This window comes from Microbacterium daqui (assembly GCF_050408675.1).
GTDB lineage: Bacteria > Actinomycetota > Actinomycetes > Actinomycetales > Microbacteriaceae > Microbacterium.
Genome location: NZ_JBNTKF010000003.1, coordinates 115344 through 171708 on the forward strand (window position 1 = coordinate 115344; position 56365 = coordinate 171708).

General features: G+C 64.8%; 57 protein-coding genes (2 of these 57 only partly in view). 35 read left to right on the top strand and 22 right to left on the bottom strand.

Annotated features, from left to right (window positions below; genetic code table 11):
* The 3 genes from ACQUSY_RS03050 to ACQUSY_RS03060 form a co-directional block, all read right to left on the bottom strand.
* Window positions 1-727 carry the 5' portion of a hydroxymethylglutaryl-CoA lyase gene (locus ACQUSY_RS03050; RefSeq protein WP_428903039.1) on the bottom strand. Its footprint begins 236 nt before the window's first position, so the window shows 727 of its 963 coding nt (coding positions 1-727); its start codon is at window positions 725-727; its stop codon lies beyond the left edge, outside the window.
* Window positions 724-1992 (bottom strand): hydroxymethylglutaryl-CoA reductase, degradative, encoded by a 1269-nt coding sequence (locus ACQUSY_RS03055; RefSeq protein WP_428903040.1) that lies wholly within the window; start codon window positions 1990-1992, stop codon window positions 724-726. The genes ACQUSY_RS03050 and ACQUSY_RS03055 overlap by 4 nt, the downstream gene beginning before the upstream one ends.
* Window positions 1993-2093: 101 nt before the next feature.
* A complete protein-coding gene (locus ACQUSY_RS03060; protein ID WP_428903041.1) occupies window positions 2094-3920 on the bottom strand; it encodes a helix-turn-helix domain-containing protein in 1827 nt (608 codons plus the stop codon).
* A 73-nt stretch (window positions 3921-3993) separates the two neighbouring features.
* Between ACQUSY_RS03060 and ACQUSY_RS03065 the strand changes: the two genes are divergently transcribed.
* From ACQUSY_RS03065 to ACQUSY_RS03100, 8 genes are all read left to right on the top strand, one after another.
* On the top strand, window positions 3994-5223 hold the full coding sequence (locus ACQUSY_RS03065) for an MFS transporter (RefSeq protein WP_428903042.1): 1230 nt from the start codon (window positions 3994-3996) through the stop codon (window positions 5221-5223).
* 152 nt (window positions 5224-5375) lie between these two features.
* Window positions 5376-5750 carry a GntR family transcriptional regulator gene (locus ACQUSY_RS03070; RefSeq protein WP_428903043.1) on the top strand — a complete coding sequence of 125 codons (375 nt, stop codon included), beginning with the start codon at window positions 5376-5378 and terminating at the stop codon, window positions 5748-5750.
* Window positions 5750-6643 (top strand): ABC transporter ATP-binding protein, encoded by an 894-nt coding sequence (locus ACQUSY_RS03075; protein WP_428903044.1) that lies wholly within the window; start codon window positions 5750-5752, stop codon window positions 6641-6643. Before ACQUSY_RS03070 ends, ACQUSY_RS03075 begins: the two co-directional genes overlap by 1 nt.
* Window positions 6640-7326 (top strand): hypothetical protein, encoded by a 687-nt coding sequence (locus ACQUSY_RS03080; protein ID WP_428903045.1) that lies wholly within the window; start codon window positions 6640-6642, stop codon window positions 7324-7326. Before ACQUSY_RS03075 ends, ACQUSY_RS03080 begins: the two co-directional genes overlap by 4 nt.
* Window positions 7327-7454: 128 nt before the next feature.
* The gene (locus ACQUSY_RS03085) at window positions 7455-8708 is read left to right on the top strand and encodes a sensor histidine kinase (protein WP_428903046.1); all 1254 of its coding nucleotides are present in this window, start codon (window positions 7455-7457) and stop codon (window positions 8706-8708) included.
* Entirely contained in the window at window positions 8705-9376 is a 672-nt protein-coding gene (locus ACQUSY_RS03090) for a response regulator (RefSeq protein ID WP_428903047.1), read from the top strand. The genes ACQUSY_RS03085 and ACQUSY_RS03090 overlap by 4 nt, the downstream gene beginning before the upstream one ends.
* 79 nt (window positions 9377-9455) lie before the next feature.
* Window positions 9456-10754 (top strand): acyltransferase family protein, encoded by a 1299-nt coding sequence (locus tag ACQUSY_RS03095; RefSeq protein ID WP_428903048.1) that lies wholly within the window; start codon window positions 9456-9458, stop codon window positions 10752-10754.
* A gap of 100 nt (window positions 10755-10854) precedes the next feature.
* Window positions 10855-11739, top strand: a complete 885-nt coding sequence (locus ACQUSY_RS03100) for a metallophosphoesterase family protein (RefSeq protein ID WP_428903049.1) — start codon at window positions 10855-10857, stop codon at window positions 11737-11739.
* Between the two features lie 60 nt (window positions 11740-11799).
* On the opposite strand, the gene ACQUSY_RS03105 is transcribed toward ACQUSY_RS03100, so the two are convergent.
* Window positions 11800-12621 carry a GntR family transcriptional regulator gene (locus ACQUSY_RS03105; protein ID WP_428903050.1) on the bottom strand — a complete coding sequence of 274 codons (822 nt, stop codon included), beginning with the start codon at window positions 12619-12621 and terminating at the stop codon, window positions 11800-11802.
* Window positions 12622-12722: 101 nt separating this feature from the next.
* Here ACQUSY_RS03105 and ACQUSY_RS03110 point away from each other — a divergent pair, with 101 nt between their 5' ends.
* The 6 genes from ACQUSY_RS03110 to ACQUSY_RS03135 are packed head-to-tail and all read left to right on the top strand — an operon-like array spanning window position 12723 to window position 18420.
* Window positions 12723-14243: an ABC transporter substrate-binding protein gene (locus tag ACQUSY_RS03110; protein WP_428903051.1), complete on the top strand. Its 1521-nt coding sequence runs from the start codon at window positions 12723-12725 to the stop codon at window positions 14241-14243.
* Window positions 14243-15247: an ABC transporter permease gene (locus ACQUSY_RS03115; RefSeq protein ID WP_428903110.1), complete on the top strand. Its 1005-nt coding sequence runs from the start codon at window positions 14243-14245 to the stop codon at window positions 15245-15247. The genes ACQUSY_RS03110 and ACQUSY_RS03115 overlap by 1 nt, the downstream gene beginning before the upstream one ends.
* Window positions 15244-16116, top strand: coding sequence for an ABC transporter permease (locus ACQUSY_RS03120; protein WP_428903052.1), 873 nt, complete (start codon window positions 15244-15246; stop codon window positions 16114-16116). Before ACQUSY_RS03115 ends, ACQUSY_RS03120 begins: the two co-directional genes overlap by 4 nt.
* Window positions 16113-16919: an ATP-binding cassette domain-containing protein gene (locus tag ACQUSY_RS03125; protein WP_428903053.1), complete on the top strand. Its 807-nt coding sequence runs from the start codon at window positions 16113-16115 to the stop codon at window positions 16917-16919. The genes ACQUSY_RS03120 and ACQUSY_RS03125 overlap by 4 nt, the downstream gene beginning before the upstream one ends.
* Window positions 16916-17695 (top strand): ABC transporter ATP-binding protein, encoded by a 780-nt coding sequence (locus ACQUSY_RS03130; protein WP_428903054.1) that lies wholly within the window; start codon window positions 16916-16918, stop codon window positions 17693-17695. Before ACQUSY_RS03125 ends, ACQUSY_RS03130 begins: the two co-directional genes overlap by 4 nt.
* Window positions 17696-17697: 2 nt before the next feature.
* Window positions 17698-18420: a tyrosine-protein phosphatase gene (locus tag ACQUSY_RS03135; RefSeq protein WP_428903055.1), complete on the top strand. Its 723-nt coding sequence runs from the start codon at window positions 17698-17700 to the stop codon at window positions 18418-18420.
* A gap of 66 nt (window positions 18421-18486) precedes the next feature.
* Here ACQUSY_RS03135 and ACQUSY_RS03140 read toward each other — a convergent pair whose 3' ends face one another.
* Window positions 18487-18786, bottom strand: a complete 300-nt coding sequence (locus tag ACQUSY_RS03140; protein WP_428903056.1) for a chorismate mutase — start codon at window positions 18784-18786, stop codon at window positions 18487-18489.
* A gap of 68 nt (window positions 18787-18854) precedes the next feature.
* Here ACQUSY_RS03140 and ACQUSY_RS03145 point away from each other — a divergent pair, with 68 nt between their 5' ends.
* Window positions 18855-19157, top strand: coding sequence for a hypothetical protein (locus tag ACQUSY_RS03145; RefSeq protein ID WP_428903057.1), 303 nt, complete (start codon window positions 18855-18857; stop codon window positions 19155-19157).
* Between the two features lie 95 nt (window positions 19158-19252).
* On the opposite strand, the gene ACQUSY_RS03150 is transcribed toward ACQUSY_RS03145, so the two are convergent.
* Window positions 19253-20437, bottom strand: coding sequence for a lactonase family protein (locus ACQUSY_RS03150; RefSeq protein ID WP_428903058.1), 1185 nt, complete (start codon window positions 20435-20437; stop codon window positions 19253-19255).
* The gene (locus tag ACQUSY_RS03155; RefSeq protein WP_428903059.1) at window positions 20437-21723 is read right to left on the bottom strand and encodes an adenylosuccinate synthase; all 1287 of its coding nucleotides are present in this window, start codon (window positions 21721-21723) and stop codon (window positions 20437-20439) included. The genes ACQUSY_RS03150 and ACQUSY_RS03155 overlap by 1 nt, the downstream gene beginning before the upstream one ends.
* A 124-nt stretch (window positions 21724-21847) precedes the next feature.
* Between ACQUSY_RS03155 and ACQUSY_RS03160 the strand changes: the two genes are divergently transcribed.
* From ACQUSY_RS03160 to ACQUSY_RS03210, 11 genes are all read left to right on the top strand, one after another.
* The gene (locus tag ACQUSY_RS03160; protein WP_428903060.1) at window positions 21848-22537 is read left to right on the top strand and encodes a peptidylprolyl isomerase; all 690 of its coding nucleotides are present in this window, start codon (window positions 21848-21850) and stop codon (window positions 22535-22537) included.
* 93 nt (window positions 22538-22630) lie between these two features.
* The gene (locus ACQUSY_RS03165; RefSeq protein ID WP_428903061.1) at window positions 22631-23869 is read left to right on the top strand and encodes an HNH endonuclease signature motif containing protein; all 1239 of its coding nucleotides are present in this window, start codon (window positions 22631-22633) and stop codon (window positions 23867-23869) included.
* 89 nt (window positions 23870-23958) lie between these two features.
* Entirely contained in the window at window positions 23959-25884 is a 1926-nt protein-coding gene (locus ACQUSY_RS03170; RefSeq protein ID WP_428903062.1) for a M3 family metallopeptidase, read from the top strand.
* A 65-nt stretch (window positions 25885-25949) separates the two neighbouring features.
* Entirely contained in the window at window positions 25950-26771 is an 822-nt protein-coding gene (locus ACQUSY_RS03175; RefSeq protein WP_428903063.1) for a Pr6Pr family membrane protein, read from the top strand.
* 88 nt (window positions 26772-26859) lie between these two features.
* Entirely contained in the window at window positions 26860-27675 is an 816-nt protein-coding gene (locus ACQUSY_RS03180) for a MurR/RpiR family transcriptional regulator (RefSeq protein ID WP_428903064.1), read from the top strand.
* A gap of 175 nt (window positions 27676-27850) precedes the next feature.
* Complete coding sequence (locus tag ACQUSY_RS03185) at window positions 27851-28510, top strand: tyrosine-protein phosphatase (RefSeq protein ID WP_428903065.1); 660 nt, start codon at window positions 27851-27853, stop codon at window positions 28508-28510.
* The gene (locus ACQUSY_RS03190; RefSeq protein WP_428903066.1) at window positions 28507-29304 is read left to right on the top strand and encodes a metallophosphoesterase family protein; all 798 of its coding nucleotides are present in this window, start codon (window positions 28507-28509) and stop codon (window positions 29302-29304) included. The genes ACQUSY_RS03185 and ACQUSY_RS03190 overlap by 4 nt, the downstream gene beginning before the upstream one ends.
* A 14-nt stretch (window positions 29305-29318) precedes the next feature.
* Window positions 29319-30374 carry an ABC transporter substrate-binding protein gene (locus ACQUSY_RS03195; RefSeq protein WP_489685719.1) on the top strand — a complete coding sequence of 352 codons (1056 nt, stop codon included), beginning with the start codon at window positions 29319-29321 and terminating at the stop codon, window positions 30372-30374.
* On the top strand, window positions 30371-32047 hold the full coding sequence (locus ACQUSY_RS03200; RefSeq protein WP_428903068.1) for an ABC transporter permease: 1677 nt from the start codon (window positions 30371-30373) through the stop codon (window positions 32045-32047). Before ACQUSY_RS03195 ends, ACQUSY_RS03200 begins: the two co-directional genes overlap by 4 nt.
* A 16-nt stretch (window positions 32048-32063) precedes the next feature.
* Window positions 32064-33137, top strand: a complete 1074-nt coding sequence (locus ACQUSY_RS03205; protein WP_428903069.1) for an ABC transporter ATP-binding protein — start codon at window positions 32064-32066, stop codon at window positions 33135-33137.
* A complete protein-coding gene (locus ACQUSY_RS03210) occupies window positions 33137-33733 on the top strand; it encodes a histidine phosphatase family protein (RefSeq protein WP_428903070.1) in 597 nt (198 codons plus the stop codon). The genes ACQUSY_RS03205 and ACQUSY_RS03210 overlap by 1 nt, the downstream gene beginning before the upstream one ends.
* A gap of 46 nt (window positions 33734-33779) precedes the next feature.
* Here the strand turns inward: ACQUSY_RS03210 and ACQUSY_RS03215 are convergent, their stop codons facing one another.
* The gene (locus ACQUSY_RS03215; RefSeq protein ID WP_428903071.1) at window positions 33780-34052 is read right to left on the bottom strand and encodes a GlsB/YeaQ/YmgE family stress response membrane protein; all 273 of its coding nucleotides are present in this window, start codon (window positions 34050-34052) and stop codon (window positions 33780-33782) included.
* Between the two features lie 186 nt (window positions 34053-34238).
* Between ACQUSY_RS03215 and argG the strand changes: the two genes are divergently transcribed.
* From argG to ACQUSY_RS03235, 4 genes are all read left to right on the top strand, one after another.
* Window positions 34239-35669 (top strand): argininosuccinate synthase, encoded by a 1431-nt coding sequence (gene argG, locus ACQUSY_RS03220; protein WP_428903072.1) that lies wholly within the window; start codon window positions 34239-34241, stop codon window positions 35667-35669.
* Window positions 35670-35782: 113 nt separating this feature from the next.
* Window positions 35783-36667 (top strand): ABC transporter ATP-binding protein, encoded by an 885-nt coding sequence (locus ACQUSY_RS03225; protein WP_428903073.1) that lies wholly within the window; start codon window positions 35783-35785, stop codon window positions 36665-36667.
* Window position 36668: 1 nt separating this feature from the next.
* Entirely contained in the window at window positions 36669-37466 is a 798-nt protein-coding gene (locus ACQUSY_RS03230; RefSeq protein ID WP_428903074.1) for an ABC transporter permease, read from the top strand.
* A 92-nt stretch (window positions 37467-37558) separates the two neighbouring features.
* A complete protein-coding gene (locus tag ACQUSY_RS03235) occupies window positions 37559-40186 on the top strand; it encodes a penicillin acylase family protein (protein ID WP_428903075.1) in 2628 nt (875 codons plus the stop codon).
* A 51-nt stretch (window positions 40187-40237) separates the two neighbouring features.
* Here ACQUSY_RS03235 and ACQUSY_RS03240 read toward each other — a convergent pair whose 3' ends face one another.
* From ACQUSY_RS03240 to ACQUSY_RS03285, 10 genes are all read right to left on the bottom strand, one after another.
* Window positions 40238-40366 (bottom strand): hypothetical protein, encoded by a 129-nt coding sequence (locus tag ACQUSY_RS03240; RefSeq protein WP_428903076.1) that lies wholly within the window; start codon window positions 40364-40366, stop codon window positions 40238-40240.
* Window positions 40363-40569, bottom strand: coding sequence for a DUF2510 domain-containing protein (locus tag ACQUSY_RS03245; protein WP_428903077.1), 207 nt, complete (start codon window positions 40567-40569; stop codon window positions 40363-40365). Before ACQUSY_RS03245 ends, ACQUSY_RS03240 begins: the two co-directional genes overlap by 4 nt.
* Entirely contained in the window at window positions 40566-41279 is a 714-nt protein-coding gene (locus ACQUSY_RS03250) for a hypothetical protein (protein WP_428903078.1), read from the bottom strand. Before ACQUSY_RS03250 ends, ACQUSY_RS03245 begins: the two co-directional genes overlap by 4 nt.
* Before the next feature lie 216 nt (window positions 41280-41495).
* Window positions 41496-41849, bottom strand: coding sequence for a monovalent cation/H(+) antiporter subunit G (mnhG, locus tag ACQUSY_RS03255; protein ID WP_428903079.1), 354 nt, complete (start codon window positions 41847-41849; stop codon window positions 41496-41498).
* Window positions 41846-42115, bottom strand: coding sequence for an MrpF/PhaF family protein (locus ACQUSY_RS03260; RefSeq protein WP_428903080.1), 270 nt, complete (start codon window positions 42113-42115; stop codon window positions 41846-41848). The genes mnhG and ACQUSY_RS03260 overlap by 4 nt, the downstream gene beginning before the upstream one ends.
* Window positions 42112-42711, bottom strand: a complete 600-nt coding sequence (locus tag ACQUSY_RS03265; protein ID WP_428903081.1) for a Na+/H+ antiporter subunit E — start codon at window positions 42709-42711, stop codon at window positions 42112-42114. Before ACQUSY_RS03265 ends, ACQUSY_RS03260 begins: the two co-directional genes overlap by 4 nt.
* Complete coding sequence (locus ACQUSY_RS03270) at window positions 42704-44254, bottom strand: Na+/H+ antiporter subunit D (RefSeq protein ID WP_428903111.1); 1551 nt, start codon at window positions 44252-44254, stop codon at window positions 42704-42706. The genes ACQUSY_RS03265 and ACQUSY_RS03270 overlap by 8 nt, the downstream gene beginning before the upstream one ends.
* A gap of 5 nt (window positions 44255-44259) precedes the next feature.
* Window positions 44260-44799, bottom strand: a complete 540-nt coding sequence (locus ACQUSY_RS03275) for a Na(+)/H(+) antiporter subunit C (protein ID WP_428903082.1) — start codon at window positions 44797-44799, stop codon at window positions 44260-44262.
* Window positions 44796-47729: a Na+/H+ antiporter subunit A gene (locus ACQUSY_RS03280; RefSeq protein ID WP_428903083.1), complete on the bottom strand. Its 2934-nt coding sequence runs from the start codon at window positions 47727-47729 to the stop codon at window positions 44796-44798. Before ACQUSY_RS03280 ends, ACQUSY_RS03275 begins: the two co-directional genes overlap by 4 nt.
* A gap of 52 nt (window positions 47730-47781) precedes the next feature.
* Window positions 47782-48822: a LacI family DNA-binding transcriptional regulator gene (locus tag ACQUSY_RS03285; RefSeq protein ID WP_428903084.1), complete on the bottom strand. Its 1041-nt coding sequence runs from the start codon at window positions 48820-48822 to the stop codon at window positions 47782-47784.
* Window positions 48823-48880: 58 nt separating this feature from the next.
* Between ACQUSY_RS03285 and ACQUSY_RS03290 the strand changes: the two genes are divergently transcribed.
* Window positions 48881-50149: an MFS transporter gene (locus tag ACQUSY_RS03290; RefSeq protein ID WP_428903085.1), complete on the top strand. Its 1269-nt coding sequence runs from the start codon at window positions 48881-48883 to the stop codon at window positions 50147-50149.
* 39 nt (window positions 50150-50188) lie between these two features.
* Here the strand turns inward: ACQUSY_RS03290 and ACQUSY_RS03295 are convergent, their stop codons facing one another.
* Complete coding sequence (locus ACQUSY_RS03295; protein ID WP_428903112.1) at window positions 50189-50857, bottom strand: response regulator; 669 nt, start codon at window positions 50855-50857, stop codon at window positions 50189-50191.
* 77 nt (window positions 50858-50934) lie between these two features.
* On the bottom strand, window positions 50935-52131 hold the full coding sequence (locus ACQUSY_RS03300) for a sensor histidine kinase (RefSeq protein WP_428903086.1): 1197 nt from the start codon (window positions 52129-52131) through the stop codon (window positions 50935-50937).
* A 118-nt stretch (window positions 52132-52249) separates the two neighbouring features.
* Here ACQUSY_RS03300 and ACQUSY_RS03305 point away from each other — a divergent pair, with 118 nt between their 5' ends.
* From ACQUSY_RS03305 to ACQUSY_RS03320, 4 genes are all read left to right on the top strand, one after another.
* Window positions 52250-53119 carry a GAP family protein gene (locus tag ACQUSY_RS03305; protein WP_428903087.1) on the top strand — a complete coding sequence of 290 codons (870 nt, stop codon included), beginning with the start codon at window positions 52250-52252 and terminating at the stop codon, window positions 53117-53119.
* 26 nt (window positions 53120-53145) lie between these two features.
* On the top strand, window positions 53146-53841 hold the full coding sequence (gene nucS, locus ACQUSY_RS03310; protein ID WP_428903088.1) for an endonuclease NucS: 696 nt from the start codon (window positions 53146-53148) through the stop codon (window positions 53839-53841).
* 92 nt (window positions 53842-53933) lie between these two features.
* Entirely contained in the window at window positions 53934-54605 is a 672-nt protein-coding gene (locus ACQUSY_RS03315; protein WP_428903089.1) for an HAD hydrolase-like protein, read from the top strand.
* Window positions 54606-54607: 2 nt separating this feature from the next.
* Complete coding sequence (locus ACQUSY_RS03320; RefSeq protein WP_428903090.1) at window positions 54608-55843, top strand: hypothetical protein; 1236 nt, start codon at window positions 54608-54610, stop codon at window positions 55841-55843.
* 65 nt (window positions 55844-55908) lie between these two features.
* Here the strand turns inward: ACQUSY_RS03320 and ACQUSY_RS03325 are convergent, their stop codons facing one another.
* Window positions 55909-56118, bottom strand: coding sequence for a cold-shock protein (locus ACQUSY_RS03325; RefSeq protein WP_147826681.1), 210 nt, complete (start codon window positions 56116-56118; stop codon window positions 55909-55911).
* 165 nt (window positions 56119-56283) lie between these two features.
* Window positions 56284-56365, bottom strand: partial view of a hypothetical protein gene (locus ACQUSY_RS03330; protein WP_428903091.1) — the end only. 539 nt of this gene lie beyond the right edge of the window; 82 of the gene's 621 nt are visible here — the last part of the coding sequence; its start codon lies beyond the right edge, outside the window; it ends in the stop codon at window positions 56284-56286.

Sequence of the window (56365 nt, forward strand, 5' to 3'; positions counted from 1 at the left end):
CGTAGACGTTGGCCAGCGCCTGCCCATACGTGTCATGCATGTGCAGGGCAATATTTGATAGCGGAACCTCGGCTCCGGTGAGCGCGCGAACGACGGTGCGCACGTGGCCGGGGGTGCCGACACCGTTCGTGTCGCCCAGCGACAGCGCGGTGATACCCCACGACTGCATCAGCGTCGCCAGTCGCACGACGTCGCTCACAGCCACGGTGCCTTCCCAGGGGTCGCCGAACACCATCGACAGGTATCCGCGCACGCGCACGCCATCGGCGAGAGCACGCTCAACCACGGCGGCCGCGGCGTTCTCCATGACCTCACGCGATGCGCCGAGGTTTTGCTGCGAGAACGACTCGGTGACGCTGAGGAACACGGCAATGTCTTCAGCACCGGCTGCGCGCGCCATTTCGTAACCGCGCAGGTTCGGAACCAGCACCGGCAGGCGAGCATCGAGGTGCTTCGTGCGCTGGAAGACTTCGGCAGAATCTGCCATCTGCGGCACGCGGTCGGCTCGCACGAAGCTTCCGGCTTCGATGACCGAAGCGCCAGCCGCGGCGAGGCGTTCGATCAGCTCAACCTTGGTGTCGGCGTTGAGCAGCGTCTTCTCTGCCTGCAGGCCATCGCGAGCGGCGACCTCCCAGATCTCCACCGTGTCGCCAGCGTTGATCGTCGTGGGTGAGGCGGCTGGCTGCGGGTGAACCGCAGGCAGCCCCAGTTCGCGTACGGTACTCATTTGCCCGAGCGGAGGTCGGCGAGCACCGTCTCCGCGACGTCCTGGCGCACGGCGCGGCGCTCAACAAGAATTGCGGCAACCGCGTCGATTTCCGCGCCCTCGGCACCGGCAGCAACGGCAACGTTGCGTGCGTGCAGGCCCATGTGACCGCGCTGAATACCTTCAGCGGCCAGAGCGCGCACAGCGGCAACGTTCTGCGCCAGGCCGACAGCGGTGATGACCTCAGCAAGTTCGCGAGCGGTGGTGACTTCAGTGATCGCGACACCGGCGCGAGCGGCGGGGTGCGACTTCGTTGCGCCACCGACGAGTCCAACAGCCATAGGCAGTTCGAGCGTGGCGGTGAGGTTGCCGTCCTTGTCCTTCTCGAAGCGCGAGAGGGCGCGGTACTGACCATCGCGGGCAGCGTATGCGTGAGCACCGGCTTCGACGGCGCGCGTGTCGTTACCCGTCGCGAGCACGGCCGCGGTGATGCCGTTCATGATGCCCTTGTTGTGCGTTGCGGCGCGGTACGGGTCGTCGAAGGCGAGGTTGGCACCGGCGATCATGTTGTCGATGATCTCCGGGCCACCGACCTCATCGGGGTGGATCGTGAGGCGTGCACGGGTGATGCGCATGTCAGCGAGGTTCGTGAGAATGCGCAGCAATGAGCGGCCGCCAGCGATCTCCGCGAGGCGCGGGGCGATCGCTTCGGCCATCGTGTTGACAGCGTTCGCACCCATGGCGTCGCCGACGTTTACGACGAGGTGCACGATGAGGTGCTCGTCGAGCAGGCCGTGCACGCGGCGCACGAGCAGGTCACGGGCGCCGCCGCCGACCTGCACAAGGCGCGGGTCTTGCTCGTTGGCGAGAGCGAGGATTTCGTCCTTGTTCTCCATGATGCGAGCAGACGCACCAGCGGGGTCAGCAACATCCAGCAGCTGCACCTGCGCCTGCATCAATGGTTCCGTCGACGTCGTGACAATGCCACCGAAACGACGTGACATGCGGGCGATGTTGGAGGCTGCGGCGACGACCGATGGCTCTTCGGTAGCCATCGGTACCAGCACGTCTTTGCCGTTGATCGTGATGTTCGTCGCGATGCCCACGGGGATCTCGATCTTGCCGATGACGTTTTCGATCATGCGGTCCGCCTGCTCAAACGAGAGACCCTCGCCAGCGAGGGGTGCAAGCGCGTCGGCGTCGAGACCGACGGCCTCGATGACGGCGTTACGACGCTCGACAACGGAGAGATTGCGAAGACCACTGAGACGGGATGACTGAGCCACGAGAAACTTCCTTTTCTGTGGCCAGCATCGCCACAGTTGCCAATCTCACCACCAGGAGGCACTCAGGCATACGTCCAGAATGGACACTATTTCACGCTTTGTTATGGCTGATTAATGGCGCGCCGGGCGCGTTCTATCCGCACAGCGAGTTCGAGGCGGAACCTCGCCTCTGGCGCGTCGAGATCGTCGCCAAGGAGAGTTTTCAGGCGCGCGACCCGCTGTTTAATCGTGTTGAGGTGGGTATGTTGGCTTCGCGCGACAGCAGTGAGTGACCAGCGTTCGTCAAACAGCGTGGCCAGGGTGTCAAACAGCGCGGCGTCACGCCGTATGTCCCAATCGAGCACGGGTTGGAGCGTCTGCTCCACGAATGCGGCGAGGCGGGTGGCATCGCCGTCAAACAGCAAAGCGTATGGTGCCAGCAGTGCCGCATCCATGGTTCCGCTTACGATCCCCAGCCCCTGCGCGAGCTGTGCTGCCTTCCACAGCGAGCGGGCTGCAGCGGCGGCGCTCTCCAGGTCGTTGGCGTCAGTCGCGACGATGAGGCCGACGTCGAAACCACCCTCGGCGCGGAGCTGATCGGCGACAGCATCGGGGCTTCGGCTGCCCGCGCTGACGAGGGCCGTTACGCCGCCGGGCGCGGGCGCGGCGAGCCAATCTGAGCGGTGGTGCAGGCGGCCGAGGATACGGCGGCGCTCGTCTCCGCGACACGGAATTGCCGCGACGACCCAGGGGGCGTCGACAGCGAAGCCACGGGCGGCGGCGCGACGCACAGCGCCAGGGCGCGTGGTGCGCGATTCGATGAGTTCGACCGCGAGCTCGCCGCGCACGCGGTCTTCGGCTTCGAGCATGGCGTTTCGGCGCAACAGCGTGAGCGCGGCGGCGATGGCGGAGCGCTCGATCGTGCGACGCTCCATTTCAGTGACGGGCACATCGCTGCGGGCCACGAGGAGTGCACCGGGTCGAGCTGGTGCCGCAATGACGGGAGCGACGAGTTCGTAATCGCCGTGGGCGATGATCGCGCTACGGCCCGACTCAGCACCGAGCGCGATCGCCGCGCGAATTTCAGGGTCGAGGTTGGGAACCGTGGGGCCGCCCGAAATCACAGCTCCCTGCTCGTCGACAAACGTGACGGCTCGGCCGAGCGCATCTGCGAGCACGCCAACGACCTCATCGGCGCCGTGGCCGTAGGCGACCAGGCGCGTGAGCTCGACGTGCACGGAAGCCGCCCATTCGACCTGCTGCTGACGCTCGGCGGCGGTCGCAGTGGCATCGGTCGCCTCCTTCAAGAGTTGAGCTTGGTGCAGCACGAGGGCCGCTTGGCTTGCGAAGGCGGCGAGAAGTGAGATCTCTTCAGGACGGAACACGTGGGGCTCGCGGCTGGCGGCAAACAGCACGCCGAGCACGGTTCCGTTGACCACGAGGGGAGCGCCAAGCAGCGAGCGGAGTTGCTCCTCCCGCACGATTTCGTCGATGACGTCATCGTGTGGCACCGACTCCAGTTCGAGATAGTCTTCGACCCACTGCGGGTGCTGGGTGCGTACGGCGAGGCTCGCCACACCCACCCCTGCTGGCACGACCATCTCCAAGAATCGCGGCGACGTGGTTCCGGTCACCGCACGCACGTAGAGCTCATCGTGCTCGGGCGAATACACGCTCAGGTACGCGACGTCGACCTCAATGAGGTCGTGCGCGCGGTCGACGATGCGCTGGAGCAGAAGCTCGGCGTCGGCCGTCGAAAGTAGATCACGCATCGACGAGGTGAGCGCGCGAAGTTCGGCGCCGCGGGCGCGGAGGCCGGTGACGCGGCGGGTGAGCTCAATGAACTCGTCGGCCGCTTCGGGGTCAGCCTGCAGTGCGGCGCGGATCGTGGCGTCATCGAGTGGCGCGCCCTCAGAGAGAAGCCGCACCACACTCGCCAATTCAGTCACACGTCTATTGTCTCGCGTCAGGCGGCGAGGGTGAGCAGGGCTAGCCTGAAACCGTGTGCGGGAAAGTGTGGTGATGAGCGAGGCGTGGGGCGGGCATGACCGCGGCTCACGCGGCTACCGCCTCCTGATCCTCGCGCTGTTTGCCGCCGGCGTCGCGACGTTCTCACAGCTGTACTCGGTGCAGGGCGTGCTGCCCGAACTTGCCGCAGACGAGGGAGTCAGCGAGGCGACCGCGGCCCTCGCGGTCTCGGCCGCAACTCTCGGCCTCGCCCTCGCCGTCATCCCGTGGTCGCGCATGGCCGACCGCCGCGGGCGTCGCTACACAATGCGCGTCGCACTGACCGCTGCCGTGATTCTAGGCCTCGCGGTGCCCTTCTCTCCCACGTTCGAGACCCTGCTGGTGTTGCGATTCATCGAGGGCGCGGCACTCGGCGGCATCCCGGCAGTCGCACTCGCTTACCTCGCCGAAGAGGTTTCACCCCGAGCCGCCGCGATCGCAAGCGGAACCTACATCTCCGGCACCTCACTCGGCGGCCTCGCCGGGCGCATCATCGCCGGCCCGCTCAGCGAAATCGTCACGTGGCGCGTGGGCACCCTGGTCGTCTCGATCATCGCCGCTATCGCTGGCTTGATCTTCTTCCTCCTCGCCCCGGCACCGCGCGGATTCGAACCCGTGCTCCGTGGTTCCGACCGCGATATTCCGCTCGCCCGCAAGATCATGACGTGCCTGCGCGACTCTCGCCTCATCGCCCTGTTCTGCCAGGGCGGCTTGCTCATGGGCGGATTCGTCGCGGTGTACAACTACCTCGGGTTCCGGCTGCAAGCACCACCGTTTCTCATCCCGGCGACGATCTCATCGTTCCTGTTTCTCGCCTACCTGTCGGGCACGTGGTCGTCGGCGCAGTCGGGGCGACTGGCCGTGCGCATCGGTCGTTACCGCGTCTTGATCGGCGCCGCGACGCTCATGATTGTCGGGCTCGGGGTCACCATTTCAGACTCGATCGTCGCGGTCATCGCGGGGCTTTTGATCTTCACCGCCGGGTTCTTCGCCGCCCACGCCACCGCATCGGGGTGGATTCCGGCGATCGCGCACACCGGGCGCGCGCAAGCATCGAGCCTCTACAACCTCGCGTACTACGGCGGCTCGAGCCTCTTCGGTTGGGCCGTCGGTCTCGCATTTCAACCGTGGGGATGGCTCGGCGTCGTAGCCACCGTCGGGGCGCTGATTCTGCTGGCAGTGGTGATCGCCGCATTCGCCCTCGGCCGCGATGCCACCGGCAGCCCCTCCCGCGCCTCACTGTAGCGCTCGCTCTGCACCACACGATTTCGGAACCATTCCTCGCCATCGCAGGGATGGTTCCGTCATGAGATTTGATGTGGGAAGAAACCCCTTGCGCATACCTTAGGTTATGTGGTTAGTTAGTCGAGTAAGGAACCAACGAAGTGGAGGTGATCGTGATTGAAGAAGGCAAGCCGCTGTTCCTTCAGATCGCGGAGCAGGTCGAAGACTCGATCGTCGATGGCTCACTCGCTGAAGAAGGTCAGGCGCCATCCACCAATGAGCTCGCCGCGTTTTATCGCATCAACCCGGCGACCGCAGCGAAGGGAGTGAACATGCTCGTTGACAAGGGAGTGCTCTACAAGCGCCGAGGCATCGGCATGTTCGTCGCGTCCGGTGCACGTGACCAACTCCTCACCGAACGACGAGGGATCTTCGCAGATCGCTTCGTCGATCCACTCCTGGTTGAAGCCCGCAAGCTCGGGCTCACCGCCGAAGACTTGGCCGTTCTCATTCGAGACCGCGCCACACAAACAGAAGGGGAAAACTGATGACCACCGTTGTCGAAGTCAAGAACCTCACCAAGCGATACCGCACGACCACCGCGGTAGAGAACGTGAGCTTCTCACTTGAAAGAGACACCATCTACGGCCTACTCGGACGCAACGGCGCCGGCAAGACCACCGTGATGTCGATCCTCACCGCGCAGAACTTTGCCACCTCGGGCGACGTGCGCATTTTCGGTGAAGAGCCGTACGAAAACGCGAGGGTCCTGAGCCGCATGTGCTTCGTACGTGAGAGTCAGCGCTACCCCGACGGCTGGCGTGCACGCAATGCGCTCAAGGCTGCCTCGCTCATATTCCCGAATTGGAATGAGGAGGTCGCGCAGCGCCTGATCAAAGAGTTCCAGCTGCCACTGAACCGTGACATCAAGAAGGTTTCACGTGGTCAGCTGTCGGCGATCGGCGTCATCATCGGCATTGCGTCACGCGCTGAGATCACGTTCTTCGACGAGCCCTACCTCGGGCTTGACGCCGTCGCACGCCAAATCTTCTACGACCGACTGCTCGAGGATTATGCCGAGCACCCGCGCACCATCATCCTCTCCAGCCACCTGATCGACGAGGTCTCCAACCTCATCGAACGCGTAATGGTGATCGATGCGGGCAAGGTCATCATGGATGAGTCCACCGACGACGTGCGCGATCGTGCCACCGCCATCGTGGGCGAAAGCGCCGCAGTCGAGGCATTCGCCGCAGGCCGCGAAGTGCTCCACCGCGAATCGCTCGGACACGTGACAAGCCTCACCGTGCTCGGACACATCACCCCGAGTGAGCGCGCTCAGCTCACCACCGCGGGCATCGAGCTCGCACCCGTTTCTCTGCAACAACTCATCGTGCGCCTGACACAGGCCGCGGCCGAGTCGAAGGAGGTCGCACCATGAGTCGCATCGGCACCGTCGTCCGCATGCAGTTTGTGAACCGTTGGACATTCATCTGGATACCCCTCATCATCCTCGGCGGCACATTCGTCATCACGCTACTGATTCACTGGATGATCCCCACTGATGATCCCAAGTTCGGCGGGGGCGCGCAGGCCCCCATGTGGTACATGCTGAGTGCCGGCATCATGGCCATGGCAGCTACCTTTCCGTTCTCCCAGGCCATGAGCATCACGCGTCGCGAGTTCTATATCGGAACCATGACGGCGGGGGCGATCACGTCGGGCATCATGGCCCTCGTATTCATCATCGGCGGCCTCATCGAGGACGCCACTAATGGATGGAGCTTCAATAGCTACTTCTTCCGTCTCGACTGGTTGTGGCAAGCGGGCGCCGTCATTGCGGGCATCTTCTACTTCGCCCTCACGATGCTGCTGTTTTCGATGGGACTCTTCTTCGCGACGGTCTACCGCCGTTGGGGCGCTCCGGTGCTCACGATCGGTCTCGTCAGTCTCGGCCTCGTGTTGGTGGGCGTAGTGTTCTTGATCACAAAGTTCGAACTCTGGGGAGGCGTCGCGCAGTTCTTCATGAACGCTGGTGTCACCGGCCTCACGTTCATGTTGCTGGGCCTCACGGTCGCGTTCGCGGCAGCCGCCTACCTGCCGCTGAGACGCTCAACTCCGTAATGAGCAAATGAAGTCCCCGGAAGCACGGTGCTGGTTGCGGGGACTTCGTGCGTTCTGCGCGTATCGAGCAACCCGGAACGGCGTGGAAGCGAGCAGGGGAGACTAGCCTGGGAGGCGGAACGGAGCGTATGAGCGATACGAGTGAGCGGACGTCGCGGTGGCGTGTGCTTCCGGGGCGCGCGAATGTCGTGCTCTGGCTCGCCGTGGGCACGTTTGCCGTCGCCGTTCTTGCGGTTTCGGCACCGCTGAGCGTCACGGTTTATGACGTTCCGGTCGTCACGGCGCTGTTGTTCTCGCTCGTACTTGCGGGCGCGATGCCGCTTGCGCTGGTGTTGCCGTGGGGTGGCGTCGCCGCCGCGATCGTGAGCGCGACTTCGCTCACGAGTGGCTCCGCCTTCACGACGGAGGCGCCCTGGCCGGTCTCGGTGACCACGACCATCGCGGTATCGCTCACGTGGCTCCTCGTCGGCTGGCGCGCGCGATGGTTTGTTGTCACGATTGGCTGGTTCGGCGGCGTGCTGATGGTCATCGTCTCGACGGCCGAAGCGCTCAGCGCCAACGCCCCGAGCGGCGCGATCATTGCCGACCTGGTTGTGTTTGCCGCCGCATCACTCGTCACAGCTCTCGCCGGAATCATTCTGCGCAATTGGGAAATCGTTGGCGCCCAGCTTGTCGCCGAACGCGCCCTGTCGGCTGCCGAAATCGCACAGCGCGAGGCTGCCGAGGAGAAGGCCCGTATTGCCCGCGAACTGCACGACGTCGTCGCGCACGGCATGTCGGCGATCCAGGTGCGTGCCGCGAGCGCACGATACCGCCTCACCGGTCTTCCCGCCGACGCGATCGCCGAGTTCGACGACATCGCCGCCACCGCGCGAGCCTCGATGGCCGACATGCGGTCGATTCTCGGCGTGCTGCGTGATGAAGGTTCTGACGCCGCATCGAGCCCGCAGCCCACGCTCGCCGACCTCTCTGCCCTCGTCGAACGCGCCCGCGCCCTGTCGCCGATCACCGTGACCGGGGCGTGGAACCTCACCCCCACCGAACGCGCTGACCCGCTGCTCGGGCTCACCGTCTACCGAGCCGTGCAGGAAGCACTGAGCAACGCGGCCCGTCACGCACCGGGTGGCGCCATCACCATCGCGTGGAGCGAATCGCCCACGAGCCGCCATATTACGATCAGGAACGCTGCACCAACGCGCACGATCGATGGCTCGCGCTCCGATCACCCGCTTGCAACGCACCGTGGCGGGCAGGGCCTGCGTGGCATGCGCGAGCGCCTGCACGTGCTGAACGGAACCGTGAGTACAGCACCACAACCGGGTGGCGGTTTCGCCGTGCAAGTGGCAATACCCCGCGACTCACCCCGAGGAGAGACGCTATGACAACCGTGTTGATCGTTGACGACCAGGCGATGGTGCGCGCGGGATTCGCCGCCATACTCGGTTCGCACGAGGACATCACCATCGTTGGCCAGGCGGGCGATGGCGTCGAGGGTGTTGCCCTCGCTCGCGAACTGCGCCCCGACGTCGTGCTGATGGACGTGCGTATGCCCAATCTCAACGGCATCGACGCGACGACCGAGATTCTGGCTACCGCGAAACGCGACAACCGCCCGGCCCCGGCCGTGCTCATCCTCACGACGTTCGACGCCGACGAATACGTGCACGATGCTCTCACGGCTGGCGCGAGCGGCTTCCTCCTGAAAGACGCCCTGCCCGAAGAACTCGTCAACGCCGTCAACATCGTTGCCGCTGGCGACGCGTTGCTGGCGCCACGAATAACGAAGCGACTCCTCGAGAAGTTCGCCTCCACGCGCCCGGCAACCAACCGCCACGCCCTGAGGCTCAACGACCTCACCGAGCGCGAGCACGAAATCCTCGTGCTCATCGGCCGCGGCCTCTCCAACAAGGAGATCGCCGAGACGCTCTTCCTCGCTGAGCAGACGGTGAAGAGTCACGTCAGCCGCATCTTCACGAAGCTCGACCTGCGCGACCGCGTCAACGCCGTGATTCTCGCCTACGACGCCGGCCTCGTCGAGCGCTCCAGCTAGCCACCCCCTACCGCGGTACTAGTCACGTCAACCCTGCGGGGTGATGCGGCACGCCATAGTTGTGCCCGACCGTAGGGGTATGGTCGACATCGCCCCACGCCCCACCGCCGTCAAACGCACCCCGCGCGACCTCCCGGTCATCGGCGGAGCCCGCGACATCGCGATCGACACCACCCGTGCTGTTCTCCTCACGATCGTCGTGTTCCTGCACGCGTTCATGGTCGGTGTCAGCCTCGACGCCAACGGCACCCCGGTACTCGAAAACGCGATGGAGCACTGGTCGGGCTGGCCCGTACTCACGTGGTTCGCGCAGGTCATGCCGCTGTTCTTCGTGCTCGGCGGATTCGCGTCGTACACGCAATACAGCAAGCTGCGGGCACGCGGAACCACGGCCTCCGCATACGTCTCGGCTCGCCTGGCACGTCTGCTGATTCCCGCAGGCGCCGCGATCGCCGCGGTCACGATCTTCTTGGCAGCACTCACCGTCACTGGGGTCTCCCCCGACGTCATTGCGACCGCTGGCTTCCGTATTAGCCAGCCGTTCTGGTTCTTGGCGGTTTACATCGGTGTCACCGCCCTGGTTCCGGCCATGGTGTGGCTCCATGAACGAAGCAAAGGCCTGACCCTCCTCACTCTCGCGCTCGGTGCGCTCGTGGTCGATGTTGTGCGCGTGGCCACCGACATCACCGCGATCGGCGCCCTCAACATTGCGTTCGTCTGGCTGTTCGCGCAGCAGTTGGGCTTCGCCCTCGCCGACGGTACGCTCGACCGCCTCGGCACCCGCGCCCAGCGCACGATTGGCATCGCCGCCCTTGCGACGATCGCCGTCACGATGCTCACCGGCTTCTATCCCGCCGACCTATACGCGGCGCTCAACCCGCCGATGGGCGTGCTGATTCTGCTCGGCATCGCGCAGACCATGATCTTCCTGCAGCTGCGCACGGGCATCCGCCGCATCGGCGCGTTGCCGGGCATTGCCCGCGTCGTCACCTGGATCGGCGAGCGCTCCATGACCATCTACAGCTGGCACATGCTCGTCACGATCGCGATCGCCGGCGCCCTCATCAACGCCCCGTTCGCACTGCCCGCCCCGATCACGACCGACTGGTGGCTCACCCGCCCGCTGTGGTTCCTCGCCGTCGGCGTCGCCGTGGTCGTCGCCGCCTCTTTCGCCGGAGGCCTCGAGCGCCGCCGCATCACCGCCCCGCCCGCCGGTCGCACCCGCGTCACCGTCGCGACCCTGCTTGCCGTCGCCGGTGTCGTGCTCACGCTCGCCATTGGTTCCGTCGGCGCCGCGTGGGTCATCGCGTCTGCCGCCGTCGCCACAGCACTCATCCTCGTGATGCGCCGTACCCGCCACGAGGCACTCACCAAGTAACACCGTCAACGAGACCCCGGGGCCCCATGCGCAACGCCGCGCCCGCTAATCTTTGCGTTAATGTCGCCATCCATTAACCAAAGTCCGAGACGGTAGCCCGATGAATACCCTTCGCATCCTGCACCTCACCGATACGCACCTCTTCGGCGATGATGCTCGCCACTATGACACGGTCGACACGGCAGCCCAACTGACGGCCGCGCTCGCGCACGTCGCCGAGCAGACCTTTGACCTTGTGGTTGTCGCCGGTGACGTAAGCGAAGACGGAACCATCGAGTCGTACCAGCGTGCTCGCACGATGATGGGCGATTGGGCCCGTGAGCGCGGCGCTCGCACGGTGTTCACGATGGGCAACCATGATCGGCGCGAAGCTTTTCGCGAGGTGCTCGGCGGCGGACAGCCCGACGCCGACGAGCACGCACTTCCCGGCGTCGACCCCGCCCGCCCAGTCGCATCGGTGGCCGAGAGTAACGGCTGGCGCGTCATCGTGCTCGACAGCTCGGTGCCCGCACGCGGCTATGGCGACATCGAACCCGAGCAACTCACGTTCCTCCGCGAAACCCTCGCGACTCCTGCTGAAAACGGCACCGTCATTGTGATGCACCACGCCCCGGTAGACGCGCAAACCGACCTGCTGCAGGCGCTCGCCCTTGACCCCGCTGACGCCGATGAGTTCATCCAGATCATTACCGGTTCTGACGTGCGCGCCGTGCTGAGCGGCCACTACCACCACCCGATCGTCGAAACGATCAACGGCATTCCGGTGGTCGTCGCCGCGGGTGTCGCCAACATTGCCCGCTCGCTCGACGACCCGGCAGAAGAATCAGCCGAGCTTGCTTTTGGTGGCGCGGTCATTGAGATCCGCGACGCGCGCACCCGCGTGGTTCCGTTTGTCGAGCGTCACGAACCGACGCCCGAAGTGTTCCGCTACGACCGCGATATCGTCGCCCGCATCATTGCAGCCGCCGGCCGCCCCGCAAAGTGAGCCCCTGGTTCCGCCCCACCCACGCGCGCCACACGCGTGGGGCGGAACCATGACGGCAGGTCAGAGATCGTCGTCGGGGGTGACGGATTCGGTGTCGTAGCGCAGCACGAACTTGGCTTCGTCGCCCCGCAGACGACGACGCACATAGAACACCGGGCGGCCCGCGGTATCGGCGGTGACGCCATCTCGCACTAGTAGGGCCGTACCGGTGGGCACACCGAGGGCGTCGGCGTCGGCAAAGTCGGCTCCAACTGCACTAAACGCGCGCCACAGGTAACGCAGTTCGAGGCCGAGACCCTCGACGAGACCGCGCACGACGAGGCCGTGCTCGGCAACCAGGGCTTCAACGTCGCCGAGGCGCTCGGGGTACCAATAGCTGTTGGTGATCCAGCGGCGACCGCCGTGAATCATGACGGTGTCGAGGCGGCGCAGCTCCGCCAGGGGTACTCCGAGGCCGGCCACGATATCGTCGGGCAACGGTTCTGTTGCGGGGCCCGCGTGCAGCACGACCTCATCGACCTGGCGCACGGGGCGGGCAGAGACCGGCGGCAGGCTGAGGTCAAGCGCGTCCGCCAGCGAGTCAGATGACTGGCGGGCAACGGGCAAGCTCGAAACGATCTCAACGAGGTCGGGCGGTGACGTGACAAACGTGCCGACACCGCGGCGAATCTCCACCGCGCCCAGGCGCTGTAGCTCGACGATGCCCTGCCGAAGCGTGAGGCGCGTCACACCGAATCGCGCGGCCAGCTCGTTTTCGTTGGGAAGTCGGGTGCCAGCGGGCAACGTGCCGTCTTGAATCTCTTGCCACAGCTCGGCGGCAATACGACGGTAAACCGGCAAGCCAGACAGCGCTGAGTCACGGGCACTTTGCCGCTCGTTCACCTGCCACTCCCTTTCGCGTCACAAAGGACATCTAGACATATAGATGTCCTGCACAGCATGTGAGGGGTTGCGATGCAATCCCCACAACAGAAAGGTATTCCATGCGCAGATCTGTTGCGTTCACCGCCCTGGCCTTGAGCGGTGTCTTGCTCGCCGGCTGCTCCACCTCCCCCGCAAACGATGCGGCCCCCGAGACCTCGGCACCCGCCGCGGCTGCTGATCCCACCGCGATCGTCGACATCCGTGTTGGGCTCGAGCCGACGAGCCTCGACGTCACCACGACATCGGGCGCTGGCCTCGTTCAGGTCATGCGCGGCAACGTCTACCAGGGCCTCGTCGGCCTCACCGAAGACCGCACCATTGTTCCGGCACTGGCGACGGAGTGGGAGGTCTCGGAAGACGGACTCACCTACACCTTCACGGTGCGCGATGGCGTTGTTTTCCACGACGGCACCCCGATGACCATGGATGATGTGGTCGCTTCGCTCACCGCCGCGAGCGCTGATGACTCCAAGAACCCTGATGCCAAGCGCATGACCGGCGTCGTGTCGGTGACCGCGACCGACGACAGCACCGTCGAAATCGTGCTCGCCGAACGCGACATTAACTTCCTCGAGACCCTTACCACGGGTGCGGGCTACATCACTTCGCAGACCTCGACGGTTGACCTCGCATCGGCAACGAATGGCACCGGCCCGTACACTCTCGGCCAGTGGAACCGCGGCGCAACGCTCTCGCTCGAGCCGTTCGCGGACTACTGGGGCGACGCGCCGAGCAACGGCGGAGTCGTCTTCCACTACATCGCTGACGAGGCGACGGCGGCGACCGCACTCCGCGGTGGCGAGCTCGACGTTCTCGTCGGTGCCTCGCCCGAAACAACCGACCTGTTGGCCGCCGATAACGCGTTCCAGGTGGCCGAGGGCGAGTCGACGAGCTGGATGACGCTCGGCTTCAACCACACCGTCGAGCCGCTCAAGGATCAGCGCGTTCGCGAGGCTATCCGCCGCTCGATCGATAAGAGCGAGCTCATTGAGGTTCTCGGCGGCCAGGCGCTCGAAGTCGGAACCATCACGGTTCCGAGTGACACGTGGCACGTTGACGCGACCGACACGGCCGCGTTCGACACCGCAGAGGCGAAGAAGCTCCTCAAGGAGGCCGGCTACGAAGACCTCGAACTGACGCTGACGGTCTCGAACACGTACGACACCATCATCACCGAGTTCATCGCGGCAGAGCTCGCCGAAGTCGGCGTTGACGTAAAGATCGAAACCGTCGAGTTCGCGACCTGGTTGGAAGACGTCTACACGAACAAGAAGTTTGAGCTGACGATGGTGCTGCACGTCGACCCGGCGACGGCAACGTACTACGCCAACCCGAACTACTACTGGAGCTACGACAACGCCAAGGTTCAGGGTCTGATCGCTGACGCTCGCACCGCGCTCACCGAAGACGAGCGCGACGAAGCCATGCGTGAGGCAGTCACCCTGGTTGCCGAAGACTCGGCGAGCGACTGGCTGTACTCGCCGAAGAACATCATCGTCGCCGGCGCCGACGTTGCGGGCTTCGCGGTCGACCGCAACTCGACCAACTTCCCGGTTTCGGGCATCACGATCGCCGAGTGATGACCCTCACGGCGGCACCGTCTGGGCGCGGAACCATGATCCGCGCCCAGCGCACGGCTCGCTACATCGCGGGGGAGGCGATCGTTCTGATCGCCTCCCTCGTGGTGGCGAGCATGGCCATCTTCGGATTCTTGGCCATCCTTCCCGGCGACCAGGCCGCCGTTCTCGGCGGCGTTGACGCCACCCCCGAGCAAATCGAGGCGTTGCGCCAGCAGATGGGCCTTAACCGCCCGATTTGGGAGCAGTATCTGGATTGGTTCGGCGGCGTACTCACCGGCGACCTCGGCACGAGCGCCCTCGATGGCCGCTCGGTGGCGGCCGAACTCGGCGAAAAGCTGCAGGTCACGGTTCCGCTCGGCATCCTCGCGCTCATCCTCAGCATTGTCATCGCGGTTCCGGTCGGCGTGATCGCCGCCATCTACCGCGACAGCGCATTCGGCCGCGTGATCACGGGGCTCAGCCAGCTCTGCGCAGCGATCCCCACGTTCGTGCTCGGCCTCGCGCTCGTGCTCCTTGTCGCGCTGCCGACGCGGCTCTTTCCCGTGCAGGGCTTCCCTGCCGACCGCTGGGCTGACCCGATGGAGGCGTTGCGTTCGCTGATCCTGCCGGCCACCGCCATTGCGATCGGACAATCAGCCGTGCTGGTGCGGTTCGTCCGTAGCGTCACGATCGACATCCTGCTGAAGGACTGGGTTCGCACCGGGCTCGCTCAGGGCTGGCCGCTACGCGCAGTACTCGTTCGCCATGGCGCCCGCAACGCGGCACTCCCCCTGCTCGGCATCATCGGTCTGGAGATCGCGGGCATTCTGATGGGCTCCGTCATCGTCGAGCAGATTTTCGCGCTCCCCGGCGTCGGTGGCATGCTGCTCAGCGACGTCGGAAACCGCGACATCACGTCGATTCAGAGCACCCTGTTCGTGCTTACCGCCCTCGTGATGATCACCACCGTTGTTCTCACCACGCTCTCCCGCGTGCTTGATCCTCGCGTTCGGAGCGCCTCATGATTCGCCGCTTTCTCCGCCACCCGCTGGGCATCGTTGGCCTCGCTCTCGTCGCCGTGCCCGCCTTCGCCGCGATCGTGTCGCTGTTCTGGACGCCCCATAACCCGACCACCTTCGAACCCCTCGACCGTTGGCTACCGCCATCACCTGAGCACTGGCTCGGCACCGATGCGGGCGGGCGTGACCTGTTCAGCATCCTGCTCGCCGGAGCTCAAGCGACCATGCTTGCCACCGTTCTCGCAACCGTCGTTGCCATCGTTGTCGGGGTTCCGCTCGCCCTCATGACGGCGCTGGCTCCGCGCCGCACCTCGGGTGTCATGGAACGCGGCATCGACATCGCGATCGCCTTCCCGACGCTCGTGCTGGCCATCATTTTGGTGACTTCGTACGGCGCCAGCATCTGGACTTCCTCCATCGCGATCGGCCTCGGTAGTAGCGTCGTGGTCGCCCGCACGATGGTCTCCGAACTGCGCGGTGTTCTCGCGTCTGACTACGTGACGCTGGCGAGAGCGGGCGGCGTGGGAACCATGGGCATTGTGTTCTCACATTTGCTTCCGAATGTGGCGCCCACACTTCTCGTGCGCGCCACCCAGATTCTGTCGGTGGCCGCTCTCGCCGAGGCGGGCCTGTCGTACCTCGGTTTCGGCACGCCACCGCCCACCGCGTCGTGGGGCCGCACGCTCTCCGACCTGCAGTCCCAAGTATTGGTGCGCCCCGAAGTTCTCATTGCCCCCAGCATCGCCATCACCACGCTCGTCATCGGCTTCGCCCTCATCGGTGATGCCCTGCGTGACGCTCTCGAAAACACCGCGCGGGCCACGCCGCGCCCCACTCCCGCATCCGCCCCCGCAACCGAGAAGGTGCCCGCATGACTCTGCTCAGCATTGACAACCTGACCATCACGATCGCCGGACGCACCGTTGTCGACGGCGTCTCCCTGCACGTTGAGCACGGCGAGCGCGTCGGACTCATCGGTGAATCCGGCTCCGGCAAGTCACTCACGTGTCTGGCAACGCTCGGCCTGCTGCCGCCCACCGCGAGCGCCACGGGCAGCATCACGGTCGAGGGCGCCCAGGTGATCGGCGCGTCGACCCGCTACCTCCACAAGCTCCGTGGCCGCACCGTCGGATGTGTTTTTCAAGAGCCCCAGACGGCGCTGGACCCGCTCACCACGATCGGTCGCCACCTCGTCTCACCGCTGCGCGCACACGGCCAACTGCGCCCTGGTTCCGCCCGCCGCACCGCCATCGCGCTGGCTGACATGGTGGGCCTGCCCGACCCCGAAAGCATCATTCGCCGTTATCCGCACGAGCTCTCCGGCGGTCAGCGTCAGCGCGTCATGATCGCAATGGCGATGTCGACTCGCCCGTCGCTCCTCCTCGCTGACGAGCCGACGACGGCGCTCGATGTCACGGTGCAGGCGCGGGTGCTCGCGCTCATGGGCGATCTCACCGAGCGCAGCGGCGCCGGCGTGCTGCTCGTCACACACGATATGGCCGTCGCGGCTTCGCGCTGCGATCGCATCGTGGTGATGCAGTCGGGCCGCATCGTGGAAACCGGAACCCCGGAGCAGTTGCTGACGAACCCGCGCGAGGAGTACACGGCACGTCTCGTCGACGCCGCCTACGCGACCAGTTGGCAGCCCGCGCGTGAGCGCATCGCGGTGGCGGCATGACATCGCTCCTGTTTGACGCCGCGAACGTCTCGATGCAGTATCCCGGCTCATCAAAGCCGGCCGTCGATGGCGTCTCGCTCACGGTTGAGCCGGGCCGGCATCTCGGAATCATCGGGGAATCCGGGTCGGGCAAGACGACGCTGGCACGCATGTTGTTGGGGCTGAATCGCCCGACGAAGGGAACCATTAGCTACCGTGGCGAGGCAGTTCCGGTTGGTCGCGACAAGGGCGCGCGGGAGTTTCGCCGCCGCGTACAGGTCGTGTTGCAAGATCCGTTCGCGTCGTTGAACCCGCGCATGCCGGTCGGGCGCATCATCGCTGAACCGGTGCGGGCGCTGTGCCCGACGTGGGATGCCCGCGCCCGCACCCTCGAGCTTTTGGCCGCCGTCGGGTTGCCGGAGGAGTTCGCGCAACGTCTGCCGCGGGAGCTCTCCGGGGGCCAGCGGCAGCGTGTTGCCATTGCCCGTGCGCTGGCCCCACGACCAGAGACGGTGATCGCCGATGAGCCGGTCAGTGCGCTCGACGTGTCGGTGCGCGCTCACGTGCTGCAGCTGCTGCGTCGGCTGGCGGCGCACGAAGAACTCACCCTGATTGTCATTTCGCACGACCTCGGCATTGTCGACGGCCTGTGCAAAGACGCGCTCGTGATGCGCTCCGGGCGTATCGTCGAACACGGACCGGTCGGCGATGTGCTCGAAAACCCCCAAGCCGACTACACCCGCGAACTTCTCGCCAGTGTTCCCCTTCTGCCCCACCGAGAGGCCCGCACCCCATGACTATGACTGAGACTCTGGTGACACCGCCCGCGCTGCACAACTTCCGCCCCGTCGGCGGCTTCACCACGCGCGATGGCCGCCACGTGCGTGGCGACCGGGTGTTTCGCTCTGCCGCCCCGATGCGCGAGCCGGGCGTTGCCACAACCGATGTTGTTGGTTCCGGTGTTCGCACAATTGTTGATCTGCGCGACTCGGGCGAACGCGCCCGTACGCCCGGCGCCTGGCAGCACGATGAGCTGACCGTGCATCACATTCCGGTATTTGATGACCAGCTCCGCGACCTGCCGTTCGACACGCTCGATGAGTTGTATGGCCACATGGTCGACTCGTTTGCCGGCCAGTTAGCGTCGGCCGTGACGGCGATTGCGCAGGGCGCGAGCCGCGGCGTGCTGTTGCACTGCACCGCAGGAAAAGACCGCACCGGCGTTATTAGCGCGCTGATGCTTGATGTTCTGGACGTCGACCGAGCAACCATTCTCGACGATTTCTCGGCATCCCAGCGATTGCTCGGTGCGGACTACCTCGCCGACCTGTTCGCCGGGCACGACCCCGCGTCGATTCCTGGTATCGCCGCGCACAAGGCGACGGCATCGCCGCCCGAGCTTCTCATCTCGATGTTCGCGCGCGTTGAGCACCAGCACGGATCATCGGCGGCGTTTCTGCAGGCAAATGGCGTGACTGACGCTGACCTGGAGCGCCTCGCAACCGCTCTCGTCGTCTCGTAACCATCCCCTGGTTCCGCCCCCTCCCGTCGCCGAGGTACGTTATTAGGCGAGATACGAGGTGGGGGCTTACGTCCGCTCTTCGGCGGTCTTCGTGTGGTGGCGGATGACCTCGGCGACGACGAAGTTGAACCACTTCTCGGCAAACTCAGGGTCAAGGTGCGCGTCTTCGGCGAGCTGCTTGAGACGCGCAACCTGCTGCTCTTCACGCTTCGGGTCAGACGCCGGCATTTCGTGCTCGGCCTTGAGAACGCCCACCTGCTGCGTGGCACGGAACCGTTCCGCGAGCATAAAAATGAGGGCGGCGTCGATGTTGTCGATCGTCGCGCGGAGGCGCAGCAACGTGGTGGTGGGGTCTTCCGCAGTCATGCGTCCAGCCTAGAACGCTTCGGGCACATGATCTGCCGAATGTCACAGCTGGCTGATAGCATCCGAACATGAACCGACGACTCGCAGCCCTTATTCTCACGGTTCCGCTCGCTGTTGCGGCGCTTGCCGGGTGCTCAAGCACCGCGGGCGGTGGCAATGGCGACTGGCCCGCTGACATCACCGAAAACTTCATGACGAGTTGTGAAGACTCCAGCGGCGGCCAGACCGCCTACTGCGAGTGCTCGCTGGAGACTCTGCAAGAGAACTTCACGCTCGACGAGTTCAAGGAGATGGATCAGAACATCAACGACGAGAAGACGCAAGACGTTCTCGCCGAGATCATCTCGTCGTGCCAGGCAGAGATCAAGTAACGGGCGACATCACCCGCGCGGCTCGAAGACGCGCAAAATAGGCTCCGCCACCGCCTGGGTGCCGCCGCGGCTGCAAAAACCGCGGCGGGCGGGCGCTAGTCGAAGAGCGGAACCAGTGCCGTCGGGGTCGGGGCCGGGGTGCGGTGCAGAAGCTGGCCGACAATACCCGTGCGCGGGTCGACGCTGCGCGAAACGACGTCGTCGGAGCGTTGACCGGTGACGAAAATCGTGTCACCCACGAGTACGTGATGACGTGGCCAATCGACACCGGATTCGACGAGCGCGACGCTTTCGAGGCGGGCGCCGCCATCGAGCACGGCGATCGTTGCGACGGTGTTAGAACCACGCACCGTCACGTGCAGGTACAGCCCGTCAATAGTCGTCGAGATTTCAGCCGGGTAGTCGACACCGAATGATGTTTCCCGCGAAACCGGCACGGCCGTGACGATGCGCCACACGCCTTCGCGGTCGGGAGCCAGACCGTAAACCTCGCCGGAGTACTCGGTCACGACGTACAGGTGACCGCTCGGGTGCCACACCGCGTGACGCGGGCCCGAGCCCTTCGGCAGGGCAACCTGCTGAATCTCGGTGTCGCCGCGCCAAATGCGCACGAGGTCGAAGCCGAGGTCGGTCGTCGCGAACAATCCGCCCGAGACGAACGTGGTGTGGTGGCCGCGAGAGACGCGGGCGTTAGGGTCTTCGACCACCGGCAGCGTTTCAACGGGCTCGGGGTTGTCGTAGTCCGGAACCAGGTGTGCGAACTCCGGTCCCGCTGCCTCACGAAGTGCGGCAGCGGCGGCGCTCAAGTCAACGGTTCCGTTTGCCGCGAGGCTGGCCGGCGGGTTCGCCGCCTCGAAGCTATACGGATCGGTGGTCGACGACAGTGCGGTCGCCACCCCCAGCGAACCGTCGGCCGCGAGCGCAACGCGCGTAATGGTTCCGTCGCCATAGGCGGCTGTTACCAGCGTGCCCGCACCCGGCGCGATGGCCGCGTGGCACGTGGCGTATCCGGTCGAAACCGGGGCACCGAGCGGTGCGAGCGTGTCGTCACCAGTGCGGCGGAAGGCCTGGACGGCACCCCGCTCTTCGAGCGTTGCGTAAACAACGTCTTCAGTGGGGTGCGCGACCAGCCACGAGGGAGACTCGGCATGCACGGCTGTGCCACTGAACGTGAGCGCGCCACGCGGCGATTGCGCAGCAGGTTCGCCTGCCACCAAAACGCCGATACCGCTGGCGTGGCCGCTCATGTCAGCGGTGTAGCCGCCGAGCCAGAACCGCATTAGTCGAGCAACGGCGTGCGTACGATGGCCGCGTCGCGGGCGGGGCCCACGCCGATGACCGAGATGCGAGTGTTGCTCATCTTCTCGAGCGCAAGAACGTAGTCCTGCGCATTCTGCGGCAGGTCTTCGAACGTACGCGCGGTGGAGATGTCTTCCGTCCAGCCGGGGAAGTATTCGTAGATCGGCTTGGCGTGGTGGAAGTCGGTCATGTTGACCGGAACCTCGTCAAAGCGAACACCATCAACGTCGTACGCGACACACACCGGGATCTGCTCGATGCCGGTGAGGATGTCGAGCTTCGTCAGCACGAGGTCGGTGAGACCGTTGATGCGCGTGGCGTAGCGGGTGATCGGGGCGTCGTACCAGCCGACGCGACGCGGACGACCCGTCGTGGTTCCGAATTCGAAACCGCGCGAGCGCAGCATGTCGCCGTCAGCGTCGAACAGCTCGGTCGTGAACGGACCGGAGCCGACGCGGGTCGTGTAGGCCTTGACGATTCCGACGATGCGGTCGAGGCGGTTGGGGCCAACACCCGAACCTGTTGCGGCGCCACCGGCGGTTGCCGACGACGACGTCACGAACGGGTACGTGCCGTGGTCGACGTCGAGCATCGTGGCCTGGCCACCCTCGAAGACGACGACCTCGTTGCGGTCGAGCGCCTCAGCCAGAAGCAGCGCCGTGTCAGCCACCATGGGCTTCAGGCGCTCCGCGTAGGCGAGCAGGTCGTCGACAATTTCGTCGGCCGTGATGGCGCGACGGTTGAAAAGCTTGACCAGCAGGTGGTTTTTCTGGTCGAGGGCGCCCTCAACCTTCTGGCGCAGAATGTTCTCGTCGAACAGATCCTGCACACGAATACCGACACGGTTGATCTTGTCGGCGTAAGCCGGTCCGATTCCGCGACCCGTGGTTCCGATCTGGCGCTTTCCGAGGAAGCGCTCAGTGACCTTGTCGAGCGTGCGGTGATACTGCGTGATGATGTGCGCGTTGGCGCTCACCTTCAGGCGCGAGACGTCGATGCCGCGGGCGCTCAGCGCAGTGAGCTCCGCGAAAAGGACTTCGAGGTCGATGACGACACCGTTACCGATGACGGGCGTGACTCCGGGCGAAAGGATGCCGCTGGGAAGCAAGTGAAGTGCGTACTTCTCGTTGCCCACAACAACGGTGTGGCCGGCGTTGTTACCGCCGTTGAACTTGACGACCCAGTCGGTGCGTTCACCGAGAAGGTCTGTCGCTTTACCTTTGCCCTCGTCGCCCCACTGGACGCCGACGATCACGATTCCTGGCATTTTGGGATACACCCCCTGAAAAGGGACCCGGGCGTGGGTCCACCCAATCTTACCCATTCGCCCTGAGAGGCCTTTGAGGGTGGCGGAATGTGACGCGTAAGGGGCCACCCCTTACGCTCTAACCATGCGGTTTTCTCGGATGGCGGCGATTGCTGCGACGTTTGTGCTGGCTCTGACCCTGGGCGGATGCGCGACGACGCCCGGTTCGACCCCGACGTCTGAGCCGGCCGTCAGCCCATCGGCAGACGCAACAGCTGACGGCGCGTGCGCATACCCCACAAGCCCGCGTCCGGCGGCGAAGGCTGTCGAGGTTCCGCCCGCCGAGCCCACCGTTACCGGCGAAGTTTCGGTGACGATCGCGACGTCGGCCGGTGACCTGAACCTCACGCTCGACGCTGATAAGGCCCCGTGCGCGGTCAACAACTTTGTTTCGCTCGCCGAGCAGGGCTACTTCGATGGCACGTCGTGCCACCGTCTGACCACGTCGGGCATCTTCGTACTGCAGTGCGGCGACCCGTCGGGCACGGGTTCGGGCGGCCCGGGATACTCGTTCGCCGACGAGCTCGACCCGAAAGAGACGTACCCAGCAGGAACCGTGGCGATGGCCAACGCTGGCCCCAATACCAATGGTTCCCAGTTCTTCCTGGTCTACCAGGATGCGCCCGGCGCTCTCGCCCCCGCCTACACGCCGTTCGGCACGTTTGATGAGGCTTCGGTGAAGGTCGTGCAGGATGTCGCGAAGGCCGGACTCGCCGATGATCAGGTGGCACCGAAGACCCCGGTCGACATCTCAGCGGTGACCGTCGCTCCGTAGCGTTCGCTCCTCAACAGGCGGGTTGTGGCGTCGAGCTTTCCACAGACTATCGAACACTGTTTCCAATGACGAAGGCCAATGCCACAATGAGGTATGGCACTTTTCCACGACGTTCTCGCACTGATACCGACCGCGGTATCTCATGCGGGCGCGTCTGTTGCGCCCGAGGCTGACCGCTCGATCATCACCGATGTCGTGGGCGATTTCTCCCGCGACGAGGTGATGGCGGCGATCCGTGAGGTGACGGCAGTCACGCAAGAGGCCGAGTACATTCGGTCTGTTCTCATCGGCATGGCCGCGTCACTGTCGACGCGCGAAGCCGGGCACGAGGGCCTCGCGCAGAAAGAGGGGCATCGCAACACCACGTCGCTGATTCAAGCGGTGATCGGAACCAGTTACACCGAGGCCGCGAAGCAGGTTCGGGTGGGTGAATCGCTCGTGGAGAGTCTCGTTTCTCCGCCTGCGGCCCCGGCTTCTGAGCCGGCTGGCGGTGGTGATTCCCCGGAGGGTGACGCTGGCCCGGATCCTGAGCCGGTGCCGTGTCGCGAGCCGTGGCATGCGCCGCTCGGGCGCGCGCTGCGTGACCAACAACTCACGACACAGCAACACGACTCGATCATGAAGGGGTTGGGCGCGCCTCCTCGCATTGCGCGTGATTCGCACGGCGACCCGGTGCCCGAGAGCTCCGGCTCGCCTGCGCCTGGAGCCGACGATGCGCCCGATGCCGGTGTCGAGCCACGCGCTCTGACGCGTGAAGAGGCTGACGAGGTTGATCGTGAGTTTATTGACGCCTGGTCACTTGCCGCGGAGACGCTGGTTGAAGAAGCCGCGATTCGCGACACCACAGAGCTGTATCGCGCGGCGAAGGCGCTTCGTGATCAGCTTGATCCCGTTGGCGCCGAGAAGCGATACCAGGAGCGCTATGAGAAGCGGTCTTTCCGCATTGAACAGTGGCGCGACGACGTCAATCTCGACCGCGAGCAGCGCTTATTCAGTGCACAGCAGCGAATTGCGCTCGCCCTGCGTGATGGCGGCCGTCGCTGGCTCGATTGCGACCGCCCCGCGTCATATTGCGAAGCGCATCACATTGATCCGTGGAAGGAGTGCGGCAAAACCGATATCGATCGCGGTGTTCTGCTGTGCCACTTCAATCATCGGCAGCTGCATCTCGACAAAACCCGCATCACGCGCGCAGGCACCGACGATTTCGTCCTCCGACGTCCCGGCCGCCCACCCGAGGTGCTACCTCGGCGCGCTGCGCTGACCTACGCGTGGGCGAGCCTCCATCATCCCCCGCGCCGCTTCCGCCCCGATCCCCCGCCGCGCACATGACGGCGCCCTCTTCGCCGCGGCAACCGCGTCGATCCAGCCCATCCACGCGCTCACCCCACAGCCCACGCCTGAACAGATAGCCTCGACGAATGACCAATGACCTGCTCACACTCCCGACGTCCGCCGACGAGTGGATGGAGTTCGTCACAACACGACCCGACGCCTTCCTCGCGAAGGCTCGTGAGCACGTCGCCGCCCTCAAAGACGGCACACCCCGCACGTCCACAGAGACGCTCGACCTCTGGAACGAAGTGACCTGGTCACTGCGATCAGCCGGCGGGCCCAGCTATGTCCTCAGCGAATGCCACCCCGACCCCGCGATCCGCGACGCTGGCTCCGAACGCTACCTTGCTGCGGTCGCATTCGAAACCGAGCTCATGCTCGACCGCGACCTGTTCGAACTCTTCACGAACACCCTCGCCCATGACAACGAGAGCGATCTCGACGCCGAGCAGGCACGCCTCCTCGACCACACGCTCCGCGACCTGCGCCTCGCTGGCGTCGGGCTCGACGACGCCGGCCGCGCACGCGCGAAAGAGCTCGCCGATCGCGACTCCCAGCTCGGGGTCGAATTCGGCAAAAACATCCGCGACGGCAAGCGATCCCTGCGCATCTCCCCCGATGCTCTCACCGGGCTCCCGCAAGACTTCATCGACAACCACCCCGTCGGCGAAGACGGGCTCATCACGCTGACGACCGACTACCCCGACTATGTTCCGGTACGCGAGTACGCCACAAACCGCGACACCCGCATCGCGATCTCCGAGCTCTACAACGATCTCGCGTGGCCTATCAACGACCCGATCCTGGCCGAACTCCTCGACGTCCGCCGCGAGCGCGCACAGCTTCTCGGTTTCGGCGACTGGTCAGACGTCGAAACCGCCACCCGCATGGCCGGGTCCTCGGCGAACGTCGACGCTTTCCTCACCCAGGTCGACGATGCGTCGCGTGACGCCGCCACCGCTGAGTACGCAACCGTGCTCGCGCGCCTCCAGCAGGAGGTTCCAGAAGCCTCTGCCGTCACCACCGCCGACCTCGCGTATCTCCTCAACACCATCAAGCGCGAGCAGTACGACGTCGACGCCCAGGTCGTGCGGTCGTACTTCAGCTTCCCGGCCGTCATGCAGGGCGTGCTCGACCTCACCGGCAAGCTCCTCGGTATCGAATACCACTCCGTCACGGTGCCCACGTGGCACGAAGACGTTCACGTTTTCGACGTCACAAAGGGCGGCGAAACGATCGGCCGCATCTACCTCGACATGCACCCGCGCGACGGCAAGTACAACCACGCTGCCTGCTTCGACATGATCGTGGGCCGCGAAGGCGTCGAGCTGCCCGAGGGTGTGCTGATGTGCAACTTCGCGCGCGGAACCATGGAGCACGATGAGGTGACGACGTTCCTTCACGAGTTTGGTCACCTCGTGCACGCGATTCTCGCCGGACACCAGCGGTTCACGGCGCAGAGCGGTATCGCCACGGAGTGGGACTTCGTCGAAGCTCCGAGCCAGATGCTTGAAGAGTGGGCGTGGGACGCCGACGTGCTGGGTCAATTCGCCCGTAACGCCGAGGGTGAGCAGATTCCCGCTGCCCTCGTGCAGCGCATGCGCGAAGCCGACGCGTTCGGCCGGGCACTCTTGATGCGCCGCCAACTCGGATTCGCCCGCGTCTCGTATCAACTGCACCATGACGTTCCGGCCGACATCACCACCGCGGCCGCGCAGTGGGTTGAGTCGACCTCGCCGGTAAAGAACCTCGAGGACAGCCACTTCGCGTGCGCGTTCGGGCACCTCACCGGCTACGGCGCGAGCTACTACACCTACCAGTGGACCCTCGTCATCGCGCGTGACCTGCTCACCGCGTTCGGCGACGACCTCATGAACGAGGCGGCCGCTACCCGCTACCGCGAAACCGTGCTCGAGCCCGGTGGCACGAAGGATGCCGCCGACCTGGTGCGCGACTTCCTCGGCCGCGACTACAACTTTGACGCGTATCGCGCCTGGTTGAGCGGAGAATAGCACCGGGTTTCGAAACACACACCCCGCACTATCCGCGAACGAGCGCGGGTCGCTACGCTAACCGCATGAGCGACAGTCACGCGGTGCATCCCGGTACGAATGTCCGTGTCATCTGGGCGATCGTTCGCCTGGCGACCTCGGCGTTAATGGCCGCGGCCGTCGTCGCGCAGTTCGTCACAACCTTCACGCTCACCGCGGAGAAGGGCCGCGACGTCGAAACGACGCTGGTGAACTTCTTCAGCTTCTTCACGATCCTGTCGAGCTGCCTCGGCGTTATCGTCATGCTCGTGGGCGGACTCTGGCTCCTCACCCGGGGTGCGAAGAAGCAGTGGGAACCCCGCTGGATGTCGTACGTCTGGATCAGCGTCGGCACCTACATGGTCATCACCGGCATCGTCTACAACCTGCTGTTGCGCGGCTACGTGCTTGAGCAAGGCGCGACGGTCGTGTGGGCCAACGAAGTGCTGCACCTCATCGGCCCGATCATGTTCTTGCTCGATCTGGTGCTCTGCATCGCGCGCCGACCGCTCGGGTGGACAGCCATGGGCGTCGCCGTCATCTTCCCGATCGCGTGGGTGATCTACACGCTGGTACGCGGCGAAAACGTCACGAGCCCGGTCACCGGCGACCCGTATTGGTACCCGTATCCGTTCCTGAACCCCTACCTGCAGCCCAACGGCTACTTCGGCGTCGGCATCTACGTCATCGGCATCGCCGCCGCCATCCTCATGATCGCCGCCCTCGCCGTCTGGCGCACGCGCGTGGGTCGCCGGGCTGACACCACCGAAGAAGAGCCCACCGACGACGTAGCAGTCGAGACGGAGAGCCAAACCGAAGCTGAGGCAGCACCGGCCGCGGCATCCCCCAAGCCCGTAAAGAAGCGGTGACCCGGTCGGCATCAGATCACGCACGTTCCCTTCTCGTTAACCCTGCCGTGTAGATTCACGCCAACAACCGTTCACGACAGGGCAGGCCATGACGACAGATCCCGGCACACTCGCGCGAATCGGCGCATCGCTTGGGTCCCTCGTGCCCAGTGAACGTCGCGTTGCCGCGCTGATCCTCGAGCGCCCAGACCACATCACCGGGCTCTCTACCGCAGAGCTCGCCCAGGCCGCCGGTACGTCAACCGCAACGGTTATCCGCGCCTGTCAGAGTCTCGGATTTCGGGGTTTTCAACACCTCCGCCTCGAAGTCGCGCGGGCCACGCCGTCGCAGGCCACGCGAGAAGACCAACGCGCGACGGCCTTTGACGAGGCAATCTCTGCCCTGGGCACGGCACGAGAATGCGTTGACGACGATCGCATCCTGGCAGCGGTTGACCTCCTGTCGCGCGCCCGTCGCATCGTGCTGATCGGTGGCGGCTTTTCCGGCCCACCGCTCCAAGACTTCGCGTTGCGCATGCAGACGATCGGTTACTCGATAGAGGCTCCCGTCGACGCTTTGGCGCAGCAGTTCGCCGCAAACGCACTCACTGACGTGGATGTCGCCCTGGCACTGAGCTATTCGGGCGCGAACGCGCAAACGATGCGCGCCGTCACCGCCGCCCACGAGCGCGGCGCCCACGTCATCGTCATCACGAGCTACGCACGTTCTTTTCTCGGCAGGCTCGCCCACGTCACCATTTCCACGGGCCCCGCGAGCACGCCGCACGCCGTTGATCCGGCATACGCGCGGCTCGGCCACACCGTTGTGTTGCACGCACTCCACGCTGAGCTCGCCCGTCATGCCTCGCACGCCGATGTCACGCAAATGCGTCACGTCGTCGCCGACGCCATCGCAGACGACTAGCCAGCTAGGCTGCGAAACACGGGCCCAGCGGGGCACGATTCCGGGGACAACGCACCGCACACTCCGCGTTCCAGTGGGCTTCAACCCGTGGTAACCCGGCGTTCACCAAAGGCCGTGACGCTACTCATGTAACGACGTTCCAGATCCAGCGGAACGCAGGTAACACGGAGTGAGCATGGCGAACGACACCGGAATTTTCAACCTCCGCACGATCGGCGCACCCACCCCGTGGCTGGTTCGCACGGGAGCGCCTGAACAGATCACAGAGACCGGCAAGTCCGTTCTTGCAGACGCACTCGTCACCGTCGTCGTTGACCTCCGAGAGCCCAACGAGGTTCCGGCTCGCCGCGCAGATCTGCCGATCATCAACATTCCCCTCTACGGAACCACCCCACCGGCCATCGGCACGCTGGAGGCGGTTTACGAATCGCTCCTCCGCGACCGCGGTGATGCGCTCGCGAAGGCCGTCGGTGTCGTCGCCGACGCCCAGGGCGCAGCTCTTGTGCACTGTACGGCGGGCAAAGACCGCACCGGCCTCGTCGTTGCGCTGGCCCGTTTGGCCGCCGGCGATAGCGAGAGTGACGTGATCGACGATTATGCCGCGTCGGGCGCCGAGGTGCGACCGGTTCGCCTGGCTCACGCCGAAACGATTGCGGCGGCGTCTGAAGACAGCGCGAGCATCATGCGCCTTCACCTCGATAGCCCACCCGCGGCAATGCACCATGCACTTGCCGTTATCGCCGAGTGGGGCGGCGCTACCGAATACCTCCGCGCCCACGGCATCACCGAAGCGCAGCTCGCTGCGCTTCGCATCAAAGCGAGCAGAGCAGCATGAGCATCGAATCCGGTCGCCTCACGATCGTCCACGTCAGCGATGTTCACGCCACCGAAGATCGCGCACTGTACGGCTCTATCGACGGCATTGAACGGCTTTCTCGGCTCGGACGCTACCTCGCCGATGTCGGAGTCACTCCCGAGGCCATCATCGTCTCTGGCGACCTCGCTGAACGCCGCAATCCCGGCATCTATCCGGCGCTGCGCGATGCTTTCGCCGAGCTCGAACAGCAAGCGGGCGCCCCGGTGCTGACCGTGCTCGGCAATCACGATGATCCGCAGGCATCGCACGTTCTTCGCGGCCACGAGACGACTCACTTTCGCACGGTCATGCTCGATGGGCTCCGTGTCATTCTGCTCGACTCACACACGGGTGAGCTCGGTGCCGAGCAGCGCGATTGGCTGCGCGGCGAACTAGAAACCCCCGCACCGCTCGGCACGGTGATTGCCGTGCACCACGCGCCACTGGGTTCGCCGATGCCATCTCTGGCCCGTGCGGGCCTCGCCGACGCGAGCGAGTTTCTCGACATTTCAGCCGGCCGCGACGTGCGCCTCGTGCTCTCTGGCCACTTTCATCACGCGCTGTCTGCAACCGTCCGCGGGGTTCCGATCTCCGTTGGTCCTTCGCTCTCGTACCACCAGGTGATGGACGCGGGCCCTGAGTACGTCAGCGGCCATGACATGCCGATGTTCTCGCTCGTGCATCTCCTCCCCGGCGCCGCCGCCACCACGGCTGTTGCCCTCCAAACCCCTCGTCCGCTTTTCACATCTCCTCTCACCATCCCTACCCGTTAAGGAAAACCATGACCATCAAGCGTCACCGTTTGTTTGCTCTCACCGCTCTCGCCGCTGGCGGCATGCTGCTCGCAGGTTGCTCGGCCCCCGCAACCGAAGCGGCACCAGAAAAGAAGCCCGAAGCAACCGAAGAAACCGAGACCGAAACCCTCGAGCCCACTACCATCACGCTCTACACGTCAGAGCCACAGGCCAAGGCCGACGCCCTGGTCGCAGCGTTCAACGAAACGCACCCCGAGATCACGGTTGAGATCTTCCGCGCCGGCACCGGTGACCTCACCGCCCGCATTGCCGCCGAGCAGACGTCGGGCGCAGTGCAGGCTGACGTGCTGCTGGCGGCGGACGCCGGAACCTTTGAAAACTACGCGGCGGACGGCTTGCTCGCGCAGTACACGCCCAAAGACGTGGAAGCACTCAACCCTGACGTCGTTGACCCCGAGAACTACTACGTCGGCACCCGCATCATCCCGACCGTTATCGCGTACAACACGACGATGATCACGACCCCGCCGACATCGTGGGAAGACCTCACCGCCGCGGAGTACGCCGACAAGATCGTGATGCCGAACCCTGATGTTTCGGGCGCGGCCGCCTACAACGCTGCGGTCTGGATGAACGAAGACGCGCTCGGCGAGAAGTGGTTGGAGAATCTCGCCAAGAACAAGCCCGTCATCGCCGACAGCAACGGCCCGGTTTCGCAGGCCGTCGCGACCGGCACCCAGCCGGTCGGCATCGTCGTCGACTACCTGGTGCGCGAACTCGCGGCTCAGGGTTCGCCGATCGCGGTCTCGTACCCGACCGAGGGTGTTCCCTACGTTTCCCAGCCGGCGGGTATCTTCGCCGACTCTGACAGCCCCGAGGCTGCACAGGCGTTCATTGACTTCCTCGTCAGCGCCGAGGGCCAGAAGCTTGCTGTCGAGCAGGCGTATCTGCCGGTGCGCTCCGACGTCGGTTCGCCCGAGGGCGCTCCGGCAATGAGCGACATCACGATCCTCAGCCCCGACCTCGAGACGATCCGTTCGTCGCAGGACGCTGCTGTCGAGACGTTCCGCGCGCTCTTCCTCAAGTGACCACTCTCACCACTCCATCCCGAGGCTCGGCCGCCGGCCGGGCCTCGGGCTCGGCGCGTCCGCGTTCGCTCAGCACACTCGTCTTCGCGCTGTGGCTGGCGTGCGGCGCCGTCATCCTGGTTCCACTCACCGCCGTCGTCCTCTTAGCGCTGAGCGGCGGCGACTTCTCGGTTCTTTTTGAACCCGATGTTCGCGAGGCCGCCGTGAATTCGGTCGTCTCCGCGACCCTCAGCGGCCTCTTCGCCGTCGCGTTCGGCACCGCGCTCGCGATTCTGTTTGACCGCACCGACCTGCCCGGGCGCAACATCCTGCGCCTGTTTGCTTTGTCGCCGATGTTGGTTCCGCCGTTCGTCGGCGCGATCGCGTGGCTCGGCGTACTGGGCCCGGCCAGCCCCCTCAACCGCTGGTGGGCATCTTTCACCGGCGCGCCCCTGTGGTCGCTGTACGGCGGCGACGGCGTCATCTTCTTGCTGACCGTGCACAGCTACCCGCTCGCGATGCTCATCATGTCGGCGGCACTGCGTCGCATTCCCTCTGACCTGGAGCAGGCCGCCCGCATCTCTGGCGCGGGCCCGGCGCGTGCACTCACCACCGTCACGCTCCCGCTACTGCGTCCCGCTCTGCTTTCGAGCTTCGTGCTCATCACCGTCGGCAATCTCGCCGACTTCGGCATCCCCTCCATCATCGGATTGCCTGAGCGTTTCACGACGCTCTCCACGCTCGTCTACCGCTACCTGCAGTCAGCCACGGTTGACAGTCCGCTCACCGTCGTCGCGACGATTGGCAGCGTGTTGCTCACGGTCGCCGTGCTTTCGCTAATCCTTGACGCCGTAATCTCCGCACGTGGCCGTCGCGGCGTGCAGTTTGAAGTGATCGGAACCATTCAGCGCACGCCGCTGGGTCGCTGGCGCACACCGCTAGGTGCGATTGTGGCAACTATCGTGCTGGGTCTCACCGTACTGCCGTTGTGTGCTCTCGCGATGCAGGCGCTCATCCGCGCTCCCGGGCTGCCTTTCACGCCGGAGAACATCACGCTCGATCACTTCGTGACGGCGGTGAGTAGCTCCAACACCGTCACCGGCGCTACCAACTCGGTCATGCTCGCCGTTGGCGCCGCGCTCATCTGCATGGTGCTCGGCCTCGCGGTCGGCGTTGTGACGACTCGCACCACTCTGAAAAGCGCGCGCGGACTCCAAGCGCTCACCCTGGTTCCGCAAGCCATTCCGGGCCTCGTCATCGCGGTCGCGTGGCTCATCATCGCGCCGCGCATCGGCCTGTTCAACACCCCGTGGCTCATTCTCTGCGCATATGTCACATCGTTCATCGCGCTCGTCGTGCAGGCGGTCGTGGCGCCATTGCAGAGCACCGCCGCGAGCGCCGAAGAGTCGGCCCGCATTGCTGGCGCCGGCCCAGTGCGAGCGCTGTGGGATATTTCAGCACGCATGGCGTTGCCGGCAGCGCTCTCCGGCGGCGTCATTGTCGCGGTCACCGCGGTGCGTGAGCTCACCCTCTCGGTGTTGTTACTGTCTCCCGGCTCGCAGACGCTCGGCGTCGTCATCTTCAATCTGCAGCAGGCGGGGGCATTTGGAACCGCTGCTGCGCTCTCGCTTCTCGTTGCGTTGTTGGGGATTGCCGTCATTGGCTTCGCCACGCGGTCTTCCGCACGCTCGTAGGCATCGAAAGGACATCATGGCTTCTGTCTCTGTTGACGCGGTATCGCTGCGCTACCCGAACGGCACGCTCGGTCTTGCCGACATCGACCTGACGGTCGCCGACGGCGAATCGATCGCGCTCGTCGGCCCGTCGGGGTCAGGCAAGACCACGTTGTTGCGCACGATCGCTGGGTTCTTGACGCCAACGGCCGGCCAGATTTCGATCGGCGGCGAGGTCGTCGCGGGTGCTGGCCGCCCGATTCCGCCCGAGGCTCGTGGGCTTGGCATGGTTTTTCAGCAGCACGCGGTCTGGCCGCACTGGAACGTGGCCCGCAACGTTGACTACCCGCTGCGTCGGGCTCGTATTGCTCGAACTGAGCGCCACCAACGGGTTGAGGAAATGCTCGCGCTCGTGGGCCTCGAAGGCTACGCGGGACGCGACCCGGCAACGCTCTCCGGCGGACAACGTCAGCGAGTCGCGCTGGCACGCGCCCTCGTCACTCGGCCACGTGTTCTTCTGCTCGACGAAGCGCTGTCTGCCCTCGATGAGCCTCTCCGCGACCGCCTGCGTCTCGAATTACACGCGCTGACACGGGACTTCGGAACCACGGTGGTGCATGTCACGCATGACCGTGCTGAGGCGCTTGCGATTGCCGATCGCGTCATGATCATGGATGCCGGTCGCGTGCAACAGATCGGTACCCCGGCGGAGGTTCTCAGCAACCCGGCATCGACGTTTGTCGCCACATTCTTGAATGACGCGACGGTCGTGGCGGGCACGGTCTCCGACGGCATCTTCTCCGCTGCCGACCACCCGCTGACCGCGCCCCTCATCGGCGGAGATGTCGCTGGCGATGGCGTCGCCGAAGCTGCGATCGCTCGCCAGGACGTGCGCGTGGTTGCTGACCCGGATGGCGATGCGATTGTGCGTTCGTCCTTGTTCACTGCGGATGGCGGCGACCTCGTCGTCGATTGGGCGGGCATGAGCTTTCGCGTTAAGACAGTGGGCTATCGCCCCCTGCACGGCGACCGGGTTCGCGTCGAGGTTTCAGGTGTGCACGCGTTTCGCCAAGACACCGCCCCCGCGGCCCCACCTCTTGTGAGCGCATAATGCTGGCTCTCGTGCGCCACGGCCGCACTCCGTGGAACGATCGACGCCTCTTTCAAGGGCGCTCAGACATTGCGCTCGACGCAGCAGGCCGCGAGCAGATCTCGGCCCTCGCTCTGCAACTGCGCGACACCGCGGAGTGGGCCCGCATTGTCTCCTCGCCACTCACACGTGCCCGGCAGAGTGCAGAAATTCTCGCCGAGGCGCTCGGTCTCGAAGCGCCCACGCGGGTGGCTAACCTCATCGAGCGCGACTTCGGCGTCGCCGAAGGGCAGCCGGTCGATGATATGTTTGCCCGCTGGCCCGATGGCGAGTTTCCTGATGCGGAGCCCTGGCCTGTGCTTCGCAAACGGGCGGCCCTCGCACTCGCTCGCGAATATGACCGCGCCGAGAAATCGCCCACGATCGTCGTCGCCCACGGTGTTTTCCTCCGCGCGGGCATCAGCACCCTCACCGGCACCGAGTGGCCCCGATTGCTCAATGCCGAAGCCGTGCTACTACGACGCACCCGGAGCGGGGCCTATCAGGCTTGTGCTGTTCCTCAGGCACACGACACCAACGGGAGCTGCCTCGATGTGACCTCTTCACTTGGCATATGAAAAAGGGGCCCAGCCAACAGGCTGGGCCCCTCACGTACGCTACGCCTTATGGTCGCGTCTTAGCGGATCCGCGGGTGAGCATGCCGTAGATCAGGAGCACGATCAGGGCACCCGCGATCGCGAGCAACCAGGTCTGAAGGTCGAAGAACTCAGTGAGCGGACGGTTGAACAGGACACTACCGAGCCAACCACCCAGCAAAGCTCCCACGACACCGAGGACGAGGGTTGCGATCCAGCCGCCACCCTGGCGTCCGGGAAGCAGTGCCTTTGCGATAACGCCGGCAATCAGTCCAAGCAAAAGAAAACCGAGGAAGGTCATGTCAGAACTCCTATCTGGGGGCCCCAAGTTTTGGGAGCACACCGCTGTTGGTGTGGTCAAGACGTTACTGATTGCCCGCTAAACGCACAAAGGGGGTTGCGCGCGATCAGTAACGGCGTGTATAAGAGCGCGCGAACGATCACGAGCTCCGCAAAATCGCGCCGGATCGGCCGGTAGACTGAAACCATGTCTAAGGTTCTCGAATCCCTTCCCGTCGGCGAGCGCGTCGGCATCGCATTCTCGGGAGGGCTCGACACCTCCGTAGCCGTCGCTTGGATGCGACACAACGGAGCGGTTCCGTGCACCTACACGGGTGATCTCGGCCAGCCTGATGAAGACGACATTGAGTCGATCCCGGGCCGCGCCCTCGAGTACGGCGCTGAGGTTTCGCGTCTGATCGACTGCAAGACGGCACTCGTCGAAGAGGGCTTCGTTGCCCTGCAGACCGGAGCATTCCACATCCGCTCGGGCGGACGCACGTACTTCAACACCACGCCGATCGGTCGCGCCGTCACCGGCACGCTCCTGGTGCGCGCCATGAAGGAAGATGGCGTCGACATCTGGGGCGATGGTTCCACCTACAAGGGCAACGACATCGAGCGCTTCTACCGCTACGGCCTGCTCGCCAACCCCGCCCTGCGCATTTACAAGCCGTGGCTTGACGCTGACTTCGTTTCGCAGCTCGGCGGCCGCCAGGAGATGAGCGAATGGCTCGTCGCCAACGGCTACCCGTACCGCGACTCGGCTGAAAAGGCATATTCGACCGACGCCAACATTTGGGGTGCCACCCACGAAGCCAAGACCCTCGAGTTCCTCGACGTTTCGCTTGAGACCGTCGAACCGATCATGGGCGTCAAGTTCTGGGACCCGTCGGTTGAGATCGAAACCGAAGACGTCACCGTCACGTTCGACGCCGGTCGCCCCGTTGCCCTGGGCGGCAAGGAGTTCGCGAACCCGGTCGAACTGGTGCTCGAGGCGAACCGCATCGGTGGCCGCCACGGCCTCGGCATGAGCGACCAGATCGAGAACCGCATCATCGAAGCGAAGTCGCGCGGTATCTACGAGGCACCGGGCATGGCCCTGCTGTTCACCGCTTACGAGCGTCTCGTCAACGGCATCCTCAACGAAGACACTCTCGCGACGTACCACGAGCAGGGTCGTCGCCTCGGCCGCCTCATGTATGAAGGCCGCTGGCTCGAGCCGCAGTCGCTTATGCTGCGCGAGTCGATTCAGAAGTGGGTCGGTTCGACGATCTCGGGTACCGTCACGCTGCGCCTGCGCCGCGGTGAGGACTACACGATCCTCAACACCGAGTCGGCCAACCTGTCGTACGCGGCAGAGAAGCTCTCGATGGAGCGCGTCGGCGACGCCGCGTTCGGTCCGAAGGACCGCATCGGCCAACTCACGATGCGCAACCTCGACATCGCAGACTCGCGTTCGCGCCTCGAGCAGTACGCAACGCTCGGCCTCATCGGTGGCCCGACCGGCGAACTCGTCGGTGGCTACAAGCAGGGCGACGCCGCTGAAATCGCTGAAGGCACCGCCGAGCAGAAGGCCGCTGCGGCCGAGTTCGACGCTGCTGGCGAGTCGGCTGCGTTCGACGCCGGCACCGACTGATTGTCACTCGAAGCGGGGGTCCAGCACATGCGCTGGAGCCCCGCTTCGTCATGTCGGCCGCCTGAGGCGGGCCCCGATTTGCGAATCACACAAAACAGGAGTGGGCTGGAACCATGACACCAGCAGTGCGCGCCACGTCGTTGACGAAGACGTTCGGCTCACACACCGCCGTCGACGGCGTGAGCATCACCGTCAACCCCGGCGAAGTCGTCGCGTTTCTCGGCCCGAACGGCGCCGGCAAGACCACGACGATCGACATGCTGCTCGGCCTTAGCCAGCCCACGAGCGGCGCCGTCGAACTGTTCGGCATGACGCCCCGCGCCGCGATCGCGAAGGGCCTCGTCTCGGCCGTCATGCAGACCGGCGGCCTGCTCGGAGACGTCACAGTGCGCGACACCATGCGCATGACCGCGTCCCTATTCGCCGGCACCATCAGCATCGACGACGCCATGGCCCGCGCTGGCATCACCGACATTGCGAGCAAGCGCGTGCAGCAGTGCTCCGGCGGTCAGAAGCAGCGCCTGCGTTTCGCCATGGCCCTCGTCAGCGACCCGGCGCTCATCGTGCTCGATGAGCCGACGACCGGCATGGACGTCGAAGGCCGCCACTCGTTCTGGCAGGCGATTCACGCCGACGCGCAGCGCGGCCGCACCGTTGTTTTCGCGACCCACTACCTCGAAGAAGCCGACCAGTACGCCGACCGCATCATCCTGATCCGTCAGGGCCAGATTGTGGCTGACGGAACCACGGCTGAGATTAAAGCGATGGCTTCCGGCCGCCGGGTGGAGGCCGAATTGCCCGGAGCAACCGAACAGCAGATTGCCGCCATTCCCGCCGCCGAAGACGTCACGATCCGCGGCAACCGCATCGTGATTCACACCGGCGACTCCGACACCGTCGCCCGCTACCTTCTCACCCAGACCGAGGCCCGCGACGTCACCGTCACCAGCCAGAATCTCGAGCAGGCCTTCCTGCGCCTGACCAGCGAGGAGAACTGACATGGAACGCATCGACGTCACCAACCGCCAGGTGCCCCGCTACGGCGGCTTCTCCTGGACGTTCTTCGGTCTCGAACTGAAGCGCCTGTTCCGCAACTATTCGGTCATCATCTTCACGGTCGTGTTCCCCGTTGCGATGCTGCTCCTCGTGGCCCTGCCACTCAAGAACACCAGCCTCTCCGAGGTTCCGGTCGCCGACGGCGGTACGTCAGCAGCGTTGCCGATCATGATCTCGATGGCGGTGTACGCGGCGCTCGTCGGCTCGACGATGACCGGCGTCACCGTCGCATACGAACGCGGCATGGGCTGGTCGCGTCAGCTGCGCCTCACGCCCCTCAACCCGCTCGTGTACATCCTCATCAAGGTCGGCACTGGCATGGTGCTCTCCGCGATCGCGGTCGTCATCACGATCATCGCGGGCGCCGTCCTCGGCATCACCGCACCGTTGCCGAACCTTATCGCGGCCGGTGTTCTCGCGTGGCTCACCTCCATGTCGATGACAAGCCTCGGCCTCGCCGTCGGCTACGCGTTCCCCTCGCAAAACGCGATGCGGTACATGGGGCCCCTGCTTCCCGTGCTCGCCTTCATGGGCGGCCTGTTTGTTCCGCTCAATGCGCTCCCCGACATCGTGCAGCTGACCGCACAGTTCACGCCGCTCTGGGGCATCGCGAACCTTGCGCAGAGCGCCATCATCGGCGCGGCCCCCAGCATCTGGGCGGTACCGAATCTGGTGTTCTGGTTCGCCCTCTTCACCGCGCTCGCCGTGCTATTTTTCCGACGCGACACCAAGCGAGTCTGACGCCACCACAGGTCAATTGGGTACGATGCCAACGGGGGCTGGAACGGGCTTGATACTGAGCCACGGTCTCCATCACGCAGGGGGAAAGCTCAATGACGACTGAAACACCGACCGTTGTGGCCAAGAAGCCACTCACCGCCGGAACCATTGTGAAACGCTCCGCACTCACAATTCTCGCGATCATTGTCGTCGTTGTGATCACAGCGTCCGCGTTGCTGAGTTGGACGATCCAGCGCCCCTTCCCGACGTACAACGGCTCCGTCGACGTCGAGGGGCTCTCGGCTGAAGTCACGATCCAGCGCAACGAACAGGGCGTGCCCACGATCACCGCGCAGAACACCGATGACCTGTTCTTCGCGCAGGGTTACGCCCACGCCCAGGATCGCTTCTGGGAGATGGACTTCCGCCGCCACGTCACCGCCGGCCGCGTTGCCGAGCTGTTCGGCACGTCACAGGTCGGCACCGACAAGTTCTTGCGCACCCTCGGCTGGCACGAAATTGCCGAGCAAGAGGTCGAAGCGCTCGACGACACCACGCGCGGGTACTACGACTCGTACGCCGCAGGCGTCAACGCCTACCTCGATGAGCACAAGGGCGGCGACCTCTCGCTCGAGTACTCGGTTCTCGGCCTCACGAACCCGGGCTACGAGCCCGAGCCGTGGACCCCGACCGACTCGGTCGCGTGGCTCAAGGCGATGGCTTGGGACCTCCGCACCAACATCGAAGACGAGACGACGCGCGCGCTCCTGCTCCAAGACTTCACTCCCGAGCAGGTCGCCGAGCTGTACCCCGCGTACCCGTTCGATGAGCACCCGACGATCGTCGACACCGCCCTGCTGCCGACCGTTTCTCAGGGCGCCGGTGATGGTTCCGGCACCATTGCCGCCGGCTCTGTAGCGGGTGCCGGAACCATGGGTGAAGGTGCCGGAGTCGCGGTTCCGACCGTGGGGGAAGACGGCATCGAATGGGAAACCGCGGGCAGCGTGCTCGAGGCCGTTGAGAAGCTCGTCGGTGACGCTGGCGAGGGCATCGGCTCGAACTCGTGGGTGGTCTCAGGTGAGCACACTGACACCGGCATGCCGCTGCTCGCGAACGACCCGCACTTGGGCTCGGCGTTACCGAGCGTGTGGACGCAAATGCAGTTGAAGTGCGCGCAGCCCTCCCCCGCCTGCCCGTTTGACGTGGGTGGCTTCACGTTCTCGGGTCTACCCGGCGTCGTGATTGGCCACAACGACACGATCGCGTGGGGCTTCACCAACCTGACCACCGACGTCGCTGACCTCTACATTGAGCGCGTTCAGGGCGACCAGTACTGGCGTGACGGCGCCCTCGTTGACTTCGAAGAGCGCACCGAAACCATCAAGGTGGCCGGCGGCGACGACATTAAGCTCACGATCAAGTCGACCGTGCACGGTCCGATCGTTTCGGGCCTCACCGGCGACTTCACCGATATTGCCGACAACGCGGCGTACGAGACGGCCCCCGAAGGTGACAGCTACGCGGTCAGCCTGAAGTGGACAGCGCTGGAGGTCACGACGACTCCGGCCGCTATCTTCGCCCTCAACACCGCTCACAGCGTTGAAGAGTTCCGCGCGGCAGCGGCACTGTTCTCGGTGCCCGCACAGAACCTCATCTACGCCGACGTCAAGGGCAACATCGCCTACCAGGCACCGGGCAACCTGCCGATTCGTGGCGCCGGTGACGGGTGGATTCCGCAGCCCGGGTGGGACAGCGCCTACGACTGGCAGGGGTACATTCCGTTTGACGCGTTGCCCGCAGTCAAGAACCCCAAGGAGGGGTACATCGTCACCGCCAACGCGGCGATCGTCGATGACACCTACCCGTATTTCCTCTCTCGCGACTGGGATGAGGGCTACCGCGCCGACCGCATCGTGAACCTCATTGAGGCCGCCATTGCGGAGGGGCCGGTCACCGCCGACCAGATGCGCGCGATCCAGATGGACCAGGAGATGTTCATCGGCAAGCGCCTGACGACGGCCGTCGCCAACGTCGCGAGCGACCGCGAAGGTGTGCAGGCGGCGCTTGCCCTCATGGCCGGATGGGACGCGCAGAACGCCAAGGGCAGCGCGGCCGCGGCTTACGCCAACGTGCTGTGGGACACCCTTGTCGTCACGATGTTTGCCGAGCGCGATGTGCCGGCACCGATCTCCGGGCAGTCGCGCCTCTTCCTCGTGATGGATGGCTTGCTCGACAACCCCGAGTCAGAGTGGTGGGTTAACGAGAAGCTCGGCATCTACGGCAAAGATGAAATGCTCCTCTACGCCGTCGACAAGGCCTACGACCGTCTGGCCGAGCTACAGGGCGAAGACACTACGAAGTGGAACTGGGGCTCGCTGCACGCCATCACGCTACGAAGTGACACGTTTGGTTCGAGCGGCATCGCGCCGATCGAATGGCTGTTCAACCGTGGCCCGTACGACGTGGGCGGTGGCGCGAGCGTCGTCGACGCGACCGGCTGGACGATCGGCGAGAGCTTCGAAACGACGACCGTGCCGTCGATGCGCATGGTGATTGACGTCAGTGACTGGGATGCGTCGACCTGGATTCATCTCACCGGCACGAGCGGCCACGCCTTCCACCCCAACTACGTCGACCAGACGCCGCTGTGGGCAGATGGCAAGCAGTTGCCGTGGGCGTTCGCGAAGAAGGCGGTCGCAGCAGCAACGGTCGACACGCTGACGCTCACGCCGAAGAAGTAAGAATGACGAAGGGCGCCCGATCGTGATGATCGGGCGCCCTTCGCTTCAGTTCTATGCCAGCGGCTGGCCCGTGGGCGGCAGCATCGGCCGAATGAACGGCCGCATCGCCCGGTGTTCGGCAACGCGATAGCCGATGCCAACGGCAAGTGCGATAACGGCGAAGGCAATCAGCGCGGTCATCGGGCCGAGTTGGCCAGCCAGTGCGCATGCGACAGCTCCGCCGGCGCAGAGGGCGACGATCGCCAGCGAGACCCACAGAATACGGCGGTGAAGCGATAGCGCGGTGTGCCATCGACCAGCGTCACTTCACGAAAACTGTGCCCGTCCCACCACCGCACATCGGTGGTTCCGGGCGCCGCATACCAGCCGGGAGCGATAGTCATGTCGAGTACCCCGGCGGCATCGTTGGCATTGTGTAGACCTTCACGAGGTGTGCCGAATACAGGCCGAGCGCGACGCCCATGACCACAAAAACGCCCAATAGAATGCCACCCGTGAGTGCCATCGCCGACACGTCTTCGCGAGCGCCGACGACGAGGAGTCCCAGCCCGAGGAGTGACAGAATGGCAAACGCCGAAATGACAAGCCACATCGACGTCACCATGCGGGCGCGCTGCCCGGCGACAGGAATCGGGTGCTGCCGCAGGTTGATGTATTCACTCCAACGAGCGCCCGTCCACCACCGCGGCATCTTCGCCGACGGCGCCGAATACCAGCCTGCGGGAATGGGGCCCGGCTCGGTGTGACCGGGCCACGGCATCGTGCTCGGGTCAGCATATGGCCCCATGGCCGGCGCCGGAAGCTTTTCAACCTGCTGGCCGAGGACAGCACTGATGAAACTGAAAATGCCAAAGAGGAAGAAGAGAACGGCGAAAGCGACATCGAAGCTGTTGCGGCTGGGATTGGCGAGGCGGGTCAACCCCAGCACCACCATGACGGCACCCATCACATACGACATGGAGGGTTGCTGCGACTTCGCTTTTTCATACGTCACGACGCCGTTGCGGAGCAGAATGGTGCGGAATTTCGCGCCGTCCCACCAGCGCACGTCACTGGTTCCGTTGACCCCATACCAACCGGGTGCGATGTGCATTGTTTTGTCCCCTTAAAACTAAACAGCCATCCCACCCTACGCTGTGGTGCTCAGCCGCTCGCAACCGGCGGCCCGGGACCCGTAACGGGGCATGACGTCGACGAGCGTGACGGCGCGGAATCGTGAGCCGTCCCTCCACCGCACATCCGTGGTTCCGGCAACCTCATACCAACCCGGCGCGGGAGTCATTGACAGTCCGTTCTCGCGTGAGCGACGCTACTCCGACGCGGTTTCCTTGGCGTTCTTGAGCTCGTCGACGAGGAGTGATTCTTCGTCGATGGTTCCGTTGCGGTACGCCTGGCGACCCACCATGTGCGCCGACAGCGGCGCGGTCGCGAACTGCACGACAACGATGGCGGCGAGCATCGCGGTCGCCGGAATCGAGCGGGCCGACAGCGCGATCGCAATGCAGATCAACAATAATCCAAGCACCTGGGGCTTGGTCGCCGCGTGCAGACGCGTCGGCACATCACGGAAGCGCAGCAGGCCCACGGCCGCCGACAGGCACAGCAGGGCGCCGATCAGAATCAAGATCAGCACGGCAAGGTCAATCATCTGGTCACCGGTCATGAGGTTTGGTTATCCCTCCGTGCGACATAGCGGGCAACAGAAATCGAGCCGAACACACCCACGGCCGCGATGATCAGCAGCACCGGCAACGATCGGGTGTGGTCGTTAATCGCCATTTCGGCACCCAGCACGCACAGCACCTCGGTGAGCAGCACGTCGCTCGCGACGGCGCGGTCAAGAATCGACGGGCCGCGCACGATGCGGTAAATCGTCAAAATCGCCGCGGCACCAAAGACGATGATGATAACAAGCAGGAGGGGGGTCATGCGTTCTCCTTGCTGCTGGCTTGCTTGCTGCTGGTGTCTCTGGCGGCGGCTTCACGTTGCTTCAGGGCCTGCATCTGCTCCCGCGAGCCGACGGCGCGCACGATACGGTCTTCCCATCGCAGCACGACCGCGCGCTGAGCCTCAACATCGTCAAGGTTTTTCACCCCGATGATGTGCAGGTAAAGAATGCGGTTCTTGCGGTCGGTTTGCGCGACCAGTGAGCCGGGAATGAGTGACGCCGTGACGCCGACGTGGGTCATGATGAGGTCGTCATCGGTGTCGAGCGGAACCGCAATGATGGCGGTGCCCGGGTGCTTGCCGCTCCACACATGCCACGCGACCTGGAGCGAGCCCATCACGACGGCACCGACGAACGACACGACGAAGACGAGGCCGTACCAGAGGTTGATGCGACCGGAGAGATCGGCCGGCGGCAGACGGAAGACGCGCGTCGTGACGATGGCGACGATGGTTCCGGTGATGAGGGACAGCAGCGTGAACTGGCCCCATAGCAGCATCCACAACAGAATCAGCCAGACAAAGAACGGCAGCTGGGTCCACATTTGTCGGGCGGCGGTGCGCCGAGTTTCAATCATCGGTCACCTCCAACTGCTCGAGTGAAATCGGCGTGAGCAGCGCATCGCCGATGCGCATACAGACGTCGTACAGCGGCCCAGCGAAGACGGTCAGTGCGACCGTCACGGCGACCATGCCGGTCGTTGCCGCCGTCATGATGCGCGGGATCACGCGCTGCTCCGACGCCGCGTCGGCTGCCGGCGCGTTGCCGAGGTAGCTAATACGCATGTCGGTTTCGACGGAATCTTCTTCTTCGCGCCAGAAGGCGAGGTTCCAGGCGCGCATCAGCGCGTACAGCGTCAGCAAGCTCGTCACGATGCCACCGACGATGAGCACCATCATGAGCGGCGTGCCCACCTCAGCGGCCGCACCAAACAGCGCGAACTTGCCGATGAACCCGGAGAACGGCGGCAGGCCACCCAGGTTGATCGCGGGAATGAAGTACAGCACGGCGATGAGCGGCGCCGCCTTCATGAGTCCGCGCACGCGCAGGATGGAGGTGGAACCAGCTTTTCGCTCGATGAGGCCGACGGCGAGGAAGAGGGTCGTCTGCACAATAATGTGGTGCACCGTGTAGTAAACGGTGGCGCCGATGGCCGCCGGTGTCGCGATCGCGAGGCCAAACACCATGTAACCAATGTGGCTCACCAGCGTGAACGACAGAATACGTTTCAACTCGGCTTGGGCGACGGCGCCGAGAATACCCACCACCATCGTGGCGAGCGCGACGATCAACAACAACGTATTGATGTTGGACGAGTTGAAGAGTTGCGTCTCGGTACGAATGAGCGCGTACACACCGACCTTCGTCAGCAACCCGGCAAACACCGCCGTGACGGGCGCAGGCGCCGTCGGGTAGGAGTCCGGCAGCCAGAAGCTCACCGGGAAGACGGCGGCCTTAATGCCGAAGGCAATCACGAGCATGAGGTGCAGCACGAGCTGCGTGCTCTCGGGCAGCTCACCCATGCGCTCGGCGATCTGCGCCATGTTGACGGTGCCGAGTGCGCCGTAAATCATCGCGATTGCGGCGAGGAACAGAATCGACGACACGAGCGACACAACGATGTAGACCACGCCGCTGCGAATGCGCGATTCGGTCGAGCCGAGCGTGATCAGCACAAACGAAGCGACCAGCAGAATCTCGAACCCGACGTACAGGTTAAACAGGTCGCCCGCGATAAACGCGTTAAAGATTCCGGCGCCCAGAATGAGGTACGACGGGAAGAAGATCGAGACCGGGGTCTCACCGTCACCGTCAGCGGCGCCCTGGCCGACCGAGAACAACAACACGGCGAGCAGCACGAGGGCGGAGACCGCGACGAGGAGTGCCGCGAGCCGGTCGACGTACAACACGATGCCGAACGGAATCGGCCACCCGCCCACCGACACCGCGATCGGCGTGCCGCCGTCGACCGCGAACAGGAGCACAGCGGCGATCACGAACACGACCGTGAGCGTCACGATCGAGGTGATGATCTGCACGCGACGCATACGACCGAAGATCAGCGCGACGGCGGCTCCCAAAAGGGGGAGCGTCACGATCAGCGGAACCAGGATGCTCATGTCCATCAACGCTCCCCTCCGTTCGGGGTTGGATGGTCGGGCGTATCAACGGGCGCGTCATCGTCGATGCCGGCGAAGTCGCGGGCGTGCAACACCGTGATGGGTGAAGTGTCGGTACCCACGAAGTCAGTGGCGAGATCGTTGTTATCGTCGCCGAACTCTTCGTCGTCCATGACGTCGTCTTCTTCAGCGCCACGCTCACGAACAGCAATGTCGGTCTCGTCGTCTTCCACCGTGTCGGCCTCGCCCAATTGCCACGAGCGGTAAATAAGGGCGAGCAAGAAGGCGCTGACGGCAAACGTGATGACGATAGCCGTCAGGGTGAGGGCCTGCGGTAGCGGGTCACTCATTTCACTGGCGTCACCAGAGCCGAAGAATGGCGCGATGCCAGGAGCTCCCATCACGATGAGCAGGAGCAGGTTCGTGGCGTTGCCGAGCAACAGGAAGCCAATGAGCACGCGGGTCAGAGAGCGCTCCATCATGGCGTAAACGCCCGCCGCAAACAGCACGCCCATGATCACGATGAGGGTGGTTGAAGCGTTCATGCGCGCTCCAATCGCTGGCGACGTTCTTGTGTTTGACGGTCAACCTCGGCGCCGAGGCTGCGCAGCACGTCAAGCACGAGGCCAATGACGACGAGGTAGACGCCAATGTCGAAAATGGTGGAGGTCACGAACTCGATGTGGCCGATGAACGCAATCTCCGCCTCCCAGAACGTGCTCTCCAGCGGCGCCATGCCAAAGAACATTGGCACGATCGCGGTCAGCACGGCGATCGTCATACCGGCCCCCAGCAGCATGCCGGCGTCGGTCGGTGCGGCGGCGCCCAGTTCGTGGCGGCCGCCGGCGATGTATCGCATCACGAGCGCCATTCCGGCAACGAGGCCCCCGGCGAAGCCGCCGCCGGGTAGGTTGTGGCCCGCAAACAGCAGGTAGATCGACACCACGATGATGGTGTGGAACAGCACGCGAACGATCACTTCGAGCATGATCGATCGCGTCTCCTCCTTCATCATCTGCCCGCCCACGAGCCATGCGCGCGGGTTTGAACGGTTGTCGACGGTTTGTGCCGCGACGCCGTCACCGGTTTCGACCAGCGGGCGGCGGCGACCGCGGCGGCTCGCAGCCTTCGGAACCGCGCGGGTCTGCGACAGCAGGTCAGTGCGGTCAGTGACAAAAACGAGCGAGGCGACACCGGTTGCGGCAAGAATGAGCACGCTGAGTTCGCCCATCGTGTCCCAACCACGCAGGTCAACGAGCGCGACGTTCACGACGTTCTTGCCGTGACCAAAGTCATACGCGAGCGGCGGGAACTCGTTCGAAATCGGGTCGGCAACGCGAGCGCCGGTCGCGACCACCGCAACCGCGGCCATCGTGAGCCCGACCGCACCAGCCAGCATGCCACGGGCGATGGGGGCAACGGAACGGTTGTGGTGCCCCATGCGCGCGGGGATGCGTCGGAGGACGAGGGCGAACGCCACGAGCGTCACCGTCTCGACAAGAATCTGCGTGAGGGCAAGGTCAGGAGCGCCGCTCGTCGCGAACAGCACAACCATGCCCACGCCCGTCACCGAGACCAGCACCACACCGGTGTACCGCTTCGTCGCGCGAATGGCGAGCACCCCGGCGAGGATCATGATGGGCGCCACCACGATCTGCACCGGGGTGTGCCAGGCCGCGAGATCAATGCGCCATTCAGGCGAGGAGAGCAGTGCTGTCGTCTCGGCTCCGACGAACACGATGAAGATGATCGCGACGTAAATCGGGAGGGAACCGCGCTGCGTGAGCGAGGTCGTCACGACCGAGAGGCGGTCAATTCCGCGCATCACACCGTTGTACACGTCGAGAGCGGTGAAGCGCAGCACACGGTCGGTACCGGTCGCGGTGCGGGTGACCCAAAACACGGCGCCACCCAGAATGAGGGCGGCCGCCGACACAAAGAGGGCCGGTTCGAACCCGTGCCAGAGGGCGAGGTGCGCGGCGTGCGGGTCGGCAGTGGAACCAGCGCTCACGAGCGGCGCGGTTGTCGCGTAGAGCTGGAAGGCTGGGTCAAGCCACCCGGCCGCGACTCCGGCGAGCAACGACAGCGATGCCAGAATGACGGGTGCTGACAAGAATCCCATCGGCGGATCCGGCCATTCAGTGCGCTCTTGCGTGGTTCCGTCTGCCGTCTTCTTCGTCGCAAACGCGCCCCACAAGAAGCGGCAGCCGTACGCCATCGTCAGAACCGAGCCCAGCGCGACACCGATGAAGCCAGCCCAGCCCCAAGCCGAGCCGCCCTGCGCTTCGGTGAGGAAGCCGGTGAGCGCGCCCTCTTTCGCGACGAAGCCAATCGTGGGCGGCAAGCCCACCATCGTGGCCACGGCGATCGTGGCGAACACCGCCATGACCGGCGCCTGGCGGCCAACCCCGCTGAGCTCGGTGATGTTACGCGTGGAGAGCTGGCGGTCAATCACACCGACAATGAGGAACAGCGCCGACTTGAAGAGCGCGTGACCGAGCAGCAGGCCGAGGCCGGCGAGGAGGGTCGCCTGGGTTCCCATCGCGAGCACGGTCGTCAGCAGGCCGAGCTGGCTCACTGTGCCGAACGCGAGGATGCGCTTGAGGTCGGTTTCGCGAATCGCCTGAAAGCCGCCCAGTAGCATCGTGAAAACGCCGAGCGAAATGATGATCGGCCGCCATACCGGGTCATCGGCAAATGTCGGCGCGAAACGCGCGAACAGGTAGATGCCGGCCTTCACCATGGCGGCGGCGTGCAAATACGCACTGACCGGGGTGGGCGCGGCCATCGCACCGGGCAGCCAGAAGTGAAACGGGAAAATGGCCGACTTCGACAGGCCACCGATGATGATGAGCACGAGCGCAGCACTCACAACCGGCCCCGTCGGAGCCAGCGCCAAAATCGTACTCAGCGACGAGGTTCCGGTCTCCACCACAAGCAAAACGGCACCGACAAACAGCAGCAGACCGCCGAGGGTCGTGACCAACAGGGCCTGGAGTGCGGCACGACGGCTGACGGCACGGTTGTGATAGTGGCCGATCAGCAGGTAGCTGAGGATGCTGGTGAGCTCCCAGAACATCACGAGCATGATGATGTCGTCGGTCAGTACGAGCCCGTACATCGCCCCGCTAAACGCGAGCAGCACCGCCGCGAACTGCGGCAGGTCGGTGGATTTTCCTGCAAAATACCAGGCGCAGTACATCAGCACGAGCGCGCCAACGCCGGTGACGATGAAGGCCATCAGGAGGCCCAAGAAGTCCATGCGCATGGAGATGTTGATGCCGAGCTCAGGTATCCACGCGTAGGTTTCGAAGACCGTTTCGCCGCTCAGAATCTGCGGCGTGACGCTTGCGGCGTGCACAAAACCGGCGGCCGGGAGAAGGGCTGCGGCGATGAAGGCGCGGGCGCCCCAGACGCGCGCTAGCCACACGATCACCAGAGGAGCAATCGCGAAAATCGCGAGGATTGTGAGCATGTTTAGGTCTTCGCTCGTCGTGCCGATAATCGGACTGGCGGGCAGGGCCTCTTTAGTTTACCGATGAATGAGCCGGTGGCGCGGTCGTATTGCCCGGGCGGAGCGTGCACGTAAACCGAACGGACGGCGCTTTCTCGCCCTTAAGGAGCCGCGCGATGGCGTCACCGACGGCACGTCCCTTTTCATATGCCGGTTGGTGCATCGTGGTCAGTTGGTACGGCGCGAGACCATCGACCGCAACACCGTCGAAACCGGTGACGGACAGGTCTTTTGGCACGCTGAGCCCCCGCTCGGTGGCGGCACGAATGACCCCGGCCGCGAGCAGGTCGCTCTGCGCCAAAATCGCCGTCGGCTGGCACTGATCGAGAATGGCGTTGGCAGCCTCAATACCGAAATCGACGGACGATCCGCGGGCAGAAAAAACATTCGGATTCTCGAAAACTTCACGCACGCCGGCCAGGCGCTCCCTCGTGACGTCGATAACCGGCGTCGACGCTGGCGACACAAACCCTGGTTCCGTCGTTGGCCCCCACCGCAGCGATACGACTGCCACGTTGCGATGACCGAGCCCGGCGACATGGTGCGCGAGCTGCGACTGTGCCTCAGTGTTGTCGAGTGAAATCACGGGCACGCCCCACGCGGGGTCGCCTTCGACAGCAACCACCGGGATGTCGCGAGCGATGAGGTTTTGCACGAGCTCGGGGTTTTCGCTGTGGGTTCCGAAGAGCACGGCGGCGTCGAGCGGAACCTCGGTGGCGGCGGGCGTTCTGCCATCGTCGCGGAGGAGCAAGATGCCGGCGCCGAGCGGGGCGACAGACGTCGCGATGCCATCCATCGTGGCGATCGCGATCGGGTCAAGAAACGCAGTGCGGAGGGACGAGCTCATCACGACTCCGACGATGCCGGAGCGCCCGGTGCGCAGTGAGGCGGCTCGGGGGTCGGGGCCGCGGTAGCCGAGTTCGGCGGCGGCAGCGCGCACGCGAGCGGCGGTTTCGTCGGAAACCTTGATCTTGCCGCTGAAGACGACCGACGCCGTCGACGCGCTCACGCCCGCGGCTCGTGCCACGTCAGCGATTGTCACTTTGGCTGCCATCTCGCCTCCTTCTCATCGAGAGTATCGCGTATCGAATCGATTCGGTACACTTGTGCGCGTGGAAAAAGTAACGACAAAAGGCCAGCTACTGCGATGGAAGTTCGCCATTTTCGCGATCTTCTTCGCGAGCGGCCTCAGCGTTGCTACCTGGGCTGCGCGCGTACCTGCCATCAAGATTGCGCTCGGCATCGACAACCTGCAGGTGGGCCTGCTGTTGCTCGGCGCTGGCATTGGTTCTCTCGTTGGCCTGAGCAGTGCGGCTTTTCTGATCGCGAAGCTCGGCGCCCGCCGCGCGATGCCGATCTCCATCGTGACCTTCGCGCTCGGCCTTATCGTTATCGGCGTTGGCACCGACATGGCGCACTCGTACCCCGTTGTGCTGGCCGGACTCTTTCTCTTCGGCATCGGCAATGGTTCCGTCGACATCATGATGAATGTCGAAGGCGCCGGCATTGAAAACCACACCGGTAAGACGTTGTTGCCGATGTTTCACGGCCTCTTCAGCCTCGGTACCGTCGCCGGCGCTTCGTTCGGTGCCCTCGCGATTCGTCTCGATTACACGGTCGCCGCGCACGCGACGATCACGGCTGGGCTCATTGCGCTCGTCGCCATTGTGGCCTTCACGAACGTGCCACGGTCGGCGGCGGAGTTCGCCGAAACGTCGACATCACGCACTCGTTCGACATGGCGGGAGCGCCTCGCCCCGATGATCGACGCGTGGAAAGATCCGCGCACGTATGGCATCGGTCTCGTGATGCTGGGCATGTCGTTTGCCGAGGGTGGCGCAAACGACTGGCTGGCTCTGGCGATGGTGGAAGACCACGGAACCACGGAGGCGCTGGGTGCACTGGGCCTCGCGACCTTCTCGGTCAGCATGACGGTCGTGCGCCTGTTTGGTGGACCGCTCGTTGACCGCTTTGGTCGCGTCGCTATTCTGCGGGCGCTCGCTGTTTCGGCGACGGCCGGCATGATCCTCTTTATCTGGGCACCATCGATCGAACTCATCTTTGTCGCCGCAGTGCTGTGGGGTGCGGGCGTCTCGCTGGGCTTCCCGCTCGGAATGTCGGCTGCGGCCGATGACCCCACCCGGGCCGCTGCTCGCGTGAGCGCGGTCGCGACGATCGGTTACGTGGCTTTCCTCTGCGGGCCGCCGCTCCTCGGCCTCATCAGCGAAAACATCGGCCTGCTGAACACGCTGTACATCCTCGTGGCGCTCGCGATCATCTCGGGCTTCGCATCGGCCTCGGCGCGCGAGTCGAAGCCTGTCACTAGCTCACACACGGCGGTTAGCGAAACGAAACCCGCCGCAGACGAACCGACGGCCTAGGTCGACACCGCTGGCGAGACGACCTCGATGGCGGGCCCGTCATCGGTTTGGCGTCGCTGTTGCCGCGCCGTCGGAACCACGGGCAAGTGCCACGGCGTGCGAACGGCTACGGGCGCCCAGCTTTGCCAGCACGCTCGAAACGTGGGTCTTCACCGTCGGCAGTGAGACGCCCAGGTGCTCCGCAAGCTGACGATTCGAGAGGCCCCGCGAGATTCCATCGAGCACTTCATGCTCACGCGCGGTGAGCTCGGCGCGCCCGGCCGCGGGCGTTGAGACCGGATCCCGGGGCACGTTCTGAACCGCCGCGAGCGCGCGCCTCGTCACTTTGGCATCGAGCACGCCGTCACCCGCAGCGACGGCACGAACCGCCTGCACGAGCGTCGCCGCGTCGGCGGTCTTCAGGAGAAAGCCCGCGGCGCCCGCCCGAATCGCGCCAAATACAAGTTCGTCTTCATCAAAACTGGTCAGCACGAGGACGTCGCTGAGCCCGCGCTCGACGATCTCCTGGGTTGCCGAGACGCCGTCGCGTCCGGGCATACGCAGATCCATGAGCACGACGTCGGGGCGCAGAGCGACGGCATTGCGCACGGCAACGTCGCCATCGGCGGCCTCACCCACCACGACGATGCCGTGGGCTTCGAGCATGATCCGCAGCCCCGACCGAATCGCCCCGTGATCGTCTGCCAACAGCACTGTTGGTTCCGTCATCGCGCCCTCACTTTCGGCACGCAATCGCATGGTTTCGTCGTCGTTCACCGATTTCTGCGTGCGGTCGTGTGGTTCCGTCATGCCGCCACCGCCCTCGGCAACACGGCTTCGACGGCCCAGCCCTGGGCGACCGGGCCCGCCGTGAAGTCGCCGCCCATCATGTCGACGCGCTCGCGCAGCATGCTCAGCCCCCATCCGCTGCCGGTGTAGCCGTGCACGGTCACCGCGTTGCCGCCCTGCGACAGTACCCGCACCCGCACATTGTCGTTGTGGTCATCAAGTGTCACCGAGACGGCGGCCCCGCTCGCGTGCCGCACGCAGTTCGCGAGCGCTTCGCGCACGACGCGCACAACGGCCTGTTCCAGCGGTGCCGGCAGCGGGGCGATCTCGGTGGCTGACACCTCGACCTCGAGTCCGGCCCGGCGGGCGTCGTCGACGAGGCCGGCTAAGTCGGCGAGGCTCGGCGTGGGAAGCACGTCGCCATCACCCCGGCGGAGCACTGAAATCATGGTGCGCAGCGCGGCGTGGGCATCGATTCCGGCATCGCGAACGGCCTGGAGTGCAGCGCGATCGGTCGTTGTCTCGGGCTGCGTCGAGAGCGCGGCTTCAGCTCGAATCGCCATCGCGAGTACGTGCCCGGCGACCACGTCGTGGAGTTCTTTCGCCATCACTTCACGCTCTTGGCGCACGGCTTCTGCGCGGTCGCGTTCAGCTTCGGCGGTGGCGTCGTCGGCTCGTTGCCTGTGGAGCTCGGCAAGCTCGTTGGCATGGGCCATCGCGACCGCCCACCAGTAGTCCGTCGCGAAGATGACACCAAATTGAATACCCAGCAACACCGCCATCGAGATGTCGGTCTTACCGAGCGCAATCGCACCCGCAGCGATCAGGACCGCGGTCAGCAGGATGCCCCACAGCAAGCGGCGGCGGCCCTGCGGCGACGCGTGAAATGCTGCGAACCACAGCACGTCGAGCAGCACGAGCAGTGGACCGATGCCACCGATCGTGAGCAGGTCAACGACGAAGAGCAGAGCCGCCCCGGCGAGCGAAAGCCACGGCGCGCGATGCTTCGTCAGCATGAACACGGCCGCCGGAACCACCGTGATGAGCGGCGCCCACGCCGGAAGTTCCCCCGACAACACCGAGTACGTCTGCCAGCTGCGGCCAAAGCCCAGCAGCGCAAGAACGGCGCTCAGCGCCACAACACCGAGCGCGTCGATGATGAGCCGATGCCGCTGATACGTGGCAATCGCCCAGTGGGGCCGCTCCTGCGTCATGCGCCCATAAAACCATGTCGAGGCGTCGAGGCACATCCGTCCAAAGGATGAGGAGGCCCCGAGCAAGACCGATCTTTCGCCCGATCCGCATGCGCGGGAGCCAGTCGAGTCTGGTGGCATGGACATTTTCGGCGGACTCCCCCTCCCCCTGGGCCTCGGCGCGTTGGCACTCATCGACAGCCTCAGCATCGGAACCCTTCTTATTCCGCTGTTTTTGTTGCTGAAACCGGGGCGCGTTCGGGTCGGCCGCATCCTGCTCTACCTTGCGACGATCGCCGGCTTCTACCTCCTCGTCGGACTCATGTTCTTGTGGGGCTTCGTGAACCTGGCCAGCGTTGCCACCGAATTCTTGTCGTCACCCGCCGGCGCGACGGTACGACTCGTCGTTGGTGCCGCGCTGTTGCTCGCATCGTTTCTGATTCCGTCGGGCAAGACGCGCTCGGGTACTGCGGAACCATCTGCGCATGTTGCTAGCGCTGCGAGCGTGCCAGCCGGTTCCGCTTCTCAGTCGCGTGGTTCCACGCCCCTGCACCCGCCCGCTCGCGTCCCCACGGAACACGTTGTCGTCGCCCCGCGGCCCGGCCGGCTCGCACGGTGGCGCGAACGGTTGCTTGACCCGCGCACGCGTGGCACCGCCGTGATGCTCGTCGCGATCGCTGCCGGGCTCGTCGAAGTGGCAACGATGCTGCCGTATATCGTCGCGATGTCGGCGCTGGCCGATGCCGGCGTGAGTGCGCCAACGCGCGTGATCGCGCTCGTTGCCTATTGCCTCGTCATGATCGTGCCCGCGGTGTTGCTCCTGGTCGCGCGGGTCGTCGCGGCCCCCCTCGTCACGAAGCCACTCGCCCGTCTCGCCGCGTGGATGGAACGCACCGGCTCCGAAACGACCGCGTGGATCGTCGGCATCATCGGTTTTCTCATTCTGCGTTCGGCGGCCGTCGATTTGCGGCTGTTCGACATGCTCGGCGAGCTCACCAATCGCCTGTAGCGGCTGGCACGAAGTAAGCTCTTCGGGTGCGTCTTGTTATTGCCCGCTGCAGCGTTGATTACACCGGCCGTTTGAATGCGCACCTTCCGGAGGCTACGCGCCTCCTGGTGCACAAGGGCGATGGATCCCTTCTGGTGCACTCCGATGGCGGCTCGTACAAGCCGCTCAACTGGATGAGCCCGCCGTGTTCGCTCGCCGTCGAAGAACTCGACGAAGACGACCAGTCGCAGGGCGTTGTCGAACGTTGGCGCGTCGTGCACAAGAAGTCAGGTGATGCACTGACCGTGCGCATCTACGAAATGATTCACGACTCCAACCACGACCTCGGCATTGACCCGGGTCTGCAGAAAGACGGCGTTGAGGCCGACCTGCAGCGCTTGCTCGCCGAGCAGGTTGAACTCGTCGAAGAGGGGGCAAGCCTGGTTCGCCGTGAATACATGACGGCGATCGGCCCCGTTGACCACATGGTTCGTGCGGCCGACGGAACCCACATCGCTGTCGAGGTTAAGCGCCGCGCTGGCATCGACGCGGTCGAGCAGATCACGCGTTATCTCGAGCTTCTCAACCGCGACCCGGTGCTCGCACCCGTTCGTGGCGTGCTGGCCGCGCAGGCTTTCGCCCCGCAGGCCCGCACCCTCGCAACTGACCGCGGCATAACGTGCCTCACGCTCGACTACGACGCCATGAAGGGCGTCGACTCCGGAGCCCCGACGCTGTTCTAAGGACCCCGAACGTCACGGTTCCGACATCGTCGTACCGTATCTCTGAGACACAGACCGGCTCACTCCGGCGCAACGCCCGATAGGGTGGCAGGGTGACTGGAGCATCGCAGTGGTCCTGCATTTTGTGGGACATGGACGGAACCATCATCGACGCGTCCGAAGGCATTTTGCAGCGCCTGAAGGTGACGTTCGATCAACTCGGCAAGCCCGCACCCACGCGGGATGACCTGATCGACTGGATTGGCCCGCCGATGCTCGAGTCTTTCCAAAACAACGCCGATCTCACGCCCCAAGAAGCACGCACCGCGGTTGATTTCTACCGCTCGCTGCACAACTTGAACGACATGAGTGCGGGCACTCGGGTCTATGACGGTGTCGTCGATCTGCTCGGCGAGGTGGCAGCGGCCGGCGTGCCGCAGGCGATCGCCAGCTCCAAGCCGGAGAGCCAAGTGGTTCCGCTCGCCCACGCCTTCGACATCAGCGGCGACTTCGTCGCGATGGTCGGCGCGACCGACGACGGATTGCAGCGTGCGACCAAGGCTGACGTCGTGCGCGAAGCGCTGAAGCGTCTCGAAGACGCCGGCGCTGACATTTCGCGGCCCGTGCTCATCGGCGACCGTCACCACGACGTCGAGGGTGGCGCCGCCGCCGGCGTACCCGTGATCCACGTGACGTGGGGCTTCAGCCACCCGCACGAGGGTGATGGCTCCATCGCCACGGCGACGACGGCAACCGAACTCCGAAACCTCCTGCTGACGGTCTAACGATGGAGTGGCTGCCGTGGGTTGTGGTCTTCGGAACCACGGGTGTGCTGTGCCTGGTGGTGGGGCTTGCAATTCGTGGGTTTCGTCGCACACCGCGAGCGCGCGCACGCCGTGAAGTGACGTGGACGCACACGGGGCAGGCACTGTTGCGCCTCGACACCGCGATCGAGGAGAGCGACATTGAGCTCGGCCTCTCGGGTGCACTGTACGGCGGCACGGCACCGCGAACCCTGGCCGCCGCCCGAGCCTATGCCGCGAACGCGCGCGATGATGCCTTTGTGCGATACCAGCAGGCACTTGATCGTAAAGAGACGCACCCCGGCGCCGTGCGCGAAGCCCGGCACGTCGGCGATCTTGCGAACCGCGCGCTGCTGAAGCTCGAGAACGCACAACTGGAACACCAAAAGTGGCTGACAGCGAACGCTGACGCCCCAGCTCAGGTGGCTGCGGCCCGTGAGCGTCTCACCGAGATTGTCGCTGGCTTGGGCGACCCCACGGCGCTCGAACGCGACCTCGCGGAACAGTTTGACGACGCGGAGTGGGCGCCGGTGAAGGACGCGAACGACGCCCTCGAGAAGGCGCTGACCGAGGCCGACCGCGCCATCGCGCGTGCCGAAGAGAACGTCGACAAGCCCGCCAAGTCGGTCATGGCCAACCTTGCCGCGGGCGAGAAGTACTTGCGCGCTGCGGAGTCGGCGTCTCTTGCCGCCGATCAGGCCCACCGTGGCGTAATCGACGCGAGCATCGCGGTGGCCAGCGAGCTCTCGAGCATGCGTGCCGACATTGCGAAGGGTGTCGCGCTACAAAAGACGGTGCCTGCCGACGCCGCCGAGCGCGTGGGCGAAGAACTCGATCGGGCGCTGGCATCTGTCGAGAAGATTGAACCGCGCGCTGACCGCGAACCGACCGCCGTGATCACAGAGATTTCCCGCATTCGTGACCGGCTCGACCTCGCTCTGGGCAACGCCCGCACCGCGCGCGATCGCATCGAGGGCGCGCGCAATGCGTTGCCGGCGACGATGTCTACCGCACGTCGCACGATCGCTCACGCCGAAGCCGTCGTGATGCAGGGTTCGAGCGCCGACGCGCGCGTGCGATTGACTGAAGCGAATGACGCCCTCGCGGCGTCACGCAGCGCCGAAGATGCCGTCGCCGCGCTCGACGCCGTGCGCCGAGCCATCCGTCACGCCGAAGACGCCGAGGCCCTCGCGAACTACGCCCGCGGCCGCCGCGCCTAGGCGGTGAGTGCGGCTACGGCGAAGGCCCCCACGCCGGAGGCGTGAGGGCCGAATTCGTCATCGAATTAGAGAACCGTGATGTTCTCTGCCTGCAGACCCTTGGGGCCCTGGGCGACGTCGAAAGCGACGCGCTGGTTGTCTTCCAGCGTGCGGTAGCCCGACGTCTGGATCGCCGAGTAGTGTGCGAAGACGTCAGCGCCGCCCTCGTCCGGTGAGATGAAGCCGAAGCCCTTCTCGGAGTTGAACCACTTGACGGTTCCGGTGGTGCTGCTCATTCTTTGCCGTTCTTTCGGGCTCGCCACTCGACAAGCCTGTGTTGGGATTGTGTGACCAACTTAGTGGTTTCGCGCGCTCGTGAAAATGAATTATGACGAAGGTGACGTAATCGTTGCCTTGCGTTTATTTCACAGAAACACGCGGTCACACGCGACATCGCGCCACTAATACGAGCTCAAGGCTCCGACGCACACGCCGAACCAGATCAACGGAAGCGCTCCGAGGACGATAAATAGCCCCTGCCCA

Coding starts and splice junctions, on each gene's coding strand:
- ACQUSY_RS03215 (WP_428903071.1), bottom strand. CDS start 34,052: ATGACCTTCCTCGGTTTTCTTTTGCTTGGACTGATTGCCGGCGTTATC.
- ACQUSY_RS03120 (WP_428903052.1), top strand. CDS start 15,244: ATGATTCGCCGCTTTCTCCGCCACCCGCTGGGCATCGTTGGCCTCGCT.
- ACQUSY_RS03100 (WP_428903049.1), top strand. CDS start 10,855: ATGAATACCCTTCGCATCCTGCACCTCACCGATACGCACCTCTTCGGC.
- ACQUSY_RS03190 (WP_428903066.1), top strand. CDS start 28,507: ATGAGCATCGAATCCGGTCGCCTCACGATCGTCCACGTCAGCGATGTT.
- ACQUSY_RS03170 (WP_428903062.1), top strand. CDS start 23,959: ATGACCAATGACCTGCTCACACTCCCGACGTCCGCCGACGAGTGGATG.
- ACQUSY_RS03135 (WP_428903055.1), top strand. CDS start 17,698: ATGACTGAGACTCTGGTGACACCGCCCGCGCTGCACAACTTCCGCCCC.
- ACQUSY_RS03205 (WP_428903069.1), top strand. CDS start 32,064: ATGGCTTCTGTCTCTGTTGACGCGGTATCGCTGCGCTACCCGAACGGC.
- ACQUSY_RS03125 (WP_428903053.1), top strand. CDS start 16,113: ATGACTCTGCTCAGCATTGACAACCTGACCATCACGATCGCCGGACGC.
- ACQUSY_RS03110 (WP_428903051.1), top strand. CDS start 12,723: ATGCGCAGATCTGTTGCGTTCACCGCCCTGGCCTTGAGCGGTGTCTTG.
- ACQUSY_RS03130 (WP_428903054.1), top strand. CDS start 16,916: ATGACATCGCTCCTGTTTGACGCCGCGAACGTCTCGATGCAGTATCCC.
- ACQUSY_RS03240 (WP_428903076.1), bottom strand. CDS start 40,366: ATGACCGCGCTGATTGCCTTCGCCGTTATCGCACTTGCCGTTGGCATC.
- ACQUSY_RS03140 (WP_428903056.1), bottom strand. CDS start 18,786: ATGACTGCGGAAGACCCCACCACCACGTTGCTGCGCCTCCGCGCGACG.
- ACQUSY_RS03180 (WP_428903064.1), top strand. CDS start 26,860: ATGACGACAGATCCCGGCACACTCGCGCGAATCGGCGCATCGCTTGGG.
- ACQUSY_RS03235 (WP_428903075.1), top strand. CDS start 37,559: ATGACGACTGAAACACCGACCGTTGTGGCCAAGAAGCCACTCACCGCC.
- ACQUSY_RS03325 (WP_147826681.1), bottom strand. CDS start 56,118: ATGAGCAGCACCACCGGAACCGTCAAGTGGTTCAACTCCGAGAAGGGC.
- ACQUSY_RS03065 (WP_428903042.1), top strand. CDS start 3,994: ATGAGCGAGGCGTGGGGCGGGCATGACCGCGGCTCACGCGGCTACCGC.
- ACQUSY_RS03260 (WP_428903080.1), bottom strand. CDS start 42,115: ATGACCCCCCTCCTGCTTGTTATCATCATCGTCTTTGGTGCCGCGGCG.
- ACQUSY_RS03085 (WP_428903046.1), top strand. CDS start 7,455: ATGAGCGATACGAGTGAGCGGACGTCGCGGTGGCGTGTGCTTCCGGGG.
- ACQUSY_RS03075 (WP_428903044.1), top strand. CDS start 5,750: ATGACCACCGTTGTCGAAGTCAAGAACCTCACCAAGCGATACCGCACG.
- ACQUSY_RS03225 (WP_428903073.1), top strand. CDS start 35,783: ATGACACCAGCAGTGCGCGCCACGTCGTTGACGAAGACGTTCGGCTCA.
- ACQUSY_RS03095 (WP_428903048.1), top strand. CDS start 9,456: ATGGTCGACATCGCCCCACGCCCCACCGCCGTCAAACGCACCCCGCGC.
- ACQUSY_RS03150 (WP_428903058.1), bottom strand. CDS start 20,437: ATGCGGTTCTGGCTCGGCGGCTACACCGCTGACATGAGCGGCCACGCC.
- mnhG (WP_428903079.1), bottom strand. CDS start 41,849: ATGACCGGTGACCAGATGATTGACCTTGCCGTGCTGATCTTGATTCTG.
- ACQUSY_RS03185 (WP_428903065.1), top strand. CDS start 27,851: ATGGCGAACGACACCGGAATTTTCAACCTCCGCACGATCGGCGCACCC.
- ACQUSY_RS03230 (WP_428903074.1), top strand. CDS start 36,669: ATGGAACGCATCGACGTCACCAACCGCCAGGTGCCCCGCTACGGCGGC.
- ACQUSY_RS03090 (WP_428903047.1), top strand. CDS start 8,705: ATGACAACCGTGTTGATCGTTGACGACCAGGCGATGGTGCGCGCGGGA.
- ACQUSY_RS03300 (WP_428903086.1), bottom strand. CDS start 52,131: ATGACGCAGGAGCGGCCCCACTGGGCGATTGCCACGTATCAGCGGCAT.
- ACQUSY_RS03275 (WP_428903082.1), bottom strand. CDS start 44,799: ATGAACGCTTCAACCACCCTCATCGTGATCATGGGCGTGCTGTTTGCG.
- ACQUSY_RS03305 (WP_428903087.1), top strand. CDS start 52,250: ATGGACATTTTCGGCGGACTCCCCCTCCCCCTGGGCCTCGGCGCGTTG.
- ACQUSY_RS03155 (WP_428903059.1), bottom strand. CDS start 21,723: ATGCCAGGAATCGTGATCGTCGGCGTCCAGTGGGGCGACGAGGGCAAA.
- ACQUSY_RS03285 (WP_428903084.1), bottom strand. CDS start 48,822: ATGGCAGCCAAAGTGACAATCGCTGACGTGGCACGAGCCGCGGGCGTG.
- ACQUSY_RS03165 (WP_428903061.1), top strand. CDS start 22,631: ATGGCACTTTTCCACGACGTTCTCGCACTGATACCGACCGCGGTATCT.
- ACQUSY_RS03270 (WP_428903111.1), bottom strand. CDS start 44,254: ATGAGCATCCTGGTTCCGCTGATCGTGACGCTCCCCCTTTTGGGAGCC.
- ACQUSY_RS03080 (WP_428903045.1), top strand. CDS start 6,640: ATGAGTCGCATCGGCACCGTCGTCCGCATGCAGTTTGTGAACCGTTGG.
- ACQUSY_RS03245 (WP_428903077.1), bottom strand. CDS start 40,569: ATGACTATCGCTCCCGGCTGGTATGCGGCGCCCGGAACCACCGATGTG.
- ACQUSY_RS03145 (WP_428903057.1), top strand. CDS start 18,855: ATGAACCGACGACTCGCAGCCCTTATTCTCACGGTTCCGCTCGCTGTT.
- ACQUSY_RS03115 (WP_428903110.1), top strand. CDS start 14,243: ATGACCCTCACGGCGGCACCGTCTGGGCGCGGAACCATGATCCGCGCC.
- ACQUSY_RS03295 (WP_428903112.1), bottom strand. CDS start 50,857: ATGACGGAACCAACAGTGCTGTTGGCAGACGATCACGGGGCGATTCGG.
- ACQUSY_RS03210 (WP_428903070.1), top strand. CDS start 33,137: ATGCTGGCTCTCGTGCGCCACGGCCGCACTCCGTGGAACGATCGACGC.
- ACQUSY_RS03265 (WP_428903081.1), bottom strand. CDS start 42,711: ATGATTGAAACTCGGCGCACCGCCGCCCGACAAATGTGGACCCAGCTG.
- ACQUSY_RS03320 (WP_428903090.1), top strand. CDS start 54,608: ATGGAGTGGCTGCCGTGGGTTGTGGTCTTCGGAACCACGGGTGTGCTG.
- ACQUSY_RS03160 (WP_428903060.1), top strand. CDS start 21,848: ATGCGGTTTTCTCGGATGGCGGCGATTGCTGCGACGTTTGTGCTGGCT.
- ACQUSY_RS03250 (WP_428903078.1), bottom strand. CDS start 41,279: ATGCACATCGCACCCGGTTGGTATGGGGTCAACGGAACCAGTGACGTG.
- ACQUSY_RS03175 (WP_428903063.1), top strand. CDS start 25,950: ATGAGCGACAGTCACGCGGTGCATCCCGGTACGAATGTCCGTGTCATC.
- ACQUSY_RS03280 (WP_428903083.1), bottom strand. CDS start 47,729: ATGCTCACAATCCTCGCGATTTTCGCGATTGCTCCTCTGGTGATCGTG.
- argG (WP_428903072.1), top strand. CDS start 34,239: ATGTCTAAGGTTCTCGAATCCCTTCCCGTCGGCGAGCGCGTCGGCATC.